The sequence below is a fragment of the Corynebacterium sp. genome (assembly GCF_030532325.1).
Lineage (GTDB): Bacteria > Actinomycetota > Actinomycetes > Mycobacteriales > Mycobacteriaceae > Corynebacterium.
Genome location: NZ_JAUNLS010000009.1, coordinates 1 through 55,277, shown reverse-complemented (window position 1 = coordinate 55,277; position 55,277 = coordinate 1). Strand labels below are relative to the sequence as shown.

Here is a 55,277-nt window from a genome sequence, read left to right as displayed (position 1 = left end):
CCATCGCTCGCGAGATCGAGCTCGAGGATCCCTACGAGAAGATCGGCGCCGAGCTGGTCAAGGAAGTAGCCAAGAAGACTGACGACGTCGCCGGTGACGGCACCACCACCGCAACCGTCCTGGCCCAGGCGCTCGTGCGCGAGGGCCTGCGCAACGTTGCCGCCGGCTCCAACCCGATGGGCATCAAGCGCGGCATCGAGTCCGCCACCAAGGCCGTCGTGGACTCCCTGCTCTCCTCCGCCAAGGAAATCGAGACCCAGGAAGAGATCGCCACCACCGCCGGCATCTCCGCCGCTGACCCGGCCATCGGCGCCAAGATCGCTGAGGCCATGTACGCCGTGGGCAACGGCGCCGTGAACAAGGACTCCGTCATCACCGTTGAAGAGTCCAACACCTTCGGCGTGGACCTCGAGGTCACTGAGGGCATGCGCTTTGACAAGGGCTACATCTCCGGCTATTTCGCCACCGACATGGAGCGCCAGGAGGCCGTCCTGGAGGATCCGTATATCCTGCTGGTCTCCTCCAAGATCTCCAACATCAAGGAGCTCGTGCCGCTGCTGGAGAAGGTCATGCAGACCGGCAAGCCGCTGCTCATCGTCGCCGAGGATGTCGAAGGCGAGGCCCTGTCCACCCTCGTGGTCAACAAGATTCGCGGCACCTTCAAGTCCGTGGCCGTCAAGGCTCCGGGCTTCGGCGACCGCCGCAAGGCCACCCTGCAGGACATGGCCATCCTTACCGGCGGCCAGGTCATCTCCGAGGAGGTCGGCCTCTCCCTGGAGACCGCCGAGCTCGAGTACCTGGGCCAGGCCCGCAAGGTCGTGGTGACCAAGGATGACACCACCATCGTCCAGGGCGCCGGCAACCAGGAGCAGATCGACGGCCGCATCAAGCAGATCCGCGCCGAGATTGAGAACTCCGACTCCGACTACGACCGTGAGAAGCTGCAGGAGCGCCTGGCCAAGCTGGCCGGCGGCGTGGCCGTTCTCAAGGTCGGTGCTGCCACCGAGGTTGAGCTCAAGGAGCGCAAGCACCGCATCGAGGATGCCGTGCGCAATGCCAAGGCTGCTGTGGGGGAGGGCATCGTCGCCGGCGGTGGCGTGGCCCTGCTGCAGGCCGCTTCCGCCCTGGACTCCCTGTCCGAGCTCACCGGCGATGAGGCCACCGGCGTCAAGATCGTCCGCGAGGCCCTTTCCGCTCCGCTGAAGCAGATTGCTCAGAACGCCGGCCTGGAGCCGGGCGTGGTTGCTGACAAGGTTGGCTCCCTGCCGGCCGGCCAGGGCCTCAACGCCGCTACCGGCGAGTACGTTGACCTCATGGCCGCAGGCATCAACGACCCGGTTAAGGTCACCCGCTCCGCACTGCAGAACGCTGCCTCCATCGCGGCCCTCTTCCTCACCACCGAGGCTGTTGTGGCTGACAAGCCGGAGCCGGCTGGCGCTAACGCTGGCATGCCGGATGCCGACGCCATGGGTGGCATGGGCTTCTAAGTCCACTTCATCGCTGGCCCTGGCTGCCGCGTGGCCCTCGTTGTCACGGGTGGCCCGTGGCTAGCCGCAGCCCGCCCCACGCCCCGCTGCGTGCGGGTAGGCTGTTACTTTGGTGCACAGGCGCCTTCCTTGCGCAGTCATACGCTGACTGTCAGGGGAGGCGCCTTGTGCGTGCCTGGGGGCGCCTCCGCCTTCTAAACACCCCGACTGCGGGCACACATCGCGCCCCACTCGTGCTCTCGGCGAGTGTCTTTCTTTTAACTCGTCCCTACATGGTCTTAAGCGCCCGCTGGACTAAACCTGCACGCCAGCGCGCTACTGGCGCTTCTCGTCGAGGTTCGTGTACAGACTCGTCACGCGCATTCGCAAGGCGTTCAGGAGGGGGCGCGTGGCGGCCGTCATGCCCTGTGTCGCAGGCCTGCCGGTTTCTGAAAATATGCGTGTTGAGGGCGCCACGCTTGCTATCCGGCCTCTGGCCGAGGTCTGTCTTTCATCTGACCGGGTGCTGGACGTCAAGGCGTCAGAAGGCCTCATTTCACCCTCCGATGGGGGCAAAAATCAGCCTGGATTCGAAAAACTTTCGGTTCCATTTCCTCGCATCGAGGCCGTGAAAATCGCTAAGTGCCATGTGCTCGTTACGTAGTTCATTTAGTCTTAACCTCTTGGCTGCAGCCACACATTTTATTTTTGCAGGTAAACGGCATAGCGCAGCCGTCAAACATGTTCTGAATCACATCACCACGCGGTTTCAATCGGGTCACGGTTCGGTGACGAGCCTTGAAAAATTCATGACAAATACCGTTTGAAACTCTCCGTGGGTGTGCCACAATGTTCCGTGTGACGCCCGCTGAGGGTGTCTGCAAAATCGCAAACCTTCTGGGCAAGAAATTTCCCGGACTTCACAAGTAGGAGATCACCATGGATCTGTCTTTCATCGGCGACCAGCTCGACAACTTCTCCACCTTCGTCGGTGGCCTCAAGGACATCTTCAAGGGCTTCGCTAGCCTCTTTGACACCATCGACGGTGCCGTTCAGGCCGGCGAGTCTGGTGTCAAGCCGAACGTTTCCGGCTTCGCTCACCTGTCCTCCAACAACTAATTACGCGTTCTGCGTAGCTAATAAGACCACCATCCTTTAAGGAGAAAATATAATGGCAACCCTGTCTTCCTCCGGCATCATCGGCACTCTGCTCAACATCTTCTACGCTCTCGGCGATATGGCCGGCGGCGCTGCTGACCTGATCGGCCTGCTCTAAGAAGCACGCTGCACTAAGCAGAACTGCTTGACCCCGCTCCACGTGGAGCGGGGTTCTTTCGTTTTAGTGCAGTCGGCGACTTCTTGGTGGTTAGTCCTCCTTCTCTTCGAGAGCTGAGCCGCCTGAATCTCAGTGTGGGGCTCCCAGCTGCAAAATGATGGCTCCCGGAGGGCGTTTTCGAGGGGGATTTTGCAGCTGGGAGCCCACACAGCAGGGAGGGAAGCCTGCGCCGCCGCGTAGTGGGAGGGCTGGCGGTACGTTTTTGCATATAAGCCCTCAAAAAGCGTGACTTTTGGAGGCTTAGCCGTCAAAACGTACCGTGAGTGTGGGCGGTCGCCGCGTGCAGCTGTGCTGAGGTGCGTCGTGCGGTGGGCGAGGAGTCTTGCGGCAGCCGGAAAACTCGGGGAGCGTCTCCCAGCTCCACAATCCCCGCCGTAATTGCGGAGATCCGGAGTGGATTCTGAAGCTGGGAGACTCACCCGGAGTTGTGATGATGAACTAGCCGTGCGGGCGCAGCGGGTGTGCGATGGGGTGGGAAAAACCGGGGGTAATTGCGTGCAAGCGGGCGCTATTGCCCCGCCAGAGTGAGTGTTCACAAGTAAACTTATCCCCATGGCTAACATCAAAGACGACGAACTTCCTGAGATCGACCTTGCTAAGACCGACGGCTACGTCGTCGACGATTCCGACGAGGACGACCCCGCGCTCATCATGCCGGATGGTTCTCCCATCGAGACCTGGCGTGAGAACTACCCTTATGAGGAGCGCATGACGCGCGACGAGTACGAGTCCACCAAGCGCGCCCTGCAGATCGAGCTCCTGAAGTGGCAGAACTGGACCAAGGAGACTGGCCAGCGCCACATTATTCTCTTCGAGGGCCGTGACGCCGCAGGCAAGGGCGGCACCATCAAGCGCTTCAACGAGCACCTTAACCCGCGCGGTGCACGCACCGTGGCGTTGGAGAAGCCCTCCCCGCGCGAGTCCACGTCGTGGTACTTCCAGCGCTACATTCAGCACTTCCCGGCCGGCGGTGAGATCGTCTTCTTCGACCGCTCCTGGTACAACCGCTCCGGTGTTGAGCGCGTTATGGGTTTTTGCACCGAGTCCCAGCACGCGGAGTTCCTGCGTGAGGTTCCAATGCTGGAGAACATGATTCTGGGCTCCGGAATCTCGCTGACCAAGCTGTGGTTCTCCGTGACCCGCAAGGAGCAGCGCACCCGCTTCGCCATCCGCCAGATCGACCCGGTACGCCAGTGGAAGCTTTCCCCGATGGACCTGGCCTCCCTGGACAAGTGGGATGACTACACTCGTGCCAAGGAGGAGCAGTTCCGCTACACGGACACCGAGGAATCCCCCTGGATCACCATTAAGTCGAATGACAAGAAGCGCGCCCGCATTAACGCGATGCGCTACGTGCTCTCCAAGTTTGAGTACACCAACAAGGATCATGAGGTCGTCGGCGTGCCGGATGAGAACATCGTCAAGCGCGGCCGTGACCAGATTGGGGACTAGTTCCCTTAAGCTCAGATTGTTCAACGAGAATTAATATCAGCGTCACTGGCGTGACCAGTGGATCCTCTGCAATGTCTGTATGGCAAAAAATTCTCGTATGTGTGCGCTGGTGCTCGGCGCGGTCCTTGCTACCCAGGTAGCGGGCGTGGCCGGCGCTAGCGCACAGTCGTCTTTAACCTTTGGTTCCTCTTTCTCTTCCTCGCTCCCGGCGCTCTCCTCGCACGGCAGCTCCCAGAACAGTTCGCAGGGCAGCACGCACGGCAGCTCCGATGACGCCTCCTCCCGGCCGGGCCCGGGCGAGGAGCAGCCGGAGTCCCCGCACAGCCATGTCCTGTTTGCGGAGGACTTTGACGGCGTGGAGAACCCCACCGGTTTCACCCACGCGCTGCCCCAGGGCTGGGATTCCACCACCGAGGGCGTGACCTCCGGCGAGGCCCGCTGGAAGGGCTGGACTCTGTCCACCATCCGCGAGTGGACGTGGGCGGTGGGCACCGACATGCGCCACTGGTTCACCCAGGCCCACGATAACGTCGCCATCATCGAGAGCAATCACCAGCGGCTTAACGGCACCGACTCCATGGATGCCCGCATGAGCACTCCGCTTATCGACGTCTCCTCGCGCACCACCGACACCCTCACCGTCGAGTTCGATCACCACTACCGGCAGGGCAAGCCCGGCCAGCGCGCGGAGGTCGTCGCGGAGTTCGACACCGGCGAGCGCCGCCCCCTGCTCGAGCTTTCCCAGGACGTCTTCAGCAAGCACGAGGCCCTCGAGGTGGAGGTTCCTGCCGGTGCGCGGGAGATGAAGGTGAGCTTCGAGTACCTCGATTCCAACAAGGACTGGTGGTGGGCCGTCGATAACGTCGAGGTTACCGAGCCGCTGCCGGAGCTGAGCGGCAAACCTAGCGCCATCGTCGATGTGCTCTCCGATATCCAGGGGGATCCGGAGGACTACACGCTGGCCCTGCGCCAGCTCAACGCCATGGAGGAGCCCGCAGGCGCGTTGGTGCTCAACGGTGACTTGGTGGATAACGGCAGCCAACAGCAGTGGGATGACTTCCTGGCGGCCCACGCTGAGGTCCCGCATGTCTCCGGCACGGAGCTGTGGACCATCGGCAACCACGAGATGTACGGGCCCGAGGGCTCCGAGACCTATCTCAAGCGCTTCCTTGAGAATGCCGGCCAGGATGGCCCGCAGGACAAGCCGTGGAAGGAGGTAATCGTTGATGGCGTGCCGCTCATTTCGGTGAATACCGAGTACTACTCGGATGTGGACCGCGAAGGCAAAGAGCCCTTCCAGCGCCTGTCCGAAGAGCAGCTGAGCTGGCTCGATGCGCGCCTGGCCTACTGGGAAAGCAAGGGCGTGACCGCGCTGGTCTTTACCCACCCGCTGCTGCCGCAGACGGTGTCGATGTCCCACTCCGCCTGGTACCAGAACGACTTCGAGGATCTGGAGGCGCTTTCCCGCGTGGTGAGCAAGTACACCAACCTCATCATGTTCACCAGCCACAGCCACTCCTCGCTGGAGCAGAACAACTGGTGGGGCCGCTACCGCTTCGACGGCACCGGTGCCGCGGGCAAGGCCGGGTTCCCGGTGGTGAACACGGGCGCCATCCTTAACGCCTACCTGCCGGATGGCGACCACGACGAGGAGACGCTGCCTGACGACGCCGCCACCGGCCTGCGCGTCAAAGTCTTTGCCGACCGCATCCGCGTCGAGGCCTGGGACTTCAAGGCACACTCCATGCTGAAATACCAGGACTTCCGCCGCTAGAAATTGTCCCGGCCCGCCCCAAACTCAAGAACATAAAGAGAGCGCCCCGCATAACGCGGAGCGCTCTTCGACGATTTTTTAGGCCAATTAGAACAGGCCCTCGATGGAGGCAATCGGGGCCATGTGGCCGGTCTCCAAGAGGAAGGAGTAGACGCCGAAGGAAGAAAGTCCCAGGCTTACCAGGCTGGAGATGGTGGCGGTGATGTAGCCGATGATGGCTCCTGCGGAAGCTGCCATGTTAATGCTCCTTGAGTGCTGTTGTGAGAGAGTGTGCGGGGTTTAGAAGTGGATGGAGTGGATGAAGTCGTCGATCTGAGCAATCGGCGCAATCTGGCCCAGGCGCAGCAGGACGTTGTAGAGGCCGTAGGAGGAGAATGCCAAGCTGATCATGTGAATCGGCTCCTTAGTGGGACGTGAATACAAGAGAAACGGTTCAAAGTTTCCCGGCCAAGCTAACACGGCTGAAAACGGTTTTCGCGGCAAGTTATCCAGCTACCAAAATTCGGGGGTAGGACTGGAAAACGGGTAAACCCCCGTGATGCATGTGCGTAATCTGACATGCATAACAGGGGTGCTGGCGACTGTGCCGCGGTAGGCCGGGACGCGGGGGCCTAAGGCAGTGTCCACGGCTCAATCGGGTTGCCCTGCCACAGCGAGTCGTGCGGCACGCGGTCACCGCGCATGACCAGCGAGCCCGGGCCCACCGTGGCGGTGGAGCCGATGAGCGAGGCCGGCAGCGCCACCGAGTGCGCGGCCAGCGTGGCGCCGTCGCTGATGGTGACCGTGTCCAGGCTCATCACGCGGTCCTGGAAGAGGTGCGTTTGCACCACCGTGCCCGGGCCCACCGTGGCGCCGGTGCCCACCGCGCAGAGGTCGGTCTCCGGGAACCAGTAGGAATCAATCCACGCGCCGCCGCCAATACGCACGCCCAGCGCGCGCAGGCCCAGGTTGATCTCACCCGTGCCCAGCTTGTGGGTGAAGAACCACGGCGCGGCCACGGCCTCCACAAAGGTGTCCTGCAGCTCGTTGAGCCACACGAAGGAAGACCACAGCGGGTGATCCCCCGGCACGTGCTTGCCCACGCAGATCCACTTCACCAGCACCGTGATGCCCATCGCCACCGCGCCGGTGGCCATGAGGACCAGGCCGGAAAGCAGCCAGGCGAGGCCGAGCCCGAGGGCGTCGACAAGCAGGAAGAGCACCCCAAGGGTCCCGGCCAGCAGCATGGCGGAGGTCATGGGCGCCAGCAGGCGCATGGTCTCCACCACGCCGCGGGCGGCCTTGACTTTGAAGCCCGGGTTGTAGGTCAGGGACTCGCCCTCCACGCCGTCAACGTGCGCCTCCACGCGGCGCATGCGCTCCGGCGGGGAACCCCACCAGTTCGCGCCGGACTTGGTCTTCTTCGGGGTGGAGGAGAGCACCGCCACCAGCGAGTTCTTGGAAAGCTTGCGCCCGGGGCCGGTAATGCCGGAGTTGCCCACGAAGGAGCGCTTGCCCACCTTGGTCTCCCCGGTGAGCATCCAGCCGCCGCCGAGCTCGTAGCCGCCGATGAGGGTGTCATCGGCCAGGAACGCGCCCTCCTTGACCTCCGCCAGCTTGGGCACCATGACCGCGGTGGAAATCTCCGCGTTCTTGCCAATCTTCGCGCCCAGCGAGCGGAACCACGCCGGGGTGAGCTGGGAGGCGTAGAGCGGGAAGAGCTGGGTGCGGGCCTCGTCCATGAGGCGCTCGATGGCCCACAGGCGCCAGCCCGCCGCCGAGCGCACCGGGAACACGCCCGGCTTCACGCCCAGGGAGAGGATCCGCACGCCCAGCCAGGTCTGCAGCATGTAGAAGGCAAAGGCCACGAGCGCGCCCAGCGGGGCGAAGAAGATGGCGCCCACCAGCGGGTTGCCGCCGGTGGCCTGGATGAGCGCAATGACCACCAGGGCAGCCAGGCCCAGCGCCACGATGGGCTGGATGGCTAGGAGCACGGAGGTCGCGCCATAAATGGCCACCCACCACGGGCGGCGCTTCGGCGGGGTGTCCGGGAAGCGGTGCTTGGAGCGGCCAATCTTCTTGGCCGGGGAGCCAGACCAGCGAGCGCGGTCCTTGGTCTTCTTGGTGCCGGTCACCGTGGAGCCGGCCTCGACGTGCGCGTCCTTGCCCACATGGGTGCCCGGCAGCAGCGTGGAGCGCGCACCGATGCGCGCGCCCTCGTCGATCTTGATCTGGCCCACGCGCAGGATGTCGCCGTCGAGCCAGTAGCCGCTGAGATCTACCTCGGGCTCGATGGCCACATGATCACCCAGCTTGAGCAAGCCGGTCACCGGCGGCAGGGAGTGCAGATCCACGCCGCGGCCGATCTTCACGCCGAGCGCACGCGCGTAGTTGTTCACCCATGTTGCCCCGGCGATGGAGCGCGAGCCGGAGGCATCCGCCCAGCGCTCGGCGGCCCAGATGCGTAGGTGCACCGCGCCGCCGCGCGGGTACTCGCCGGGTGTGATGCCGGCGGTGATAAGCCGCGCGCCGAAGCCGCCGATGGGGATGCGGCCAATCGGGGTGGCAAAGATGAGGAGCATGACAATGACCACCCACCACGGCGTGTGCAGGGCCCAGTCGATGCCCGCCAGTGCGGCCAGGTTGGAGCCCAGCAGCAGCCAGGCCAGCCAGGAGGTGGCGGCCAGCGTCATCGTCGGGATCTGGATGAGCGTCTGCGCCAGGCGGGTGCCGCCGGAGACCTTGCGGACCTCACGGGCGGGGGCCTCGTTGGTGGCCGGGCGCTCCTCCGCACCGCCGATGAGCTCCGCAAAGGAGCCCAGGCGCGGGTGATCGTAGAGATCGCGCACGGCCACGGTGGGGTAGCGCTCGCGGATGCGGCCCACCAGGGTCGCGGCGGCCAGGGAGGTGCCGCCCAGGGAGAAGAAGTCCGCGTTTTCGTCGCTCACGGAGACACCGAGGGTTTCCACCCACAGCTCCGCCAGCCACTGCTCAGTGGGGCTCAGGCCAGCGGCGTCCACGCCCACGCCCGGCAGCGGCCAGGGCAGCGCCTTCTTATCCACCTTGCCGGAGGTGCGCACGGGCAGCTCCTCCATGACGCAGATGCGCGGCACGAGGGCGGCCGGCATGGTATCGGCCAGGCGGGCGTGGGCGGCCTCGTGGTCGAAGCCGGCCTCGGGGTCATCGAGGGAGACGTAGCCCACCAGTACGGACTCGCCGCCGGGGGTCTTCTGCACGGCCACGGCGGAGTTGTACACGTTGGGCAGCGCGGCGACGTTGGCTTCCACCTCGCCGAGCTCGATGCGGCGGCCGCCGATCTTTACCTGATCGTCCACGCGCCCCACGAAGTAGAGGCCGTCCTCTTCCAGGCGCACGTGGTCGCCGGTGCGGTAGGCGCGCTGCCAGCCCATCGACTCCAGCGGCGCGTACTTCTCGGCGTCCTTGGCCGGGTCGAGGTAGCGGGCCAGGCCCACGCCGCCGATCACCAGCTCGCCTACCTCGCCGGGGGCCACGGGGATACCCTGCTTGTCCACGACCACCAGGTCCCACCCATTGAGCGGCAGGCCGATGGAGACGGGGTGGCCGGGCTTGAGGTGCTGGGCGCAGGCCACCACGGTGGCCTCGGTGGGCCCGTACGTGTTCCACATTTCGCGCTCCTCGGTGGCGAGGCGGTCAACCAGCTCCTGCGAGCAGGCCTCGCCGCCGACGATGAGCAGGCGGATGTTGTCCAGGGCCTCGGCTGGCCACAGGCCGGCCAAGGTCGGCACGGTGGAGACCACCGTGATGTCGCGGCGGATGAGCCAGGGGCCCAAGTCCATGCCGGAGCGCACCAGCGAGCGCGGGGCGGGCACCAGGCAGGCGCCGTGGCCCCAGGCCAGCCACATTTCCTCGCAGGAGGCGTCGAAAGCCACGGAAAGCCCGGCCAGCACGCGGTCCTCGGGTCCCAGCGGGCCGTGCGGGTGATCCGCCAGGAAGAGGGCGGCCTCGGCGTCCACGAAGGCGGCCGCGGAGCGGTGGCTGACGGCCACGCCCTTGGGCTTGCCGGTGGAGCCGGAGGTGAAGATGATCCAGGCGGTGTCCTCGGGCAGTGGGCCCTCGATGTCGGCGTCCGCCGGGTTCTCAGCGCGCTCGGAGCTGCGCAGCATGCGGAAGCCCTCGTCGGTAAAGACGGCGTCGATCTCGGCCTCGCCGAAGACCATCTCGGCGCGCTCGTCGGGATCGTCGGCATCGACCGGCACGTAGGCCGCGCCGGCGGCGAGGGTGGCCAGAATGGCCAGGTAGAGCTCGCGCTTACCGGAGGTCATGCGCACACCGATCTTGTCGCCGCGGCGGATGCCGTTGTGGCGCAGCTCGGCGGCCAGGGCGCTGACCTCGGTGATCAGTTCTGAATAGGTGAGGATTTCGCCGTCGTCAAGCGCGGCGGCATCGGGGTAGGTCTGCGCCGTGGTGGTGATGATGTCCCACAGTGTGCGCGTGGGCGGGGCGGCGTGGCCGAGCAGGTACTGCGGCGGGACCGTAGTAAGTGCTTCTTCGTCGCTCATGACGCGTGGGCCTCCGAGCTCTCGCCGGGGTTGTCCGGGTCGGCGGGCGTATCGGCATCGATGATGGCGGTGGCCAGCTTGCGCAGGTGCTTGAGCTGCTTGGAGGTGGACTCATCCAGCGCGGCGTCCTCTGCCTGCGCGACGAGCCCGGCCAGTTCCTTGTGGGCCTTGACGCCCTTCTTGGTGGAGGCGACTATCTGGCGGCGGCGATCCTTGGGATCGCGCTCGCGCTTGACCCAGGAGCGGTTCTCCAGGGAGTCGATGAGCCGGACCATGTCGGAGGCGTCAATGGCCAGGGTGGAGGACAGTGCGGTCTGGGAGGCGGCTTGGTCAGCCACCAGGCAGGTGAGCACCCAGTACTCGCGGATGGTGGTCTGACGGGTGGCCAAGGCGGCCTCGACGCCGTCGCGGGTGCGGCGGCGGAGGCGCTCGAGTTGGAAGGACGGCGACTCGAGCAGCGCCGTCGGAATGATATGAGTGTGTGCAGAAGCCATGCGTAGTAGGTTACGCGCCCACAGTAAGAAAAGTAAATTATGGGTGGCTTCCCACTAATTGGCTACTGCTGCGGATAAACCATGGGAAGACCTTGGTCTTTCCACGCCTGCGTGCCGCCGGTGACGTTGTTGGTCTCCCAACCTTGGGTCAGCTCCAGGTATTCGCAGACCTTCGCGCTGCGCCCGCCGCCGAGGCAGATGACGTAGATGTCCTTGCTCGGATCGATCTCGTCGAGGCGGTCAGCGACCTGGTGCATGGGGATGTGGGTGGCGCCTTGGGCGTGCTCGGTGTTCCATTCGTGGTCTTCACGGACGTCGATGAGCTGGGCGCCCTCGGGGACGTGGGTGGGTTCTACGTTCTTCATGGGGTCAAGGGTACGCGGTGTGTGGTGCTGGCGTGTGCTGCCGCCAGCGGCCTCAAAGCCGCACAAGAGCTAGCGCCGGGCGGACAGATACTCCAAGATGGCCTTCACCCGCCGGTTGTCCTCGCTGGGATCCAGCCGCAGCTTGGCAAAGATGTTGGAGACGTGCTTGGCCACCGCCGCGGCGGAAAGGACCAGGTTGGCGGCGATCTCCTTGTTGGACTGCCCGCGCGACATGAGCTCGAGCACCTCTTTTTCCCGCGGGGTGAGCTCGCCCAGGCCGCTGCGCCCGGAGCGCATGAGCGCCTGGGCCACGCTGGGATCGATGACCGTGCCGCCCTGGGCCACCATGGCGAGGCTGCCCAGGAAGTCCACCACCTCGGAGACGCGGTCCTTGAGCAGGTAGCCGGTGCCGGCCTCGGCGGAATCGAAGAGCTCCACCGCGTAGGCCGGGGCGACGTACTGGGAGAGCACCATGATGGCCAGGTCCGGGTAGGCATCGCGCAGGGTCACGGCGGCCTTGAGGCCGTCGTCGCTCATGCCGGGCGGCATGCGCACGTCGGTGATGAGGACGTCGGGAAGCTGGCCGGCCTCACCTAGCGTGGAGACCAGCTCGATGAGCTCCGGGGCGGAGGCCGCATGCCCCACGATGTTGTGCCCGCGGCGCTCCAGCAGCCCGGCCACGCCCTCGCGCAGCAAGGCGGAGTCATCAGCGATAACGATGTCCAAGTTAGTCATGTGCTACTCCCGATTGGCCGCGCTCCAGTAGTAGGGGAATTGAACAGCTCACCCGCGTGGGCCCGCCCGGCGGCGAGGAGACCTCCACGCTACCGCCGAAGGCGTCGAGCCTCTCCACCATGCCGGCCAGTCCGTGGCCGGGCACGATGGTGGCGCCGCCGGGGCCCTCGTCCACCACCGAGATGTGCAGCGAGGCATCGGTGGAGAGCAGCACGCTCACCGGCGCGCCCGGCGCGTGCTTGAGCGCGTTGGTCATGGTCTCCACGCCAAAGAAGTACCCGGCGGCCAGCACGCTGGGGGAGAGCTCGGGCAGCGGGTGGGGCGCATGCACATTGATGAGGGGGCTGAGGGAGGAGGCGGTATCGGCCAGCGCGGCCACCAGGCCGTGATCCTGCAGCACCTGCGGGTGGATGCCGTGCACCGTGGCGCGCAGGGAGGCCAGGCCGGCGTCCAGATCCGCCTTGGCCGCGGCGATGAGCTCGGCGGTGGTGCCGGTGGCGTCGAGGGAGGCCTCGCCCAGCTTGATGCTGGCCGCTACCAGGTATTGCTGGCAGCCGTCGTGCAGGTCGCGTTCGATGCGGGCGCGCTCGACCTCGTAGGCATCTGCGATGGCGCGCCGGGAGGCGGTGAGCTGGGCGATGATCTGCGCCTGCTGCTCCTCGTGGTTGGTGGTGGGGCGCGACTTTTTAAAGAACACTCCTTCACCTTAACCGGCGAGCCCTTCCGCGAGGGTAGTGCCAGCACTACCTCAAAGAGCATCGCCAGCGCTGTGTTGCTGCGGGGCGCGGTAGCGTGAAATGAGAACCATGAACACGACACTCTCATTGCATGACATCACCAAAGACTTTGGCGCCGGGCCCGTCCTGGCGGGAATCTCGCTGGAGATCGCCCCCGGCGAGATGGTCGCGGTCATGGGGCCCTCCGGCTCCGGCAAGTCCACCCTGCTGCACTGCATGTCCGGGGTTCTCCAGCCCACCCACGGCCGCGTCTTCTTTGGGGATACCGAGCTTTCCGCGCTTGGCGACGCCGCCCGCTCCCGCACCCGCCTGCAGCACTTCGGTTTTGTCTTCCAGGACGGCCAGCTGCTGCCGGAGCTGAGCAACCTGGACAACGTGGCCCTGCCCGCGATGCTCACCGGCAGCGGCCGCAAGCAGGCCCGCCGCAAGGCCATGGAACTGCTGGATCAGCTGGGGCTGGGAGCCCTGGCGGATAGGCGCCCCGGCGAGGTCTCCGGCGGCCAGGCCCAGCGCGTGGCCATCGCCCGCGCCCTGGCGGCGGACCCGGCCGTGGTCTTCGCGGACGAGCCCACTGGCGCCCTCGACCAGACCACCGGCCACGAGGTGATGCAGATGCTCACCACCGTGGTGCGCCACAATGACGCCAGCCTGGTCATGGTCACCCACGATCCGAAGGTCGCGGACTGGATGCAGCGCCGGGTGGAGATCCGCGACGGCATCATTCACGACGACGTGCGCCTGCACGCGCAGGGCTAGGGGAGGAGTGAGAGTATGCGAACCTCCGTGTTGACCTTGGATCTGCACCGTGAGTCCATCCGCGCGCGCTCGGGCACCGGGCTGGTGAGCCTGCTGGCCATCGTGAGCCTGACGGTGGGCTCGACCATCGCCTTCCTCGTGGCCGGCGGCACGTGGATGTTCTTCAACCGCGCCCAGCACCCCGCGGACGCCGACCCCGGGCTGGCCGCGCTGTACAACGACATCGAGGGCTTCCTCTATATCTGGTTCTACCTGGCGCTGTTTGCCTGCGCCTTCCTGCTGCCAGCACTGTTTAGCCTCACCGCGCAGTCCGCGGTGCTGGGGGCCTCCGGCCGCGAGCGCCGCCTGGCCACGCTGCGCTTTTTGGGCCTGAGCTCGCGGGACGTGGTGCGCATGACGGTGTTGGAAACCGGCGTGCAAGCGCTCATGGGCATCGTGCTGGGCGGGCTGCTCAGCGTGCTCGTGGCCCCGGCGCTCACGCACCTGAGCTTCCAGGAGCGCCGGATCCAGCTACAGGAGATCCTCCTGCCCTGGTGGGGCTACCTGCTGGTGGCGGCGGTGCTCTTTGCTGTCGCGCTGCTCGCCGCCTTCGCGGGCATGCAGCGCGTGCGGGTCAGCCCCCTGGGCGTGGCGCGACGCGAGGTGCCTTCGGCGCTCAAGCGCTGGCGCCTGTGGCTCTTCCTCGGCGTGCTGGTGCTGGGCACCGCGGTGCTTACCACCTTCAGCTTCAGCGCCAGCATGGGCGTGATGATCGTCTTCGTGGGCATCATCTTTGTCATCGTGATGAGCATCAACCTGGTGGGGCCGTACGTCCTGCAGGCCGGCGCCCTGGTGGCCGCGAACTTCCCGGGCACTGCGCACCTGGTGGCCTGCCAGCGGGTGGCGGCGAACTCCAGGCGGGTGTGGCGCCGCGTGGCGGCCATCGCCTTCTTTGGCTTCCTGGCCGGCTACCTGGTGGGCGCGCCCCTGGGCAGTGACGGCCTGACCCGGGCGATGCGCGAGGAGGACTACGTGTTTACCCTCTTCCACGATCTCTCCGTGGGCGCGCTGCTCACGCTCGCCTTCGGGTTTATCGTGGTGGCGGTGTCCATCTTCCTGGGCCAGGTCAGCGGCGTCTTCGAGGACGGCGAGCTGCTGCGCTCCCTAGATCTCATGGGTATCTCCCGCCGCTTCATGCTCAAGGTGAACGTGCTGGAAATCCTGGGCCCGGCGGTGGCGCTGAGCCTCGTGGGCTTCATGGTGGGCGCGCTTCAGGGCATGGTCATGTTCGCCGGTGCCGAGGGCGCGGAGGTGGACGTCCTGGGCCGTATCCTCCTGGCCCTGGGGTTCCTGGCCGCCGGGTGGATCACCACGCTGCTGGCGCTGCTGGCCGTGGAGCCGCTGCGCGGGTATGTGCTGCGGGATGGAAGAAGAAAAGAATAGAGGAAGGATTAGAGAACCAATGAAACGCGTGCTGCAGGTCCTCGGCGTGCTGGTGGCCCATGGCCTGACCTCCCACCCACAGGCCTGCGCCGCGGTGGTGGATCTGCGCGGCAACGACGGCGGGGACATGGGCCCCATGGTGGCCGGGGTGAGCCCGCAGCTTCGGCGGGCCCACCGCGGGCTATGCCTCGGCGAACATGGTCATCGACTACCCCGACGGGCGCTCGCTCATGCTCACCACGGCAAAAGATAAGGCGCGTACCGGCGAGGAGTTCGCAGAGGACCCCATCGAACCGGACGCGCGCCTAGAAGAGCTGGAGGCCTGGCTGGGCCAGGCCTGCGCCAGCTAGCGCTGGCTTACTTGAAGCGAGCCTTGGCTTCCTCCAAGATCTTCTCGGCCTCGGCCTTGTCGCCCCAGCCGGAGCCGGTGACTTCCTTGTTCGGCTCCAGGTCCTTGTAGTGGACAAAGAAGTGCTCGATCTCGTCCTTGATGTGCTGCTCCACATCGTCGATGTCCTGGTAGCGCTCCCAGCGCGGGTCGTCGATGACGGCGAGCAGCTTGTCGTCGCCACCGGCCTCGTCGGTCATCTTGAACACGCCGAGGATGCGAGCCTCAACCACCACGCCCGGGAAGACCGGCTCCGGGAGAATGACGAGGGCGTCGAGCGGATCGCCGTCCTCACCCAGGGTGTGGTCGATGAAGCCGTAATCAGCCGGATAGGCCATCGGGGTGAACAGGTAGCGGTCCAGGTAGACCTTGCCGGTCTCGTGGTCCACCTCGTACTTGTTGCGGGAGCCCTTCGGGATCTCGATGGTTACTTCAACGCTCACAGCGATGTCCTCCAATGGGAAGTAAATGATCAATTGCCGCCCATAGTCTACAGCGCTTGCCGGCCGCGCTAGGGTGATAGGCGATGAAAGCAAAGCACGTGTGGTGGACCTCCGCAGCCGTGGTCACCGCCGCCGCGGTGGCGGCGGCCGCAGGCCTGGGCATTTCCGTTCAACGCGCCTACGAGGGCCTGGACCACGGCCAGCCTTATGCTGCGGCCCAGCCCGCCACCCCGGTGGTGCCGGTAACGGAGGAAGGCGAGCTGAACAAGCAGGCGCTGAAAGCACGCCTCGACGCAGTGGCCAAGGAGAAGTCCAAGGACTTGGCCACCCTCGGCGCGCAAGTGGCAGACACTAGCACCGGGGAGAGCCTGTGGGAGCGCCAGCCCACTAAGCCGCTGACCCCGGCATCCTCCACTAAGGTGCTTACCCTGGCCGCGGCCACCTACGCCCTGGACGAGGGCGAGCGCCTGCGCACCGAGGCCATGCGCGCCAGCGAGGACACCGTGGCCATCAAAGCCAGCGGGGACGTGTGGATGGATGAGAAGCGCCTCGACGCCTTCGCCGCGGACATCAAGCAGGCCATGCCCGGGGTGAAGAAGGTTCTGCTGGACACCAGCGCGTGGGCCGGGCCCGCCCAGGCCACGGGCTGGGAGCCGGATAACGTCGACGGCGGCTACGTGGCTCCCATGGAGCCGCTCATGCTCTACGGCGGGCGCATCGGGCAGACCACTGGTGACGTCCCTCGTTCCCACACCCCGGCCGTGGACGCGGCACAGTCCCTGGCCGCGCGCCTTGGTGCCCGGGCCGAGGCCGGCGCCGCGCCCAAGGGCGGGGAGGTCATCGCCAGCACGGAGTCCGAGCCGCTGGCCCTGCGCGCCCAGGAGGCGGCGAAGGATTCCGATAACGTCATGGCTGAGGCCATCGGCCGCGAGCTGGCCATCGCCCGCGGCAAGGAGGCCAGCTTCACCGGCGCCGCCCAGGCCACCCTGGAGGTTCTCACCGAGCACGGTCTCGACGTCAGTGGGGTAACCCTGCACGATAACTCCGGGCTCTCCGTGGACAACCGCATTCCCCCGGCGCTGCTGACCCAGATCATGGTCCAGGCCGCCGAGCAGGATGCGCTGCGCCCGCTGCTGGGCTACCTGCCGCTGGCCGGAGGCGAGGGCACCCTCTACACGCGCTACACCGGCTCGCCCGCCCGCGGCTTTGTCAAGGCCAAGACGGGCACGCTCACGGGGGTCTCGGCGCTGACCGGCACCGCGCAGGGCACCTCCGGGCGGGTCTACGCCTTTACCTTCCTGGTCAACGGCGGCGAGATCAACTCCGCGCGCGCGGCGCAGGACGCCCTGGCCGCCGCCCTCCACGAGTTCTAGGCAGGCGCAATGATGGTGAGACCCTTCTGGCCGCGGGTATCCCCCAACTTTCTGGCCTGCCGGGTGGCGGTGCGCGAGTTCTGTTCTGCCCGCGATCTCGGCTGTGTGGCCGTGGGGTTGTCCGGCGGGGCGGACTCCCTGGCGCTGACCGCGGCCCTGGTGGCAGAGGGCATCGAGGTGACCGCGCTGTGCGTGGATCACGGCCTGCAGGAGGGGTCCGCCGCCCAGGCGGAGCGCGCCGCCGAGCAGGCCCGCAGCCTGGGTGCTGGCGCGCGAGTGCTGAGAGTCGAGGTGGACGCCCGGGCGGGCGAGTCCCTGGAGGCCGCCGCCCGGCGGGCGCGCTACCGGGCCTTCGCGTGCTTTCTCAGTGGTGCTGATAGCGGCCCTGATAACGGCGTACTGAGGGAGGTTGCCGTGGCGCACACCGCCGAGGACCAGGCCGAGACCCTGCTGCTCTCCGCCCTGCGCGGGCAGGTGACCGGCATGCTGCCCGTCACCGAGGTGGAGGGCACGCGGGTGCTGCGGCCGCTGCTGGAGGTGCGCCGCGCCCAGACCCTCGGCGCCTGCGCTGAGCTTGGCCTTAAGCCCTGGCAGGATCCCCACAACGCCGATCCCGGCTTCCGGCGGGTGGCGCTGCGCCAGGAGATCCTGCCCCGGCTGGGGGAGATCCTCGGCGGCGATGCCGTCCCGGCGCTGGCGCAGGCGGCTGCCGATGCCGCCCAGGACAACGCCTTCCTCACCACCGCGGCCTGCGATGACTGCGCCGAGCTGGCGGCCATGCCGGAGCCGCGGCGTCGGCGAGCGCTGGCGGCCTGGCTGCGCGAGCACGGCGTGGAGGTCAGCCGGGAGAGCATCCGCGGGGTGGAAAAACTCTGCGTCGACTGGCACGGCCAGGGCCCAGTGGCGGTGGCGGGGCCGCGTGGCCTAGGTCAAAGGTTGGAAGTATGCAGGGTTGGTGGCAAACTGGCACTATTGCCCGGCCACTAAAGGAGCGCACTCGTGCACGATAAGAAAGATTTCACCGTCCCAACTAACCCCTACGGCGACGACCTCGAAGCCGTCCTTATCACTGAGGAGGAGCTGCAGGCCCGCATCCAGGAGATGGCGGACCGCGTCTCCGAGAAGTACAAGGACGCCGAGGACGAGCTGATCCTGGTCTGCGTCCTCAAGGGCGCCGTGTTCTTCCTGACGGACTTCGCCCGCAAGCTGTCCATCCCCTCCCAGCTGGAGTTCATGGCGGTCTCCTCCTACGGCAACGCCACCTCGTCTTCCGGCGTGGTGCGCATCCTGAAGGACTTGGACCGCGACATTGAGGGCCGCGACGTCCTCATCGTCGAGGACATCATTGACTCCGGCCTGACCCTGTCCTGGCTCATCCGCAACCTGCACGGCCGCCGCCCCCGCTCCCTGGAGGTGGTCACCCTTCTGCGCAAGCCGGAGGTCATCAAGGCTGAGATCGATCTCTTTGACGTCGGCTTTGACATCCCCAACGAGTTCGTCGTGGGCTACGGCCTGGATTACGCGGAGCACTACCGCGCCCTTCCGTACGTGGGAACGCTGCGCCCGGCTGTCTACAGCACCGATTAAGGTGTAATTGGCTTTCAAGGTGTTCCCACCTTCACGCACGTCCAGGTACAGGAATTCAGCCACCGGACTACAGCCATAGGACTACATAGGAATACCAACAGGGATCCCAACTAGGTAATTGATGAAAAACAAAAACCTCCTTCGTTACGGCTCGCTTGCAGCCCTGGTGCTCATCGGGCTTTATGCCTTCACGTTTTTTAGCAACGACGCCCGCAGCTTCAAGAACGTGGACACCTCCGTGGCGCTCGAGCAGCTGGCGGATAAGAACGTCGCCGAGGCGCAGATCGACGACCGCGAGCAGCAGCTGCGCCTGACTCTGAAGAAGCCCGTGACGGTGGAAAAGCAGGAGGGCGTTGAGGAAATCATCGCCAAGTATCCGGGGCGTGCCTCCGAGCAGATCTTCAACTCCGTCAAGGACTCCGGGGCGGAGAAGTTCCAGACTAAGGTCACCCAGGAATCCTTCCTGGGCTCCTTGATCAGCTTCCTGCTGCCGATGATCCTGCTCTTCGGCTTCCTCTTCTGGCTCATGACACGCATGCAGACCGGCGGCGGCATGTTCGGCATCGGCGGCTCCAAGGCCAAGGAGCTGACCAAGGATATGCCCACCAACACCTTTGCTGACGTCGCCGGCGCGGACGAGGCCGTGGACGAGCTGCAGGAGATCAAGGACTTCCTCGATGATCCGGAGCGCTACCACGCCCTCGGCGCGAAGATCCCGCGCGGCGTGCTGCTCTACGGCCCGCCTGGCACCGGTAAGACCCTGCTGGCGCGCGCCGTGGCCGGCGAGGCCGGCGTGCCCTTCTACTCCATCTCCGGCTCGGACTTCGTGGAGATGTTCGTCGGCGTGGGTGCCTCCCGCGTGCGTGATCTCTTCAAGCAGGCCAAAGAGAACAGCCCCTGCATCATCTTCATCGATGAGATCGATGCCGTCGGCCGCCAGCGCGGCTCCGGCACCGGCGGCGGGCACGACGAGCGCGAGCAAACGCTCAACCAGCTGCTCGTGGAGATGGATGGCTTTGGCGACCGCGAGGGCGTCATCCTCATCGCGGCGACCAACCGCCCCGACATCCTCGACCCGGCCCTGCTGCGCCCGGGCCGCTTCGACCGCCAGATCCCAGTGACCAACCCGGACCTGGCCGGCCGCGAGCAGATCCTGCGCGTGCACGCCAAGGACAAGCCGCTGGCCAAGGAAGTGGACGTGGCGCAACTGGCCAAGCGCACCGCCGGCATGTCCGGCGCGGACCTGGCCAACGTGCTCAACGAGGCCGCCCTGCTCACCGCCCGCATCGGCGGCAACGTCATTACCTACGACGCCCTCGAGGAGGCCACCGACCGCGTCGTGGGCGGCCCGCGCCGCCAGGGCAAGATCATCTCCGAGCACGAGAAGAAGGTCACCGCCTACCACGAGGGCGGCCACACCCTGGCCGCGTGGGCGCTCAAGGACATCGAGCGCGTGTACAAGGTCACCATCCTGGCTCGCGGGCGCACCGGCGGCCACGCCATGACCGCGCAGGAAGATGACAAGGGCATGTACACCCGCGACGAGCTCTTCTCCCGCCTCGTCTTTGCCATGGGCGGGCGTGCGGCGGAGGAGCTGGTCTTTGGCGCCCCCACTACCGGCGCATCCTCCGATATCGAAAACGCCACCAAGATCGCGCGCTCCATGCTCACCGAGTACGGCTTCAGCCCGCAGCTGGGCACCATCAAGTACGGCAAGGAGCAGGGCGATCCCTTCGGCTACGGCATGGGCGGCGGCAGCATCGAGTACTCCGACGCGGTGGCCGCGCGCATCGACGAGCAGATGCACTACCTGCTCGACCGCGCCCACCAGCAGGCCTACGACATCCTGGCGGATCACCGCGATTACCTGGACAAGCTGGCGGAGGCCCTGTTGGAGAAGGAGACCCTGCGCCGCCCGGACCTGGAGGCCATCTTCGACGGCATCACTCCGCGCGAGGCCTTTGAGGTCTTCCCGGGCGAGGATGATCGCTTCCCGCGCCAGGCCGGCCGCGAGCCGGTGAAGACCCCGGTGGAGCTGGCCAAGGAGCGCGGCGAGGAGCTACCGAAGCGCATGACGCTTCTCGACGCCTCCCGTGCCGCCCGCGAGCGCCGCCTGGCCGGCGAGGATAACAACGGCCGCGAGATTGGCTTCAACTTTGGCCAGCACGCCGGTGACATCGTGGACTCCGGCAAGGGCAACACCTTCTTCGGCGAGGGCTCGCAGGAGCAGCGCGCGCAGGATAAGGGCGCACAAGATAAGGGCTCCCAGGATAAAAACAACAGCCCGAGCACCGAGTCCACTCAGGAGATTCCCGTGGCCCGTGGCACTTCAGCACAGGATGCCGAGGCTGAGTCGGAGTCCACCTCCGCGCACCCGGGCGAGGCCGCCTACCCGGCCGATCCCACTCCGCAGGAGCGGCGTGGGCGCCACTCCAAGCCGGATGACTACCAGTGGGGAGCACCCGGCTGGGGCGAGCACGAGCACCAGAACAATCCGTACTCCGGAAGGGGCACCAATGAGCGATAAATTCCCTCTCAACCACGTCCCCGCCCAGCGCGAGTTCGACCAAGATCGCGCCGAGGCCGCCGTGCGTGAGCTGCTCATCGCGGTGGGGGAGGACCCTGACCGCGAAGGCCTGCGCGAAACACCTGCCCGCGTGGCGCGCGCCTACAAGGAGGTCTTCGCCGGCCTGCACTCCGATCCCACGGAGGTGCTGCACAAGACCTTCGCCGAGGAGCACCAGGAGCTGGTCTTGGTGCGTGATATTCCGATTTACTCCACCTGCGAGCACCACCTGGTGCCCTTCTACGGCGTCGCGCACATCGGCTACATTCCGGGCGCCGACGGGCACGTCACCGGGCTGTCCAAGCTGGCCCGCCTCGCGGACATGTACGCCAAGCGCCCGCAGGTGCAGGAGCGCCTGACCTCCCAGATCGCCGACGCCCTCGTGGAGGTGCTCCACGCGCAGTCGGTGATCGTGGTCATCGAGTGCGAGCACCTGTGCATGGCCATGCGCGGCATCCGCAAGCCGGGCGCAACCACCACCACCTCAGCCGTGCGCGGCGGCTTCAAGAAGAACGCCGCCTCCCGCGCCGAGGTCATGAGTCTGATTAGGAGCTAGTGATGCAAGCACGCACGCTCAGTGAACTGACCGTGCCGGGGCGCACGCTGGTGATGGGAATCGTCAACGTCACCGAGGATTCCTTCTCCGACGGCGGGCGCTGGATCAACGTCGACGATGCCCTCGCCCACGCCCGCGAGCTGGTGGCCGCCGGCGCGGACATGATCGACGTCGGCGGCGAGTCCACCCGCCCGGGTGCGGTGCGCGTCGCAGCCGAGCTCGAGGCCCAGCGCGTGGTGCCGGTGATCAAGGCGCTGAAAGAGGAAGGCATCCGCACCTCCGTGGACACCATGCGCGCCTCCGTGGCCGCCGCCGCGGCCGAGGCCGGCGTGGACATGATCAACGACGTCTCCGGCGGCCTGGCGGATCCCCAGATGTATTCCACGATGGCCCAAGCAGGCGTACCCGTGTGCCTCATGCACTGGCGCACCGTGCAGTTTGGCAGTGCGGCCGGCGCCGCCGACCACGGCGGCGACGTGGTGCGCGACGTCCACGAGGCCCTGGCTCGCCTGGCCGATTCCGCCCTGCAGGCGGGCGTGCGCCACGAGAACATCGTGGTGGACCCGGGCCTGGGCTTTGCCAAGACCCCGCAGGATAACTGGGCGCTGCTCAAGGCGCTGCCGGAGTTCCTGGCAGGCGAATTCCCGCTGCTGGTAGGTGCCTCCCGCAAACGCTTCTTGGCCGCCATCCGCTCCGACCGCGGGGCGGAGTCCAGCCCGTTGCTGGCGGATCCCGCCACCGCGGCCGTGACCGCCATTTCCGCCCAGATGGGCGCGTGGGGCGTGCGCGTGCACGAGGTGGGGGTCTCCCGCGACGCCGTCGACGTGGCCGCGGCCTGGAACGCCGGGGCTAACTACCGCGGCGGGGAGAAGGCCTCCGGCAGCTACGCCAACGGCGCCGACGGCGGCACGGTGGCCTCCACGGCGCTGGGCCGCGCACACGCAGCAGCCCCTCACGCAACGCCCTCCCACGCAACACCCGCTCAGGCAACACCCGCTGCAGAAGGAGAAGACCATGGCTGATCGCATCGAACTGACCGGGCTGGAGTGCTTTGGCTACCACGGCGTCTTTGCCGAGGAAAAGCGCGAGGGCCAGCCTTTCATCGTCGACGTGACCTGCTGGCTGGACTTTCAGGACTCCGGCGATGACCTGAACAAGACGGTCAACTACGCCGAGCTGGCGGAGCTGGCCGCGGGCATCGTCGAGGGCCCCGGCCGCGACCTCATCGAGACGGTGGCCAACGAGGTGGCGGAGGCCGCCATGCAGCGCTTTGACCTCCTACATGCCGTCGAGGTGCGCATCCACAAACCGCAGGCGCCCATCCCGCGCACCTTCCACGACGTGGCCGTTGTGGCCCGCCGCTCCCGAAAGCGCATGGGCTAGGCATGCGCGCGGTACTTTCCATCGGATCCAACATGGAGGATCGCCGAGCGCTGCTGCAGACCGTCTTTGACGAGTTCGCCGCCGAGACCGTCGCGGCCTCGCCCATCTACGCCACCGAGCCCTGGGGTGTGGAGGACCAAGAGGAGTTCCTCAACGCCGTGCTCATCGTGGACGTGGAGTGCACCCCGCTGGAGCTGCTCAAGCGGGGCCAGGCCCTGGAGAACGCCGCGGAGCGCGTGCGCGCCCGGCACTGGGGTCCGCGCACTCTGGACGTCGACATCGTGGACATCGAGGGCTACACCTCCGCCGACCCGCAGCTGACCGTGCCGCACCCCTACGCCGCCGAACGCGCCTTTGTGCTGGTGCCCTGGCTGGCCGCGGATCCGCAGGCGGAGCTGGCTGGAACCCCGGTTGCCACGCTGGTGGCCGCCCTTGCTCCGGAGGACGTCGAAGGGGTGCGGCAGCTATGACTCGGACCTCGATTGGCTGGCTGGTGTCCACCGGGCTCTTCGTGGCGGCGGCCGCGGCCATCCTCACCACGCGCTTTTATGGCTCCATGATCGCCATCCCGGCCACCGTGTCGGTCTCCCTGTGGGCGGTGACCGTGGTGTGCGTCTTCCTCACCATCAAGGTGCGCTCCGCCAAGGAGGACGGGCACGGCATCGGCCTGGATTCCTCGCAGCTGAACCCCATGACCATTGCGCAGTTCATGCTGGTGGGCAAGGCCTCGGCGTGGACGGGCACCATCGTGGGCGGCGCCTACGCGGGCATGGCCGTCTACGTGGTGCCCAAGGCCAGCGAGCTGGTGGCCGCGGCCAGTGACCTCACCGGCGTGGTGACCTCCGCGCTGGGCGGGCTGGCCATGGCCATTGCGGGCGTGGTGCTCGAGCGACACTGCGAGGTCCCACCTCCATCTGACGGCTCCCAGGCGGTAAGTTAGGGAACATGACCAGCTCCGAGAACAAGACCGACGCCGGATCCATTGGGCTTATCGTCCTTGTCATCCTGGCGGTGATCGCCAGCATCGTGATGCTTATTTCGGGCTCCGCCAGCGCGCTGAAGCTGGCGCTTATCGCTGCGCTGTGGGCGGCGGTGCTCGGTTTCTTCCTCGTGGTGCGCTACCGCCGTCAGGCGCAGTCGGCGCAGGAGATGCTCGAGGTGGAGCGCGCGCACTGGGAGGAAACGGCTTCCGCCAACGCCAGCGCTGCTGCCGCCACCGCCGCGGCCTCCGGTTCTGTGGCTGACGCCGAAGTGCTGGCGCAGATCCGCACCGAGCTGGCCTCCATTCGCTCCCAGCTGGAGGAGCTCTCCGGGCGCGAGTGGGTGTACGAGCCCGCCGCCCTGCGCGCTGAGGCCCGCCGCATCCAGGAACTGGAGCGCGCCACCCACGCCACCGCCGCCGAGGAGCCGGATGTCAACTTCACCCAGCAGTCCAGCGGCGCGCCGAGCGCGGACGCGATTGCCGGGCGCCTGGGCAGCCAGCCCACCAACCAGCACAACCCGCTGGATAGCATCATCAGTGAGAAGATGCGCCAGCAGGAGCAGCAACAGCAACAGAAGCAGCAGTACAAGCAGCGGCCGCCACAACCGCAGCAATCTCAGCAGCCGCGGCCGCCGCAACAACAGAGCCCTGCCTCCCCGTTCGGCCGGCCCGAGCCCACACCGCAGCCCACACCGCAGCCTGCGCCACAGCCCGCCCAGTCTGCCCAACCTGCAGCGCAACCGACACCGCGTCAGGAGCCAGCACCCCAGCCGGCAGCTAAGCCAGCGCCCCAGCCGGCACCGCAACCGGCAGAGGCCCCGAGCTTCAGCACCGATTCCTTCCAGACGGTCAAGTGGGACCAGGGCGGCATCGATACCCCCATCAAGCACCACCGCCACCGCGCGCCGGAGGAGGAGCCCCGCCAGCCGCAGGCCCGGGGACGCCGCCGCAGCGACGAGAAGCGCGAGGGCGCTGTTTCCGTCGCGGAGCTTCTGGCGCAGGCGAAGAAGCGGAAGGACAACAAGTAAGTGCCAGCGCCTCGCATGCGCGTTGCCCTGCTGGGCCTTACCCCGGGAGGCATGGGGCTCGCCCAGCTCATGGAGTGTGCTGGCCACACCGTGGAGGAGCTGGAGGATCCGCAGCAGCTTGACGGATACCAGGCCCTGATTTTGGGCGTCGGCGAGCAGCAGCTCGAGCGCAGCATCTCCGCGGTGGAGCCACACGTTCACGACAGGCTCATCGTTATTCACACCTGCCTTTCCCGCGGGGTGCAGGTACTCGACCCGCTGGAGACCCGCGGCTGCGTGGTCATTGCCGCCGCCCCGACGGGCTTTGCTCCCAATGGGGCGGAGACCTGGCTGGTGAGCACGCTCGACGAGCTGGGGGAGACCATCGCCGAGCTTATCCTGGGGGAGAACCAGGCCACCGCCGTCATGCTTGCCGACGCCGCCCGTCCCGCCCACGCCGCGCGCATCTACTACGCAGCGATGCTGCTGCGGCTTAGCGTCATCGCGGTGCGCGAAACCGGTCTCGATGAGGATCCGGCGGTGCCCTTCCCGCATCTGTGGGGAGACAGCGCCGATATCATCGCCGCCTTCCGCGGCATCGAGGAGCCAGGCTTGCGGCGCGCCTACCGCGACGTGGCACGCCGGGTGGGCGAAGTTTTTCAGATGCACGATCTTGAGCTGTGGGCACTGCAGGAGGAGAACCGATGAATGTAGTTGATGACCTCGAGCGCATCCGCATGGTGGGCAGCGCCTACCGCAAGACAGGCAGGCGCGTGGTCCTGGTGCCGCTCGGCCGCGCCATCCACGCAGGGCACCTGGCCCTGCTGCAGGCAGCGCGCCGCATCCGCGGGGCGGTCGTGGTGGCCGCCGTGCCCACGGAAAAGACCCCAGAGAAACTCGCTGAAACCGCAGCAGCGAACATGGCAGAAGAGGACACCGCCGCACTGGAGAAGGCCGGGGTGGACGTTGTCTGGCGCTATACGCCCGCTGCTGCGCGCACGAAGGTTGTGGCTCCCGATCACGGCATGGAGGACGTCACCGAGGACCTCACCCGGATCATTTCCCTAGTCTGCGCGCTGGGGCCTAGTGATCTCATCATGGGGGAGAAGGACTACGAACTGCTTGTTGCCGTGCAGCAGGCCTGCACCGATTTGCACATTGGAACCCGCGTGCAGGGGGTTCCGCCTGTGCGCATGCCCGATGGGTTGGTGATGAGCCTGCGCAACGCTGAAGTTGCCCCGGAGGCTCGCGAGCAGGCCAGCGCTTTGTCCGCCGCGCTGACCGCGGGCGCCTACGCTGCTGAGGCCGGCGCGGAGCAGGTCATCAGCGTTGCCACCGAGGTGCTTCGCGCCGCCGGCGTGGAAGCAGAGTACGTGGAGCTGCGCGGGCGCGACTTGGGCGAACCTCCGGCCGAGGGAGAGGCGCGCCTTTTCGTGGCCGCCACCCTGGGCGGCGTGCGCCTGACCGATAACGTGGGCGTGCCGCTGGGGATTGGCTTCCGCAACTTGGAGGGCTACGGAGAAGAGCACGGCGAGCAGGAGTAGTACCTGCGGAGTATCAGCGAGGATCGCGTGGGTAGATAGCTAGCGGGATTACATAGGGATGGGCAGAGGAGGCTGAATTCCCCAGCAAGGAGCTCATCGAGCCAAGCCTCTCTCCCTTTTCTTTCAAGGTTGGAGATTCGAGCGAATAGGCGCGCACCTCGAGTTCAGGTCCTCCGTCCTGCGATTGAGACACAACATAAAATTCATCGTTATCAAAAGTCAGGTTGACTGTCCGCTGGTGGGGAGGGAGCAGTGCGTCGCTGTACGTCACCGAGGAATTCTTGAAATCGATTGTCGCAAGCTGTGCTTTGTCAGTGAACTGAAAAAGTTCTTCATCGCGTACGAAGCTGCTACGGGCAAGCCAGTTGAGGGGAACCGAGTCAAGGATTCTCCTATCTCCTGAGAGCAGTGCGCTTTCTTTGTCTAATGTGGCTACGGTAGTCTCATCGGAGGTGTCTTGCAGGACAAGGAAGGAATCCTCTTGTTCGCAACCGAGATAGCTCGACACAGTCACCACATCGTGATGCGGCGGAATGCGGAATTCTTTTTCCACCACGTCACCATGGGGCGACATCGTTACCAGGGTATATGACGAAGAGTCGCGAGCAGATTCCTCGATCCACTGAGACGTACCGTCATTGCACATGCAGCCTAGAATCAATAGGCCGCTTTCTTACTAGCGGACTGCTTAGCTCAACCCGCGAAGCGTGGCTCCCTTGACTAAGCTTCACCACCGGGCTGCACGGCTTCCGGTCCGTTACTGCGGCCGTGACATAAACGACGAAAATTCAACAGAGCTGATAAAAGACCGAGGCCACTCCTCGTCGTCGGTCAAAAGCATGTCCTCCCATAAACGAGACACAGCCGCCCCAGGTTCAATAGGCTCATCGATCGTCCCTAACGCGGTGGAATAGCTATACATATTCCATTCATCCTCGTTAACCGGTTCATCACTCTGAGCCTGGAGATCATGGAGCAAGTTCTCTTTTACAACGGAATTCGACTCATCAATCTCCACATCAGCAACCAGGTAGACGGTCGTGAACTGTTTCACGCGCTCCACTCGTTCAAGATAGCGCTGATAACACCGAGGCAAATCCTCTTCTCTCGCAAGGAAATAGGTCTTGGTCAGGGTGACTTCTCCGGACATCACTTAGGGTTCCAACTCGTGTCATAGGCGCCCGACGGGCGGTACTTCTGCTGAGGATAACAATGCCTCTTATGGGCATTGTTAAACTTGCTTTCGTACAAATTTGCATCGGATTTGGCAGCATGAGGGTCTGTTGGATGGTTACCTATGCCAAAGCCCACAATAGGATTGCCGGGGACATTCTCCACTACCTGGCATTTCATAGTGACCATGCCTAGTTCATTTTTAACAACACCCGCTGCCTGCGCGACTTGCGTCTGGGCCAACACTACAGAAGGAAAAGCGAGTGTAAGCGCCAAAGCACGTAATTTCTTCATTAGCAATTCTCCAGCCGATCGATGCGAGTAATGCCTGGAACCTTCAGCTGGGAAACGGTTACTTCAGCACCCGGGGCAATCCCTGTGGTTTCTTAGCGGTGACAATGGCTTGAGTGAGCGCTGGCTTGAGTGAGCGCTTGGACCCCCTCATTCCTGTTAGGTTGGCTGTATGAAGATTGGCATTTTGGGTGCCGGCGCAATCGGTGCTTCTTTTGGCGGAAGGCTTCAGGCAGCGGGCCACGAGGTGGCCTTCTTAGCGCGCGGGGCAACGCTTGAGGCGTTGAATAGTACTGGAGTGACCATCATAGATGCCACGGGTGAGGCGGAGAAGACCGAGACCGTCGCGGTCCCCGGGGTGCAGGGATTCGCGGAGGCCGCGGAGCTTCTCGGTGGGCTGGACGTGGCCATTATTGCCTCCAAGGCCTTGCCCGGTAACGAGACCTTCGGCAGTGCCGCAGACCGTGCGGCGCTGGCGGGAATCCCCGTGGTCACCACGCACAACTCGGTGGAGATCCCCTACCTGGCCGCCGAGGAGTTTGGGGAGGATCACGTGCTGGCCGGCGTGGCCAGGGTCTACGCCACCCGCGAGGCCCCGGCCACGGTGCGGCTTAACCCCGGGCCCTTCTCCCTGAGCTTTGGCCCTCTTTCTGAAAACGCCCCGCAGTCCCTGCATAAGGTGGGCGAGGAACTCGCCGCGTCGCTCACGCAGGCAGGGGCCACGAGCACATGCCACGATGCCGCACTCGCCGATGTGTGGGCTAAAGCCATGTTCGTCACCACCACGGGTGCCCTGGGCGCGGTGGTGGATAAGCCCTTGGGCTACCTGCTGGAGGAAGTCCCCGCCCAGCTGGAGGCCTTCATGCGCGAGGTTGACGTCGCCGCGCGCAGCCTGGGCGTGGGCCTGCGCGAGGATGAAGTCGAGCGCACGCTGGGCTTTGCCCGCAAGCAGTACCCGGGCGCGACGACCTCCATGCAGCGCGACATCAAGGCCGGACTGCCCAACGAGCTGGACGCGCAGGTCGGTGCGATCCGCCGCATGGGTGCGCGTGGTGGGGTGGACACGCCGCTCTTCAACTTCGCGCAGGATGTCCTCGAGGCCCAGCTGCGCACCCGCGGGGACTAGCCCGCGCAGACCCGTGCGCTGAGCTCTCGCAAGGCCTCGAGGCTGCTGGCCTCATAGGGCAGCCAGGGGATTTCCACCACGGAGGTGGGTGGCAGCTCTTCTAGGCGCGAGCGCAGCAGTTCTAGGGCGGAGTCCTCGGCGGCGCGGCGGGCGGCGAGGAACTCGCCGGCCTCGGCAGGAGTGCGCCTATTGATGAGCAGCGAGCCCACCCGGATGCCGTGGGAGGTGAGCTCCTGGTAGAACTCCGTGGACTCCAGCACCGGCAGGCGCTCGGCGGTGAGAACAATATGGAAGGTGGTCTGCGCGGAGGACAGAACAGCGCGCAGGCGCTCAAAACGGGTGCGCCGAGCGTAGAGGGTGGAGCGAATCTCCTGGTTGCGTCGCTCCACCGGGCCGGCGGCTGTGGCCGCACCGGAGGAACGCCCGGACGTGGACATGCCCTGGACAAGGTCGGCGAACTTATCGGCCTTATCGCGCCGGGCCAGCAGGCCGTCGGTGTAGGCGGCCATGATCTCCGGCAACGCCATGAGCCGGGCGGTGTGCCCCGAGGGAGCGGTGTCGAAGATGAGGTAGGAGCCGCCTGCTGCGGATTGGCCAGCGTCATGCTCACTGACCAAGGTGGCGATGCGCTCCACAAGCGCGGCCTCCGCGGTGCCGGGGGACTGGCGGGCCAGGTCCAGGTGCTTGCGGGCCTGGCCGTGCAGGCGCTCGGGAAGGAAGCGGCGCAGCGAGTCACCCACCTGCGCCAGGTGCGCCTCGGTGGCGGCCTGCGGATCGATCTCGATGGCGCGCAGGTGCGGGGTGAGGGGCGTGGGATCGTCGCCAAGCGTGGTGCCAAATAGGTGGCCCAGGTTGTGGGCCGGATCGGTGGAGACCAGCGTGACCTCGTGGCCTTGCTCGGCCAGCGCGAGGGCAGTGGCGGTGGCTAGGGTGGTCTTGCCCACCCCGCCCTTGCCGCCGAAGAACATTACGGGGCTGGGCGCTAGCAGCATGAGATTCCTTCCAAGGGGGATTTCTCCATGCCCATGCGGGTGTGCCAGGCGTGGAAATCCTCGTAGATGAAGGGCAGAAGCTCCATGGTGTAGAAGCTGGCCGGGTTGGGGATGCCGAGGGATTCGGAGAGGACCAGGAGGAAGAAGAGATCCTCCTCCTCGCGCTGGGCGCGGGCGAAGGTGGCGCGGTAGGGCGCCTTGTAGAACTCCTCCAGGCCGTTGCCGAGGGCGCGCAGCCTATCCCACATGGGCGGGCAGGGGAGCGTCGGTATCGCTATCGGACCACACCACCGGCTCCTCGCGGCGCGCACGGCTCATGGCGCCGATGGCTTCGACGATGACCCAGATGGCGGCGATGAGGATGATGATGTCCATGCCCAACAGCAGCCAGTTCTGGGAGGCGTAGAAGGTCTTGAGCTGGAGCACAGCGCCCCACAGGGACATGGCGGTGACAAAGACCAGCGGGATCACCACCGGCCAGGTGGGGCGGCGCAGGTGGGTGAGGATGATGGCGACGATGACCAGGCTCAGCCCAGCCATGAGCTGGTTGGTGGTGCCAAACAGCGGCCAGATGGTCATGCCGCCGGAGCCGTCGCTGCCCGCGGAGAAGGTAAGAGCGAAGGCCACGCCCACCGCGATGAAGGTGGCCAGCAGCGCGCCGATGCGCACGCCCATGATCTCGCCGATCTCCTGGACCACGAGGCGCTGCAGACGCACGCCGGAGTCCATGGTGGTGGCCGCAAAGAGCACCGCCATGGTGGCCAGGATGGTCGCGGACAGGGAGGTGGGGATGCCCAGGCCCTCGTTGATGAGGCGGCCGCCGCCCTCCACGAAGGCGTTGACGCCGCCAGCATTCCACTCGGAGTAGACCTGCTCCCACTCGGCGATGGTCTTGTAACCGGAGGTGGTGGCCACGATGGTGCCCAAGGCCAAAAGACCCTCACCCACGGCGCCGAAGTAGCCCACGAAGCGGGCGTCGCTTTCCATGTCCAGCTGCTTGGAGGAGGTACCGGAGGCCACCACACCGTGGAAACCGGAGATGGCGCCGCAGGCGATGGTGACAAAGAGCAGCGGGAAGATGGACGGGGTGCCGTCCGGGACGTCCTCGCGCAGCGCCGGGGCGGTGATCTCCGGGCGGGTGATGAGGAAGGAGCCATAAAGGATGGCCAGGCCGATGAAGAGCTGCAGGCCGTTGATGTAATCGCGCGGCTGCAGCAGCATCCACACCGGCAGCAGAGAGGCGGCGAAGGCGTAGATGAACAGCAGGATGATCCATACGCCGTTGTCCGGAATACCCAAGACGGTCTCCGGGAGGACCACCGGGAAGCGGTCACCGATGACGACGAGCGCGTAGAGCGCCACCACGCCCACCACGGATACCAGAGGCAGGTTCCAGTTGAAGCGATAGATGGCCTGGCCCACGCACAGCGCCACGGCGATGGCGCCCCAGGTGGGGATCACGGCCGAGGGTGTGGCGATGAGCAGGTTGGAAATCACCACGGCGAAGGCCGTGTTGACCATGAGCAGCAGCAGGAAGATGACCACCAGGAAGAGGTTGCGCCCGCGCTTGCCGATGTAGCGCCCGGACAGCGAGCCAATGGACTGGCCGCGGTGGCGCTGGGAGGCCCACAGCGCACCCAGGTCGTGCATGCCGGCCATGAAGACGGTGCCGAGGGTGACCCAGAGGAAGGCGGGCAGCCAGCCCCAGATCACCGCGACGGCCGGGCCGATGATGGGGGCCGCGCCCGCCACGGAGGTGAAGTGGTGCCCGCACAGCACGTACTTGTTGGTGGGGACGTAATCCACGCCGTCTTCCATGGTGTGCGCCGGGGTGGAGTAGCCCTCGGAGAGCTGGAAGACCTTGCTGGCAAGGAAGCGGGAATACAAGAGATAGCCGGCGGCCATCATGGCCACGCCGATGAAAACGAGGATAAGAGAGTTCATGGCACGCTCCGTGTGGTGGTTTAAATCACAATCACACAGAGCATGCCATAGCTCACAGTAGATTTCTCAGAAAAGCGAGAAATTACATGCCAATCTGGCCGTTCTTGTTCCACACCACGACCACGGCCGGGCGCGGGGTGGTGTCGTCGCCGTCGGGCCAGTGGGAGGTGGGCTTGTCAAAGACGGCGTCGTCAGCCTCGCCCGGGTGCTGGACGTTGACCATGACGCGGTCGTTGTCCACGATCGGGCCACAGGTCTCGGCACCGGCCGGGACGGTGAGGAAGCACTTGAGCTCGCCGCGGGTGGGGCCCTCGGTGGTCACGGCGTAGAGGCCGTCGTTGGAGTCCAGCGCGTTGCCGTCGGTGGAGATCCACATGTTGCGGTGCTGATCAAAGGCCAGGTTATCCGGGCAGGAAATCGGGGAGACCTTGGACTTGTCAAAGCCGCCGAAGTAGGTGTTGGCCTCCTCCGGATCGCCGCAGACCAGGAAGAGATTCCAGGTGAACTTCTCACCGGCGTGGTCATCCTCGATCTCCATGACCATGCCGTTCTTGTTCTCCTTGATGGGTGCCCACTCCTTCGGCCCCTCCTTGCTCTTCTCGGCGTTCTCGCCGGTAGCACCGCGGTAGGAGTTGTTGGTGAGGGCAACGTAGACCTTGTGGGTGTCCGGGTGGACCTCCATGTCCTCCGGGCGGTCCATCTTGGTGGCACCCACCTTGTCGGCGGCCTCGCGGGTGAACACAGCGACCTCCTCGGCGCTCATGCCGTCCACGTGGGACTCGAACCTGTTGTTCTCCGTATCGGAGGTCAGCAGCTTGACCCACTTACCGGAGCCGTCGAAGGCGCCGTCCTCGGGCAGCACGCCGGAGCCATCGATCTCCTTCTCCGGGGAGTTGCCCTCCATGACCGCGACGTAGAGGGTGCCGTGATCCAGGATGGTGAGGTTGTGCTCGAGGTTGCCTTCCTCGTACTTCTTGGTGGAGATGAACTTGTAGATGTACTCGAAGCGGGAGTCATCGCCGGAGTAGCAGACCACGGTGCCGTCCTCGGCGATGTGGATGTTGCCGGCCTCGTGCTTGAAGCGGCCCAGCGCGGTGTGCTTGATCGGCGTGGAGTTCGGATCCAGCGGGTTGATCTCCACGATCCAGCCAAAGCGGTTGGGCTCGTTGGGCTCCTTGGCCACGTCGAAGCGCTCGTCAAAGCGCTCCCACTTGCGCTGGGACTCCTCGTCCTTGATGCCGAAGCGCTTGAGGGACTTCTTAGCCAGCTCATCCTTGACGTCGCCAGCAGCGAAGTACTGGTCAAAGTTCTCCTCGCCGGAGAGCATGGTGTTCCACGGGGTGATGCCGCCGGAGCAGTTGTTCAGGGTGCCCTTGACGGTCTCTCCCTTGGGGTCCTCCTTGGTCTTGACCAGGTCGGAGCCCTTAGCCGGGCCCGTGAGCTTGAATGGGGTGGTGGCGGTGATGCGGCGGTTGAGCGGGCCGAACTCGCGCTTGAGCTCGCCGGTGCCCTCCACTTTGGAGACCTCCAGGATGGTGTGGCCGTGGCCCGCCCAGCCGATCTTCACCTGCTCCTCGGTGGGGTTATCGGGGTCGTAGTCCGGGAACATCATCGGCTCGGTGGTGTACTCGTGGGAGCACACGTACACCAGGCGGTCCTTATCCTCCGGGTGCTCGATGAGGCCGGCGAAGTCATTGTTGAAGCCGAACTGGCGCTCGGCGTCGGCGGCCTTCTGGTTGTTGACGTCGAACTCCGGCGCGCCCTCGATCACCGGGTCGCCCCAGGCGATGAGCACGGACTGCTCGTAGCCTGCGGGGATGACCACCTTGTCCTCGGTGTTGGCCTTGACCGGCTCGAAGTTCATACCCTCGGCGGACTTCGCATCGCTTGCCGCGGCCCCCTCGGAGCCCGCTGCTGCCGACGTCGCGGCACCCGGGGTGGTCTCCTCCGCGGAGGAGCAGGCGGCCAGGGCGTAGGAACCGCCCACGGCGACCACGCTCAGGCCGCCGGCGCGCAGGGCGCTGCGGCGGGAGAACTGGTCACCGAAGTAGGCGTTATCGGAGGTGTTGTCACACTCGCCGAAGCAGGCGTTGCCGCACTTGTAGGTGCAGGTCAGGCTGGAACGGGAGGAAGAGAACATGGTGGACAGGAGATTGCGGCCTTTAAGCGCCATAACGATGTGCTCCAGAATCTATTGTTAACCTAGCGCCCCCACAAGGACGCGGCCGGAGGAAGAATCCGGCCGCGGGGAGGCATGCCTAACGGAGTCCGAAAGGGACCTTCCTAGGCAACCCCATCGATGTTGCGCATTCGTGGCCTAGGGGTGGCGCGCAAGTAAACAGATCGTGAAACTCAGCGTCGGTGTTGGTGTCACTCAGCGGAGGGGCGTGGAAGCCCACGCGGGCGCAACGCTCACGCTGAATACCGCGGTGAGCGCGGCATACGTTATCCTTGTCTGCGTGAGCGAGCAGAAGAATACTGAAGTAAACGACGTCCCTGAGCAGCTGCGCATCCGCCGCGAGAAGCGCGACCGCATGCTGGCCTCCGGCGTCGAGGCCTACCCGGTGACCATCGACCGCACTATTGGACTCAAGGATCTGCGTGCGCAGTTCCAGGTGGTACCCGAGGGCGAGGAGCCGGCAGGCGAGGAAGGCGTGACCTACCTGCGCGCCGGGGAAGAAACTGACGTTGAGGTGGCCATCGCCGGGCGCCTGATCTTCATGCGCAACACCGGCAAGCTGTGCTTTGCCACCCTGCAGGACGGCGACGGCACCCAGGTCCAGGCCATGCTCTCCCTGGCAGAAATTGGCGAGGAGCGCCTCGCCGCCTGGAAGTCGGACGTTGACCTCGGTGACTTCATCTCCGTGCGCGGCCGCGTCATCGCCTCCCGCCGCGGTGAGCTCTCCGTCATGGCCTCCGCGTGGACCATGGCCTCCAAGGCGCTGCGCCCGCTGCCGGTCTCCTTTGCCGAGATGAACGAGGAGACCCGCGTGCGCCAGCGCTACAACGATCTCATCGTGCGCGAGGATGCCCGCAAGAACGCCCTGACCCGCATCAAGGTGATGCGCGCGCTGCGCCACCACTTGGAGGATAAGGACTTCATGGAGATCGAGACCCCGATGCTCCAGACCCTGCACGGCGGCGCGGCGGCGCGTCCGTTCGTGACCCACTCCAACGCGCTTGATATTGACCTCTACCTGCGCATCGCGCCCGAGCTCTACCTCAAGAGGGCAGTGGTGGGCGGCCTGGACCGCGTCTTTGAGATCAACCGCAACTTCCGCAACGAGGGCGTGGATCGCTCGCACTCCCCGGAGTTTGCCATGCTGGAGATCTACGAGGCCTGGGGTGATTACAACGACATCGCTCGCACCATCCGTGAGGCCATCCAGGCCGTGGCCCTCAACGTCTTTGGCTCCCACACCGTGACGCTGGCTGATGGCACCGAGTATGACTTTGGCGGCGAGGAGTGGCCGGAGATTGAGATGTACCCCTCCCTCAACGAGGCCCTGGCCCGCAAGTTCCCCGGCCAGCCGGAGGTCACCGTCGATACCGATGTGGAGACCCTCAAGGGCATTGCCAAGGTCATCGGCCTGGACGTGCCGAAGGACGGCGGCTGGGGCCACGGCAAGCTGGTGGAGGAGATCTGGGAGCTGCTCTGTGAGGATCAGCTGGAAGGGCCGATCTTTGTCAAGAACTTCCCGGTGGAGACCTCCCCGCTGACCCGCCAGCACCGCTCCCAGCCCGGTGTCACCGAAAAGTGGGATCTGTACGTGCGTGGCTTCGAGCTGGCCACCGGCTACTCCGAGCTCATCGATCCCGTCATCCAGCGCGAGCGCTTCGAGGATCAGGCCCGCCTGGCCGCCGGCGGTGACGAGGAAGCCATGGTCCTGGATGAGGACTTCCTGGCCGCCATGGAGCAGGGCATGCCGCCGACAGGTGGCGCCGGCATGGGCATGGACCGCCTGCTCATGGCCCTGACCGGCCTGGGCATCCGTGAGACCGTGCTCTTCCCGTTGGTCAAGCCGGAGGCCAAGTAAGCGCTAGGCGCTCTACCATTGAGGGTATGACACACCGCCCTCTTTTCCTCTCCCTTCTCACCTCGGCAGCACTGCTGGCGGGGTGTTCCCCTTCTCCTACGGCTGAGACGGGCAAAGGAACCCTCCTTCGCGGCAGGGAGCAGCGGGCACGGCGGTGGGGCCTCGGAGAGCACGGCGCCGAGCAACAGCAAGTCTCCTCGGCCCACGGAGGGAGACTCGGGGATCCGTGAGCGCGATAAGGATGGCTTTAAGGTCGCGCCGAAGGCCCACTCCACCATCATCACCTATGGAGTTCAAAGCCCCGACGGGCGCGTGCGCTGCTTCGTGCAGGCCAATGAGAAAGCCCCGATCTGCGACGTCGACTACGCCGATCCGCCCTACGTGCCCCAGGTGGGCCTGCCGGAGTGGCGCGCCAACTCCGTGGGCTTTAGTGAATCCCGCGGCTTCTACCCTTCGGTGAAGATGGGCGGCGAGCCCGTCGACTACATCACGCTCAACGCCGGTGAGGCCGTGCGCATCGGGGACAAGGACTTCCTGGCGGATAAAGACGGCACCTTCTCTGTGAATTACGAAGGCCACCACTTCAAGGTCGCTGGCGGCGAGTACTACTCGGATACCTTCCCTCAAAAGCCCGACTCCACCGGCAAGGCCAGCCCCGGCACCATGTGCGGCGAAGTCACCCCGAGCGGCAACGAGCACGGCTGGGTCTACGCGGCGGCGGAGGGCACCAACTGCCCGGCCGGCCTCGAGGCGGCCAGCCAGTACGCCGCGGGTGGTTCGCGCCTGCAGGGCTCCTGGCAGTGCCGCACCGGGGTGCTGGAGGGCTGGCCCAAGGATTCCGAGCGCCGCCGGATGTGCACCAACGGCGAGCAGGCCGTGGTGATCTTCTAGGCGAGTGATTTTCTAGGTGCGGATACGCGTCTAGCCCCCGCACACCGGCAGGTTCAGCCGGGCGTTCTCCGCATCGGGGCCCCACACCAGGAAGGCCTCGGATTCGCCGTCCACGGCCATGAAGTAGGTGGGCTCATCCCCCTCGATTTCGTAGCTGTCCAGCTCGCAGGTGTCGTTGCCCAGGGTGACCGGGTCGAAGGAGGGCACGGCGGCGTCGCGGTCATCCACGCTGGCAAAGCCGGCGATGGCGTAGCTGAAGTCCTCACCCGTGCAGGAAATCTTGGCCACCTGGCCAGCTTCCGGCTCGCGGGAAGAGCACGTGGTGTCCCCAAAGCCGCTGTCGCCGCTGCGGTTGCCCACCAGCTGCGGGTAGGCATCCGCCAGCGCTTGCTCTTCGTCGCTCCAGGCCGGGCGGGACTTGAGGAACCACGCCGTGCCGCCGCCGGCGATGAGGATGACAGCTAGCAGCGCGCACAGCGCGATGATAGTGGCCTTGTTGGACTTCTTCTGCGGACCGCCCTCAGCGCCGTTGTTCGGGAACTGTTGCGGCTGTTGCTGCGGTTGCTGTTGCTGCTGCGGCGGCATGCCGTAGCCGAAGCCCTGGTTGGGGCCATACTGCTGGGGCTGTTGTTGCGGCGGCTGCTGCGGGCCCTGCTGGGGCGCGGGCTGCGGGCCTTGCTGCGGGGGCTGTTGTGGGCCCTGCTGCGGCGCGCCGAATTGCTGCGGCTGCTGGTTCTGCTGGTTGTGCTGGAACTGGTTGTTTTGCTGCGGGTTGGGGGAGCCGAAGTGGTGCTGGGCGTGCGGCTGCGGGGCCGGGGCGTTGACGCGCGGGATCTGCTGGGTGGTGTAGTCCTGCTGGCTGGGCCGGTGGGAGCCGCGCAGGGCGTCGAGCACCGCGCCGGCGGAGGAGTACTCCTGCTGCGCCAGCTGCGGGTGGGCGCGGCGCACGATCTGCGCAAACTGGCCCAGCACCTGGGACTTTTCCGCGCGCTGCGGCTGCGCACCGGCCGGGCCCGCGCTGGCCAGGTAGGCGCCCGTGCGATGGTTGGTTACGATGATGCGGTTGGGGTTGAGCGCATGTGCGGCAAACCCTGCCTGGTTCTGCCCCAGCAGGTAGTCCACCGCCTGGGCCAGCGGCCCGAAGACCGCCGTGGCCGCCTCCTGGTTGAGCCCACCGAGCACCGTGCCTAGCTGCTCACCCGGCAGCGCGCGGCGCACCAAGAACTCCTGGCCCTGGGCGGTGGTGCCGGTGCCCACCAGGGGAGCAATGTAGCGGTGGTGCAGCTGGCCGGCGGCCTGCGCCTGCTGCAGTGCGCCGCGGGTCTGCGGGGAGAACAGCTCCACGAGGAACTGCTCGCCGGCGGGGTTTTCCGTGAGGAAGAGTGTGGACTCGTTGGACTCATCGAGCACCGCACGCTGGTTCAGGTTGTGCTGGGTGCGGAAAAACTCGGGCAGGGAAGTCACGGGCTACATCCTTCATGCGATAGAGATGAGTGCTTGTCAATGCACCTATCTTAAAGGTCACAGTGGTCTAGGCAACTTTATTGCGGGGCTATTGCCTGCTTTTATCCGAATAATTAACCTATGGGGCATGTATCTCGCAGAAGCATTGGCGGAGCGCGCCGAGGCGCAGGCCCGCATCCACGAGCTCAAGGAGCGCCTGCGCCAGACCGCCCGCATCCAGGAAGGCGACGAGCCCGCGGAGGATCCGCAGGCCCTCCTCAAGGAGATTGAGGCCATCTATCAGCGGCACCGCCAGCTGGTGCGCGCCATCAACGCCACCAACGCGGCCACGGAGTTCGACGGTGCCACGCTTGCCGACGCCCTCATTGAGCGCGACAACCTCCTCCAGCGCCGCCGCTTCTACACCGAGCTTGCCGCCGCCTCTTCCACCCGGCAGGACCGCTACTCCCGCAACGAGCTGCGCTACATCTCGGTGCTCGACGTCAAGGAGCTGCACGCGAAGGCCGACCAGCTCTCCCGGGATTTCCGCAAGCTTGACACCCGCATTCAGCAGAAGAACTGGTTGACGGAAGTCCAGGGGCTCTAACAGAGCCGAGCAACAAAGCTAGAGAGAAACTAGCGGGAAAGCTAGAGGGAAAAGAAAACTGAAGAAAAGTCGGTACCTCGCGGAAGACGCGTTTCGGCCGAGCGTGAAAGGCACCCTTGGGCCTAGACACAAGGACCATGTAAGGCGCCCCCGCTTCAACGGGAGGGGCTGGCAGTTCGACTCTTGCCACATCATATAATCCCGTTTGTACGGATTACGCGATTATCAGGCGAAGAGCCGTGACGGAATATGGATTACTACCGTCACGCTGGGAAATGCCCGGAAGCGGGGGAGGGTTGGGTACGGGGACTTTAAATCGTCACACGGTGGCTGGGCGCCGCGGGTTTAGTACTCCGCAAAGTTCTGCACAGCCCACACCTTGCCCTGGGAATCGTAGGCAATGCCCACGCCCACGTGCGTGCTGTTGGGGTTCTGCATGTTCCTGCGGTGGCCGGGGGAGTTGTGCCACTGCTGGATGAGAGCATTGGCATCAGCGTCCTGGTAGTTCTGCAGCGCGTTCTCGGCGGCGCTCCTCCAGCCGCTGGGGTAGTAGTTAGCAAAGGCCGGGCGGTGGGAAAGCCGTTGGGTATCGCGCATCTGGTTGGCCCAGTCCTGCGCCAGATTGTTCAGAGCTGGCAGAGTCTTGAGCTGGCTCAGACCGTGCTGGGAGCGGTAGCGATTGAGGGCGTCGATCAGCTCGGCCTGGGTGACCCGGTGGGTGGTCGTGGAATTATTGGACTCTGGGGCGGAGTTGTTGGAGTCCGGGGTGAACGAGGAGTCGCTGTTGATGCCGTTGGTGCCGGTGATGATGCCGACGATGAGCATGATGAGAGTCAGCAGGGCGCCGAGAATCTGGGGGAGATCGCGGAAATTGAAGTTGATAGAGGGCATGGGTTTCCTGTTTTGTTCTCACCCTGTCCAGGGGCATAAACCACGCGGAGGGGGAGCCGGGGAGGTAGCCGCGGTACAGGGTGTGGGGGAGAGTAAAGAGCACATCCATTGTAAAGCATGGGGGTATCGGGGCTGTTCGCTACCGGCGTACAGTGCCCTGAGCTGGGTAAACGGGGTATTTGCCGGGAATGGGCGCAAAACCTGGGATGGCATGTCCGCGCTGCGCGTTAGAGTGGGTGACACATTAGTAGCGAAAGAGGTAAAGGCATTGTTCGAGAGGTTCACTGACCGTGCCCGCCGCGTCATTGTTCTGGCGCAGGAAGAGGCACGCATGCTTAACCACAACTACATTGGCACCGAGCACATCCTCCTGGGCCTGATCCACGAGGGCGAAGGTGTCGCAGCCAAGGCGCTGGAGTCGATGGGTATCTCGTTGGAGGATGTCCGCCGTGAGGTCGAGGAGATCATCGGCCAGGGATCCCAGCCGCACACCGGCCACATCCCGTTTACCCCGCGCGCCAAGAAGGTCCTGGAGCTCTCCCTGCGTGAGGGTCTGCAGATGGGCCACAAGTACATCGGCACCGAGTTCCTGCTGCTCGGCCTCATCCGTGAGGGTGAGGGCGTTGCTGCCCAGGTGCTGACCAAGCTCGGCGCGGACCTGCCGCGCGTGCGCCAGCAGGTTATCCAGCTGCTCTCTGGTTACGAGGGCGGTGGTGACGGCGATGGCGGAAACCAGAAGCAGGGTGGCGGCCCGGTGGGCGCTGGCGCCGCTTCCGGTCGCGGCGGCGCCGGCGGTGGCAGCGGCGAGCGCTCCAACTCGCTGGTGCTGGATCAGTTTGGCCGCAACCTCACCCAGGCTGCCCGTGACGGCAAGCTGGACCCGGTCGTGGGCCGCGAATCAGAAATCGAGCGCATCATGCAGGTGCTCTCCCGCCGCACCAAGAACAACCCCGTGCTCATCGGTGAGCCGGGCGTGGGTAAGACCGCCGTCGTTGAGGGCCTGGCCCTGGACATTGTCAACGGCAAGGTCCCGGAGACCCTCAAGGACAAGCAGGTGTACTCGCTTGACCTGGGATCCTTGGTGGCTGGCTCCCGCTACCGTGGTGACTTCGAGGAGCGCCTGAAGAAGGTGCTCAAGGAGATTAACCAGCGCGGTGACATCATCCTCTTCATCGATGAGATCCACACCCTGGTGGGTGCGGGTGCTGCCGAGGGCGCTATCGATGCCGCCTCGCTGCTCAAGCCCAAGCTGGCCCGCGGCGAGCTGCAGACCATCGGTGCCACCACCCTGGATGAGTACCGCAAGCACATTGAGAAGGACGCCGCGCTGGAGCGCCGCTTCCAGCCGGTCAAGGTGGAGGAGCCCTCCTTGGAGGACACCATCCTCATCCTCAAGGGCCTGCGCGATAAGTACGAGGCACACCACCGCGTCTCCTACACCGATGAGGCACTCAAGGCCGCGGCATCCCTGTCTGATCGCTACATCAATGATCGCTTCCTGCCGGATAAGGCCGTGGACCTGCTCGATGAGGCCGGTGCCCGCATGCGCATCAAGCGCATGACCGCCCCAGAGGGCCTGCGTGAGGTCGATGACCGCATCGCGGAAGTCCGTAAGGAAAAGGAAGCAGCCATTGACGCCCAGGACTTCGAGAAGGCCGCCGGCCTGCGCGATAAGGAGCGCAAGTTGGGTGAGGAGCGCGCTGAGAAGGAAAAGCATTGGCGCTCCGGTGACCTCGAGGAGATCGCTGAGGTTGGCGAGGATCAGATTGCTGAGGTCCTCGCGCACTGGACCGGCATCCCGGTTCTCAAGCTCACGGAGAAGGAATCCTCCCGCCTGCTCAACATGGAGGAGGAGCTGCACAAGCGCATCATTGGCCAGGACGAGGCCGTGCGCGCCGTCTCCCGCGCTATCCGCCGCACCCGCGCTGGCCTGAAGGATCCGCGCCGTCCTTCCGGTTCCTTCATCTTCGCTGGCCCCTCCGGTGTGGGTAAGACGGAGCTGTCCAAGGCCCTGGCTAACTTCCTCTTCGGCTCGGATGATGACCTCATCCAGATCGATATGGGCGAGTTCCACGATCGCTTCACTGCCTCCCGTCTCTTCGGTGCCCCTCCGGGATACGTGGGCTACGAGGAGGGCGGCCAGCTCACCGAGAAGGTTCGCCGCAAGCCCTTCTCCGTGGTGCTCTTTGATGAGATCGAGAAGGCCCACAAGGAGATCTACAACACCCTCCTGCAGGTGCTGGAAGACGGCCGCCTGACCGACGGCCAAGGCCGCATCGTGGACTTCAAGAACACCGTGCTCATCTTCACCTCCAACCTGGGTACCCAGGACATCTCCAAGGCCGTGGGCCTGGGCTTCAGCGGCTCCGCGGAGACTGACTCCGACGCCCAGTACGAGCGCATGAAGAACAAAGTGCACGACGAGCTCAAGAAGCACTTCCGCCCTGAGTTCCTCAACCGTATCGATGAGATTGTGGTCTTCCACCAGCTCACCCAGGAGCAGATCGTGCAGATGGTCGAGCTGCTCACCGGCCGCGTGGCCAAGCAGCTGGCGGAGCGCGACATGGGCATCGAGCTCACCCAGAAGGCCAAGGACCTGCTGGCCAAGCGCGGTTTCGACCCCGTGCTGGGTGCCCGCCCGCTGCGCCGCACCATCCAGCGCGAGATCGAGGACGCCTTGTCGGAGAAGATCCTCTTCGGCGAGATCGGTGCCGGCGAGATCATCACCGTGGACGTGGAGAACTGGGACGGCGAGTCCAAGGACAACTCCAAGGCCACCTTCACCTTCAGTCCGCGTCCGCGCCCGCTGCCGGAGGGAACCTTCGATGAGGCCACCGAGCTGGAGGACACCGAGGTGCGCGAGACCGAGGACACCCCGGCCGTCACCGACGGCTCCGAGGGGCCCGAAGGCACCGACGGCAACGGCCCCGAAACCGTAAGCCCTGACGTTCCCGAGAAGGGCGAGTCTGGAGAGGAGGACGGCGGCACCCCGCCGGCCGGCGCAGGCCAGCCGCTCTAAGCAGCCCGCCTGCCGTCGAGGCCCACGGCTAAGACACACGCCAGCACCCGAAAGGGGAGCTGGCGTTTCGTCGTTTCTGCGTTGCCTGCGCTGATTACATGCAGTTGCTGGGCGCGGGGACGTCGTGGAAGCGCTCGATGAGGTAGTCCAGGCCGCGCGGCATGGAGGAGAACATCGGCACGGCGTGGTTGGTGCCGGTCTTGGGCAGGATGTCCACGGGGTTGGTCGCCTCAAAGAGCACGGTGCCGCCCTGCGCGCAGTAGGCGCCGGCCATCATGCGGGCCTGCTCGTAGGGGATGAGATCATCGTGCGGGGAGTTGGCCACCATCATCGGGGCGTTGAGCGGATGCTGCCCCAGCTTTTGCTCGGCGAGCATGCGGGAGGCCGTCGGCTTGCGGCTGAGAAGCGCAGAGAAGGACTCGCCGCTCTTGGTCAGCTGCTCGGTGCGGGTAAAACCCCACGTGGCGGCGGAGTCGCTGACACAGGCGTGCGCGGCGCTGTTGAGGAACTGCCGCCCGCGGGCGTTCATCTCCGGGACGATCTCGTTGTAGAACTCCGCGCTGCGCGCCGAGTAGCCGTTGACGGCGTAGCCCAGCACGTGCGCAATCGCGGAGCCGTCCACCGCCTTCATGACCTGGTGGAGATCCGCCGGCGGGGCGCCAGCGTAGGTGCCCTTGACGTTGAGATCCGGCGCATAGCTGGCCGCGAACTCCGCGGCCGCGGCGGCAGCGCCGCCACCCTGCGAGTAGCCGGCAAAGCCCACCGGGGCATCCGGGCTGGCACCGGCGAAGCGGAGGCCGGCGCGGGCGGCGTCGAGAGTCGCATGTGCTTCCTCGATGTGGTTGACGTAGGTGTGGTAGCCGGGCGTGCCCAGACCGATGTAGTCCGTGACCACCACGCGGATGCCGCGCTCCGCGGCGGTCTGGAAGAAGGGGTACTCGTAGTTGGCGTTATAGGTCAGCTGCTTAGCCGGGCCCAGGGCGAAGCCGCTGGTCTGCCCGCCGGCGTTGGAGGGCGCGCACTGGTCACCAGCGCCGCGGGTGCCGGGCGCGAAGACGACGGTGGGGCGCTCACCGGGGCCGGACCACGGGGCGGAGGGCTCAAAGACCACCCCGCTGACGGTGGTGGGGCGCCCGTCCATGAGGGTGGAGGCGTAGTGGATCTTGGTGGCCGTGACCCCGCGGCTGGACCCGGGGTGGCTGGTGGGCCAGGAGCCCACCACGCTGCCCGGCTGCGCAGCGGGCGCGGGCTCGGCGGCTGGTGCTTGGGCGCTGGCCAGCGCGGGTGAGCACACCACAGCGGCGCTGAGACAGGCGCCGGCAAGGAGAGAATGAAGGCGTGAGAGAACTTTCATGAATCGATAGAGTAGCCCACCGCGTGCCGCTGCACGCTGGAATGCGGAGTGGGCAGGCCCTCCTGCGCTATGCTGGCCTGCATGGGTTTGCAATTTCGGAAACGCAAGAAGATCGGCAAAGACAGCTGGGTCAACGTCTCCGGCTCCGGCGCCTCGATGTCTAAGAAGATCGGCCCGGTGACCTTCAACTCCCGCGGCGGCGTGTGGGTCAACCTCCCCGGTGGCCTGACCTTTCGGGGTCGTTGGCGCAAATGAGCCCCCGCCCCAGCACCGACTATGTTCGTATGGGGTACGAAGCGGACGTCGTCCTGCGCCTGGGCATGATGCTCATGGGGGCAGGCACGTCCGGCTACCGGGTGCTGCGCGGCATGAAACGCGCCGCGCGCGCCTTGGGCTTTGACCGCCTCGACGCCAACGTGGGCGTCACCCAAATCACCTGCACCTTCCATCGCGGGCGCGACTTCCGCACGGTCGTCTCCCAGCAGCATTCGCCGGCTGTCGATGCCTCCCGCATCGAAGCCCTCGAGGATCTCACCCACCGTCACCTCTACTACGGCATGAGCGCCGAGGAGATCGACGGTATGCTCGACGAGATCGAGTCCCACGTGCGCAAGCGCTGGAGCGGCTGGGTGCTCGCGTTGGCCGCCGCCGTGGCCTGCGCGGCCTTTGCCGTGCTCAACTTCTTTCCGGCCTACGCCGTGGCACTGGTGGCGCTGGCCGCGGCCGGCGGGCAGGCCACCCGCTGGTGGCTGCAGCGCCGCCACGTGCACCAACTGGGCTGCATCGTGGCCGCCGGGACGGTGGCCAGCCTGCTGTATTTCTTCACCACGGAGCTCCTCGCCGCCCTCGAGTTGGCGGACCCAGCGGAGTTTTCCTCCGGCTACGTCGCCGCGGTGCTCTTCCTCGTGCCGGGCTTCCCGCTGTTTTCTGCGATCATCGACCTCGCGCGCTTCGACTTCGATTCCGGCCTCTCGCGCCTGACCTACGCGCTGACCGTCATCGTGGCCGCCACCTTCTCCGTGGCGGTGGTCAGCTGGTTCACGGATCTTGAGCCCACCCCGGCCGCAGCCCACCCGCGCCCCGAGTGGTTCGCCGCCGCCGCGGTGGCCAGCTTCGTGGGCATCGCCGGATTTGCCTTCCTCTTTAACTCCTCGCGGCGCATGGTGCTGGTGGCCGCGGCGGTAGGCACCGTGGCCAACATGGTGCGCCTGGGGCTTATCGAGGCCGGCTTTACCCACTACATCGCGGCCTTCATCGGTGGCCTGGTGGTGGGCCTGCTCGGCGCGGTGGCCGCGCGCAGCGCGCACCTGCCGCGCATCACCACCACGGTGCCGGCCTCAGTCATCATGATCCCGGGCACCTCGATGTTCCGCACGGTCTATCACCTCAACGTCGGGGACATGGACCAGGCGGTCAGCGATCTCGCCACCGCCAGCATGGCGGTGCTGGCCATCGGCTGCGGGCTCATCCTCGCCCGGCTGCTCACCGATAAAGACTGGGCGCTGGGCCACCTCATCGATTTCTCCCACCGCCAGACCACCAGCTAGTGGGGAAGGTGGAACAGGCCGGCGGAGTTTTGTTCCACGAGGCCGTCCTCAAGCAGCGAGGCCAGCGCCCGGGAGCGCTGCGCGGCGTCCTCTCACACCGCGTCGAGGGCGGACTGCGGCACGGGGTGCTCGGTGCCGCGGAGGACGTCGAGAAGCAAGCCACGCACCTGCCGGTCAGTGCCCACGAACTTCTGCACTCGCTTGCGCGCGCGGGTAGCTTCCTCCTCGCTGGGCTCCGGGCAGCCGGCCAGCTGCCACGCGCAGGATTCCTTGATGGGGCAGGCCGCACAGTCCGGATTCTTCGCGGTGCACACCAGCGCCCCGAGCTCCATGAGGGCGGCGGAAAAACGCGGCCCATTCTCCGCGGGCAGCAGGGCTTCGACCTCGGCGAGCTCCCGCTTGGAGGGCTGGGGCGCAAGAAAGTTGCCGTGCTCGGCGCGGGCCACCACTCGGCGCACGTTGGTATCGACCACCGGCACGTTGTGCCCGTAGTGGAAACACGCCACCGCGCGGGCGGTGTACTCCCCAACGCCGGGCAGGGCCAGCAGCTTGTCGACGTCCTCCGGCACCGGCCCCTCACCAATGACCCGCGCGCACTCCCACAGGCGCAGCGCGCGGCGCGGGTAGCCCAGCTTGCCCCAGGCGCGCAGCACCTCGGCGCGGGAGGCGGCCGCAAACTCCGCGGGCGTGGGCCAGCGGTGCATCCATTCCTCCCATACCGGGGCCACGCGCGCGACCGGGGTCTGCTGGCTCATCACCTCGCTGAGCAGCACGCCCCACGCGCTTGTGCCGGGGCGCCGCCAGGGCAGGGGGCGCTCGGCGCCATCGAACCAATCAAGTATTGCGCGGGTATCCATCGGTGTAAAGAGTCTACGGGTACGGGGACTATGCTGGGCATTATGCCTCTTAGTGATGTACCTCAAAATCCGCAGAAGGTGTGGGAGGCCCTCCAGGAGGGCAACCAGCGCCTGGTCAGCGGCAATCCTCTCTCTATCAACCAGGACGCGCGCCAGCGCGCCGCACTGACCAAGGGCCAGAACCCGCGCGTGATCGTGCTGGCCTGCTCCGATTCCCGTGCGCCCATCGAGCACGTCTTTAACATCGGCTTTGGTGATGCCTTTGTCATCCGCACCGCCGGCCATATCCTGGACCAGGCGGTCATGGCCTCCCTGGACTACGCCCTGGAAAACCTCAGCGCCAACCTCCTGGTGGTCATGGGTCACCAGAGCTGCGGCGCGGTGGGCGCGGCGGCGGACTTCCTGGATGAGAAGATGGGCCTGCCCACGGGCCTGCAGCGCCCGATCATCGAGCAGGTCGCGGTGTCTGCGCTGGCCGCCCGCCGCGACGGGCGTGATTCCCGCGAGGAGTTCGAGCGCGAGAACACCAAGCAGACGGTCTCCCAGATCATCGACGGTGTCCCGGCCGCGCGCAGGCTTCTCGACGCCGGCACGCTCGGCGTCGTGGGCCTGCGCTACCGCCTGGAGGATTCCGCGGTGGAGACCGTGGTGCTGCACGGCGTGAGCTAGTTTTGACACGCGGGCGCGGTGTGTGCGGGCCATGCACTGCGCCACCCGTAAACTAAAGGGCGTGACTGAACCGCAACGACACCCCAAAAAGCTGCCGCAGGAAATCTACGTGCGCCGCCGCGTGGCGGCGCTGGCGGCCCTGCTGGTGCTCGTTGTAGTGCTCATCGTGGCGGCCGTGGCGCTTTTCGGTGGCAAGGAGGAAAAGGCCGCGCCGACCGCCGCGGAGACCTCCACCCAGGCCGCCGCGCCGACCAGCTCCTCCGCGCAGCCCACGACGTCTACGGCTGCCGAGTCCTCCACCACGCAGGCGGCGGAGTCGTCTTCTGAGGCCGCCGCCTCCGAATCGGAGAGCACGCCCGCTGAGCCCTCCAAGGCTATCGATCCGGCGCGTACCACCTGTGACGTCAACGATCTAGAGATCGTCGCCAGCACCAGCCAGGACGGCTTCCAGCCCGGGGACCTCCCCTCCTTCTACATGGAGGCCTTCAACCCCACCGCGGCGGATTGCCAGATCAACCTCGATGAGCAGAAGCTGCGCTTTGAGGTCTACAAGATGGGCTCCAACGAGCGCATCTGGGCCGATACCGATTGCTACCCCTCGGTGCAGACCGGGGAGCTGACCTTCAAGTCCGGTGAGACCCGCCGCTTCCAAGCCGATTGGTCCCGCCTGCGCTCCGCGGAGGGCCAGTGCACCGACCGCGCCCCGGCCGAGCCCGGCCATTACTTCCTGCACACGGTGATCGGGGAGAACTACTCCGATGCCACCCCCTTCAACCTTTACTAGCGCCTAGCTCTCTAGCGCCGCAATGGCCTCTGCCAGCGTGGAGACCTGCTGCACGCGGATGCCGGGTGCCTCGACTTCGCCGCGGGGGACGATGGCGTGGCGATACCCCAGGCGGGCGGCCTCCGCCAGCCGACGGTCCAGGTTGGGCACCCGGCGCAGCTCGCCTGCCAGGCCCACCTCCCCGATGACCACCGTCTTGGGCGGCAGCGGTTTCTCGTGCAGCGAGGACCACGTGGCCAGCGCCACGGCGAGATCGGTGGCGGTTTCCACGATGCGCATGCCGCCGACGGTGGCCACGTAGGCGTCTTTATCGTTGGTGCGCTGGCCCGCGCGGGCCTGCAACACGGCCAGCACCATGGGCACACGGTTGGCATCCAGCCCCGTGACCACGCGGCGCGGGTTCTTGGCCACCGGATCCACCGTGAGGGCTTGAACCTCCGCCAGGATGGGGCGCACGCCGTCCATCGCCACGGTCACCGCGGAGCCATCCGGGGTGCTGCCGCGGTGCGAGAGGAAGAGGCCGGAGGGATCCGCCACCTCACGGATACCGGCAGAGGTCTGCTCAAAGCAGCCCACCTCATCGGTGGCGCCGAAGCGATTCTTCATGCCGCGCAGCATGCGCAGGGAGGATTGGCGGTCGCCCTCGAAGTTGAGCACCACGTCCACCAGGTGCTCCAGTACACGGGGGCCTGCCACGTTGCCGTCCTTGGTCACGTGCCCCACCAGCAGCACCGGGATGCCCGTGGTCTTGGCCAGGGTGGTCAGCGCGGCGGTCACCGCCCGGGACTGGGCCACGCCGCCGGCCACGCCCTCCACGCCCGCGGCGTGCATGGTCTGCACAGAGTCCACGATGATGAGGCTGGGCTTGAGCTGCTCGACGTGCCCGAAGACCACGTCCAGGTTGGACTCCGCGGCTAGGTAGAGGGTCTCGTGCAGCGCGCCGGTGCGCTCCGCGCGGGCGCGGACCTGGCCAGCGGACTCCTCCGCGGTCACATAAAGCGCGGTGCGCCCCAGCTGCGCCCAGCGGGAGGCCACCTCCAGCAGCAGGGTGGACTTGCCCACGCCCGGCTCCCCGGCCATGAGCACCACGGAGCCGGGCACGATGCCGCGGCCCAGCACTCGGTCAAGCTCCCCGATGCCCGTGGTGAGGCTGCTGGTGGCGCTGGCCGCCACGGCGGTGATGGGCTGCGCCGGGCTGGTGGGGGTCAGCCCCTTGCTCAGTTGCCCGCTCACCGCGGCCTGGGCGGCGGAGCCGGTGGGCGCGGGCGCGGATTCCTGCAGCGTGCCCCACGAGCCGCACTCGGGGCAGCGGCCGAGCCACTTGGGGGAGACAAAACCGCACTCGGAGCAGGTGTGGACGGGACGGGACTTTTTAGCCATGGCTCTAAGACTAAGACACCGCCAGGACATCGACAGTAAAAGAGCCCCCGAACAGCGCCGATGCTGGCTGCTGCGGGGGCATAAAAGCGTGCGGGTGCGCGGGGCTTAGTGGGACTGAGCGCTTTCAGTGGTGTAGCCCTCGGTGGAGGTGGCGTCACGGTTGAACTGGCCGGACTTCAGCGGGGTGGCGGAGACCGGGGCGTTGAACTCGATGGTGCCGTTGGAGAACTCGAACTTCACCGGGCGGGCGCCGGAGTAGCCAAAGTCCTGGTTCTCCAGGGAGGTGGTCACGTAGGTGACGTTCTTGTTCTTCTTGTCCATCGGCATGGCCTCGAGGTTCTCGGCGGAGTCAGCCACCAGGGACTGATCACGAGCAATCGGGGTAGCGCCGGTGAGGACGACCTCCTGGCCATCAACAGTGACGGAATCCAGGGTGACAGCGCTGGTCTCGTAACCGGAGTTAACTGCGGCGAACTTCAGGGAGGTCTTGCCGGAGTCCGGCTCGACCTGAATGGTGACGTCGCGGACGGCCACCTTGCCGTCTTCGGTGCTGGCAAAAGAGCCGTCAACCGCAGCAACCTTGTCCGAGGTCTGGGTTACATGACCTGCCGAGCAGGAAGCCAGCGCCAGCGCGGAGAGGGCGGTAACGGACATAATGGCACCGCGACGGGCGGCGGACTTCAGGGACTGCACTTTGAGTGTCCTCCATCAGATTGCGATCACAAAGCTTATCAACGCTTTAGCCTAGTCCCTTTGGGGCGCAAGTACACAGTTTCCAGATAACCCCTGGGACAGCAGGCGGGGTAGTACGGGGGTAGTCTTTCCCGGCCAGGCTGAGGCTCTGCTTTGCGCGGATCGCGCCATGCTAGAATCGATCCCCTGTATATACGCCCACCAGTGGATCCACAAAGGAGTGGCAATGGAATTTAAGGTCGGAGAGGTCGTCGTCTACCCGCACCACGGTGCAGCCAAGATTACGGCAATCGAAAACCGTGAGATGGGTGGCGAGACCCTGGAGTACTTGGTGCTTCAGATTAACCAGTCTGACCTCGTCGTCCGCGTGCCCTCCAAGAACGTCGAGATGGTTGGCGTGCGCGACGTCGTGGGCAAGGAGGGCCTGGAAAAGGTCTTCTCCGTGCTGCGTGAGGTTGACGTTGAAGAGGCCGGCAACTGGTCCCGCCGCTACAAGGCCAACCAGGAGCGCCTGGCCTCCGGCGACATCAACAAGGTGGCCGAGGTCGTGCGCGATCTCTGGCGCCGCGATCAGGACCGCGGGCTCTCCGCCGGCGAGAAGCGCATGCTGGCCAAGGCCCGCCAGATCCTCGTCGGCGAGCTGGCGCTGGCCAAGCCGGTCGATGAGAAGAAGGCCGACACCATGATGGAAGAAATCGACGCCACCATTGAGCGCCACCGCGCCGCCGGCCTGGTGGATGACAAGTCCGTGACCACCGACGTGGACAACGACATCGATCTCGATGACCTCTCCTTCGACGACGAAGACTAGAAAGCACGTCGTCGCGCTCATCGCGGCCGCGGGGATGGGCACGCGCCTAGGCGCGCAGGTGCCCAAGGCCTACGTGGGCCTGCACGGGCGCACCCTGCTGGAGCGCTCCGCGCGCGCGATGGAAGAGTCCGGGATTGTCGATAGCCTCGTGGTCACCGTCAGCCCCGAGATGGAGGCCCTGGCCCGCGACATCCTCGACGAGCTCCGCCTGCCCATCACCTTCGTGCACGGTGGCGGCGAGCGCGCGGATTCTGTGTGGGCGGGGCTGCAGGTCGCTGCCACACAGGGCGTGGACGATGCCGTGGTGCTCATTCACGACGCCGCCCGCGCGCTAACCCCGCCTGCGATGATTCGGCGGGTGGCCGAGGCCGTGCTGGCGGGCGCGCCCGCCGTCATCCCGGTGCTGCCGGTGGCGGACACCATCAAGGTGGTTCGCCCTGCCGCAAAATCTCCCAGCCAGGGCGGCGTGGTGGTCTCCACCCCGGACCGCTCCCAGCTGCGCGCGGTGCAAACCCCGCAGGCCTTCGACCTGGCCACCCTCACCCGTGCCAACCAGGCCTACTTCTCTGGCCAGCAGGACTTCACCGCCACCGACGACGCCAGCCTCATGGAATGGTTCGGCGTGCCCGTGCGCACCGTGGAGGGGGATCCCCTCGCCTTCAAGATCACCACGCCCATCGACCTCACGCTGGCTAGCGCGATCCTCGATAACAACGCACTTGACCTCTAAGTTCGACCCTAAGGAACCCGCCATGATCATCCCGCGCGTAGGCATTGCCACCGACGCCCACCAGATCGAGCCCGGCAAGCCCTGCTGGATCGCTGGCTTGCTCTTCGAGGACGTCGACGGCTGCGAGGGCCACTCCGACGGGGACGTGGTCAGCCACGCTCTTGTCGACGCCCTCCTCTCCGCCTCCAACCTCGGCGACCTCGGCTCCTTCGTCGGCGTGGGCCGCAAGGAATACGACAACGTCTCCGGCGAGCGCCTGCTGCGCGAGTGCCGCGAGCTACTGGAATCCCACGGCTTTGTCATCGGCAACGCCGCCGCCCAGCTGGTGGGGCAGAGCCCCAAGATGGGCCCGCGCCGCGAGGAGGCAGAGAAGGTGCTCAGCGAAATCCTCGGTGCGCCGGTCTCCGTCTCCGCCACCACCACCGATCACCTGGGCTTTACCGGGCGCAAGGAAGGCCGCGCGGCGGTGGCCACGGCGGTGGTGTGGCGTCCTTTAGAATGAGACGGGTGAGTAGCTTACGCATTTTTGACACCGCCACCCGTACCCAGCGCGAGTTCGTGCCCGTCCGGGAAGGACACGCGTCCATCTACCTGTGTGGTGCCACCCCGCAGGCCCAGCCCCACATCGGACACCTGCGCTCCGGCGTAGCCTTCGACATCCTGCGCCGCTGGCTCCTGGCCCAGGGCCTGGACGTGGCCTTCGTGCGCAACGTCACCGACATCGACGATAAAATCCTCACCAAGGCCGCCGAGAACGGCCGCCCCTGGTGGGAATGGGTCTCCACCTACGAGCGCGAGTTCACCAAGGCCTACAACACCCTCGGCGTGCTGCCGCCCTCGGTGGAGCCGCGCGCGACGGGCTTTGTCACCCAGATGGTCGAGTACATGCAGCGGCTTATCGACGCCAACTTTGCCTACGCCGCCGAAGGCTCCGTCTACTTCGACGTGGCCGCCTGGAACGCCGCCGAGGGCTCCGACTACGGCTCGCTCTCCGGCAACCGCATCGAGGAGATGGAGCAGGGCGAGGACCCCGAGGACCTCAAGCGCGGCAAGCGCAGCCCCCAGGACTTCGCCCTGTGGAAGGCCGCCAAGCCTGGCGAGCCCTCCTGGCCCACCCCTTGGGGCCGGGGGCGCCCCGGCTGGCATCTCGAGTGCTCGGCCATGTCCACCTACTACCTCGGCGCCAACTTCGACATCCACTGCGGCGGGCTGGACCTGCAGTTCCCGCACCACGAGAACGAGATGGCGCAGTCCCACGCTGCGGGCGACAAGTTTGCCAACTACTGGATGCACAACCACTGGGTCACCATGGCCGGGGAGAAGATGTCGAAGTCCCTGGGCAACGTGCTCTCCATTAACAACATGCTGGAGCTCGTGCGCCCGGTGGAGCTGCGCTACTACTTGGGCTCCGCGCACTACCGCTCGGTGCTGGAGTACTCCGAGGCCGCACTCACCGAGGCCGCCGCGGGCTACCGCCGCATCGAGGACTTCCTCACCAAGTTCGAGGACGTCGAAATCGGCGAGTGGACGTCCGCCTTCGAAGAGGCCATGAACGACGACATCGCCGTGCCCAAGGCGCTGGCGGAGATTCACAACACCGTCCGCGCGGGCAACAAAGCACTTTCGCTTGGCGACGCCCCCACCGCCCTCCAGCTCGCCTCCTCCGTGCGCGCCATGGCCGCGGTGCTGGGCTTTGATCCCTTGGATGAGGGGTGGAAAGATGGGGCGTCGGAAAGCATGGCGGACGCAGCCCTGGACGCACTGGTCCAGGCGGAGCTGGAACGCCGCACCCACGCCCGCGCGGAGAAGGACTGGGCCACCGCGGACGCCGTCCGTGACCGTCTCGCCGCCGCAGGCATCACGATCACCGACACCGCCGACGGGCCTACCTGGTCCTTAGCGGACAAGCACTAAGGAAGAGTTTCATGGCACGTACTCACGGGCGCGGCGGCGCAGGGCCGCGCAAGAGCAACAAGAAGGGCGCCACCAAGGGCTCCGGCGGGCAGATCCGCAAGGGCCTGCAGGGCAAGGGGCCCACGCCTAAGGCGGAGGACCGCATCTACCACGCCAAGCACAAGGCGAAGAAGCTGCGCGAGCGCCGCGATTCCGGGCGCCACGTCAAGGAGACCGCGGAGATGGTCGTGGGCCGCAACCCCGTGGTGGAGTGCCTGCACGCCAAGGTGCCGGCCACCTCGCTCTACATTGTGCAGGGCACCCGCAACGATAACCGCCTCTCGGAGGCCGTGGCGATTGCCAACTCCCGCAACATCCCCATCCTCGAGGTCCCGCGCCACGAGATGGACCTCATGACCGGCAACGGCATGCACCAGGGCATCGGGCTGCAGATTCCGCCCTACAAGTACGCGGAGGTCCACGAGCTGATGGACCGCGTGCGCGAGTCGGAGGAGCCCGGCATGTTCGTGGTGCTGGATAACATCACCGACCCGCGCAACCTCGGCGCGGTGATCCGCTCGGTGGCGGCCTTTGGCGGCCACGGCGTGATCATTCCGGAGCGCCGTTCGGCCTCGGTGACGGCGGTGGCCTGGCGTACCTCGGCGGGCACGGCCGCGCGCCTGCCGGTGGCCCGGGTGACCAACGTGACGCGCACCGTGCAGGAGTTTCAGAAGGCGGGCTACCAGGTGGTGGGCCTGGACGCCGGTGGGGAGCACACCCTGGATTCCTACCAGGGCGGTACGGACCCGGTGGTCATCGTCATCGGTTCCGAGGGCAAGGGGATTTCCCGCCTGGTGCGGGAGAACTGCGATGTCATCATGTCGATCCCGATGACCCCGTGGGTGGAGTCCCTCAACGCCTCCGTCGCGGCGGGCGCGGTGCTCTCGGAGTTCGCGCGGCAGCGGCGCGCGGCCGCCGACTAGCCCCTGTGGATAACTCCGCACATCGCGTGAGTTATCCACAGTTTTGCCTCTCGCGCAGATTTTTCTCTGGTGCGTGCTTGACGGCTGTCTTTAGCCTCGGGGTCATGAACGAACAGTTAGAGGCGTATCTCGCCGCGCAGGCCGCGGGCATGGCCATCATCCAGGGCGCAGCCGGGCTATCGGCCGCCCAGTTGGAGGAGGCCGGCTGCAGTAAGCGCGAAGCCGAAGAGTTGGTGCATTTAGCTCAGGTCTACTTCGGGCCGACCAGATACACGA

Annotated in this window: 54 protein-coding genes and 1 pseudogene (1 of these 55 running past the window's edge); 35 read left to right on the top strand and 20 right to left on the bottom strand. The window is 66.0% G+C overall.

Going from position 1 to position 55,277, the window contains the following annotated elements; genetic code table 11:
- The 6 genes from groL to Q4E25_RS06520 form a co-directional block, all read left to right on the top strand.
- Window positions 1–1,487, top strand: the 3' portion of a protein-coding gene (groL, locus tag Q4E25_RS06545; protein ID WP_303155375.1) for a chaperonin GroEL. Its footprint begins 160 nt before the window's first position; 1,487 of the gene's 1,647 nt are visible here — the last part of the coding sequence; its start codon lies off the left edge, out of view; it ends in the stop codon at window positions 1,485–1,487.
- Window positions 1,488–1,875: 388 nt separating this feature from the next.
- Window positions 1,876–2,130: a hypothetical protein gene (locus Q4E25_RS06540; protein ID WP_303155373.1), complete on the top strand. Its 255-nt coding sequence runs from the start codon at window positions 1,876–1,878 to the stop codon at window positions 2,128–2,130.
- 275 nt (window positions 2,131–2,405) lie between these two features.
- Window positions 2,406–2,585 (top strand): PorH family porin, encoded by a 180-nt coding sequence (locus tag Q4E25_RS06535; RefSeq protein WP_303155372.1) that lies wholly within the window; start codon window positions 2,406–2,408, stop codon window positions 2,583–2,585.
- Between the two features lie 52 nt (window positions 2,586–2,637).
- Window positions 2,638–2,742, top strand: a complete 105-nt coding sequence (locus tag Q4E25_RS06530; protein ID WP_303155369.1) for a porin — start codon at window positions 2,638–2,640, stop codon at window positions 2,740–2,742.
- A 612-nt stretch (window positions 2,743–3,354) separates the two neighbouring features.
- Window positions 3,355–4,254, top strand: a complete 900-nt coding sequence (gene ppk2, locus Q4E25_RS06525) for a polyphosphate kinase 2 (protein ID WP_303155366.1) — start codon at window positions 3,355–3,357, stop codon at window positions 4,252–4,254.
- A 79-nt stretch (window positions 4,255–4,333) separates the two neighbouring features.
- On the top strand, window positions 4,334–6,028 hold the full coding sequence (locus tag Q4E25_RS06520; RefSeq protein WP_303155363.1) for a metallophosphoesterase: 1,695 nt from the start codon (window positions 4,334–4,336) through the stop codon (window positions 6,026–6,028).
- Between the two features lie 87 nt (window positions 6,029–6,115).
- Here Q4E25_RS06520 and Q4E25_RS06515 read toward each other — a convergent pair whose 3' ends face one another.
- The 6 genes from Q4E25_RS06515 to Q4E25_RS06490 all read right to left on the bottom strand — a co-directional run bounded on the left by Q4E25_RS06515 (window position 6,116) and on the right by Q4E25_RS06490 (window position 12,839).
- The gene (locus Q4E25_RS06515; protein ID WP_303155360.1) at window positions 6,116–6,265 is read right to left on the bottom strand and encodes a hypothetical protein; all 150 of its coding nucleotides are present in this window, start codon (window positions 6,263–6,265) and stop codon (window positions 6,116–6,118) included.
- 374 nt (window positions 6,266–6,639) lie between these two features.
- A complete protein-coding gene (locus Q4E25_RS06510) occupies window positions 6,640–10,548 on the bottom strand; it encodes a Pls/PosA family non-ribosomal peptide synthetase (protein WP_303155358.1) in 3,909 nt (1,302 codons plus the stop codon).
- Window positions 10,545–11,042 (bottom strand): MarR family winged helix-turn-helix transcriptional regulator, encoded by a 498-nt coding sequence (locus Q4E25_RS06505; RefSeq protein WP_303155355.1) that lies wholly within the window; start codon window positions 11,040–11,042, stop codon window positions 10,545–10,547. Before Q4E25_RS06505 ends, Q4E25_RS06510 begins: the two co-directional genes overlap by 4 nt.
- Before the next feature lie 62 nt (window positions 11,043–11,104).
- Entirely contained in the window at window positions 11,105–11,407 is a 303-nt protein-coding gene (locus tag Q4E25_RS06500; RefSeq protein WP_303155352.1) for a rhodanese-like domain-containing protein, read from the bottom strand.
- Window positions 11,408–11,476: 69 nt separating this feature from the next.
- Window positions 11,477–12,142, bottom strand: a complete 666-nt coding sequence (locus tag Q4E25_RS06495) for a response regulator transcription factor (RefSeq protein WP_303155349.1) — start codon at window positions 12,140–12,142, stop codon at window positions 11,477–11,479.
- Complete coding sequence (locus tag Q4E25_RS06490; RefSeq protein ID WP_303155346.1) at window positions 12,135–12,839, bottom strand: sensor histidine kinase; 705 nt, start codon at window positions 12,837–12,839, stop codon at window positions 12,135–12,137. Before Q4E25_RS06490 ends, Q4E25_RS06495 begins: the two co-directional genes overlap by 8 nt.
- 109 nt (window positions 12,840–12,948) lie before the next feature.
- On the opposite strand from Q4E25_RS06490, the gene Q4E25_RS06485 reads away from it, so the two are divergent.
- The 3 genes from Q4E25_RS06485 (at window position 12,949) to Q4E25_RS06475 (ending at window position 15,407) form a co-directional block, all read left to right on the top strand.
- Window positions 12,949–13,635 (top strand): ABC transporter ATP-binding protein, encoded by a 687-nt coding sequence (locus tag Q4E25_RS06485; protein ID WP_303155344.1) that lies wholly within the window; start codon window positions 12,949–12,951, stop codon window positions 13,633–13,635.
- 15 nt (window positions 13,636–13,650) lie between these two features.
- The gene (locus Q4E25_RS06480; protein WP_303155341.1) at window positions 13,651–15,057 is read left to right on the top strand and encodes an FtsX-like permease family protein; all 1,407 of its coding nucleotides are present in this window, start codon (window positions 13,651–13,653) and stop codon (window positions 15,055–15,057) included.
- Between the two features lie 197 nt (window positions 15,058–15,254).
- The gene (locus tag Q4E25_RS06475) at window positions 15,255–15,407 is read left to right on the top strand and encodes a hypothetical protein (protein ID WP_303155338.1); all 153 of its coding nucleotides are present in this window, start codon (window positions 15,255–15,257) and stop codon (window positions 15,405–15,407) included.
- A gap of 7 nt (window positions 15,408–15,414) precedes the next feature.
- Here the strand turns inward: Q4E25_RS06475 and Q4E25_RS06470 are convergent, their stop codons facing one another.
- Window positions 15,415–15,888: an inorganic diphosphatase gene (locus tag Q4E25_RS06470; RefSeq protein ID WP_303155336.1), complete on the bottom strand. Its 474-nt coding sequence runs from the start codon at window positions 15,886–15,888 to the stop codon at window positions 15,415–15,417.
- Between the two features lie 83 nt (window positions 15,889–15,971).
- Between Q4E25_RS06470 and dacB the strand changes: the two genes are divergently transcribed.
- From dacB to Q4E25_RS06410, 12 genes are all read left to right on the top strand, one after another.
- Complete coding sequence (gene dacB, locus Q4E25_RS06465; protein ID WP_303155333.1) at window positions 15,972–17,261, top strand: D-alanyl-D-alanine carboxypeptidase/D-alanyl-D-alanine-endopeptidase; 1,290 nt, start codon at window positions 15,972–15,974, stop codon at window positions 17,259–17,261.
- 9 nt (window positions 17,262–17,270) lie between these two features.
- On the top strand, window positions 17,271–18,248 hold the full coding sequence (gene tilS / locus Q4E25_RS06460) for a tRNA lysidine(34) synthetase TilS (RefSeq protein WP_303155331.1): 978 nt from the start codon (window positions 17,271–17,273) through the stop codon (window positions 18,246–18,248).
- A gap of 12 nt (window positions 18,249–18,260) precedes the next feature.
- Complete coding sequence (gene hpt / locus Q4E25_RS06455) at window positions 18,261–18,848, top strand: hypoxanthine phosphoribosyltransferase (protein ID WP_303155328.1); 588 nt, start codon at window positions 18,261–18,263, stop codon at window positions 18,846–18,848.
- Between the two features lie 121 nt (window positions 18,849–18,969).
- Window positions 18,970–21,375, top strand: coding sequence for an ATP-dependent zinc metalloprotease FtsH (gene ftsH, locus Q4E25_RS06450; protein WP_303155326.1), 2,406 nt, complete (start codon window positions 18,970–18,972; stop codon window positions 21,373–21,375).
- On the top strand, window positions 21,365–21,970 hold the full coding sequence (folE, locus tag Q4E25_RS06445) for a GTP cyclohydrolase I FolE (protein ID WP_303155325.1): 606 nt from the start codon (window positions 21,365–21,367) through the stop codon (window positions 21,968–21,970). The genes ftsH and folE overlap by 11 nt, the downstream gene beginning before the upstream one ends.
- Window positions 21,971–21,972: 2 nt before the next feature.
- Entirely contained in the window at window positions 21,973–22,992 is a 1,020-nt protein-coding gene (gene folP / locus Q4E25_RS06440; protein ID WP_303155449.1) for a dihydropteroate synthase, read from the top strand.
- A complete protein-coding gene (gene folB / locus Q4E25_RS06435; protein ID WP_303155322.1) occupies window positions 22,985–23,353 on the top strand; it encodes a dihydroneopterin aldolase in 369 nt (122 codons plus the stop codon). Before folP ends, folB begins: the two co-directional genes overlap by 8 nt.
- Before the next feature lie 2 nt (window positions 23,354–23,355).
- Window positions 23,356–23,823, top strand: a complete 468-nt coding sequence (gene folK, locus Q4E25_RS06430; RefSeq protein WP_303155319.1) for a 2-amino-4-hydroxy-6-hydroxymethyldihydropteridine diphosphokinase — start codon at window positions 23,356–23,358, stop codon at window positions 23,821–23,823.
- Window positions 23,820–24,293, top strand: a complete 474-nt coding sequence (locus tag Q4E25_RS06425) for a DUF3180 domain-containing protein (protein WP_303155317.1) — start codon at window positions 23,820–23,822, stop codon at window positions 24,291–24,293. Before folK ends, Q4E25_RS06425 begins: the two co-directional genes overlap by 4 nt.
- A 5-nt stretch (window positions 24,294–24,298) precedes the next feature.
- Window positions 24,299–25,363, top strand: a complete 1,065-nt coding sequence (locus tag Q4E25_RS06420) for a DUF6779 domain-containing protein (protein ID WP_303155315.1) — start codon at window positions 24,299–24,301, stop codon at window positions 25,361–25,363.
- A complete protein-coding gene (locus Q4E25_RS06415; protein ID WP_303155313.1) occupies window positions 25,364–26,050 on the top strand; it encodes a hypothetical protein in 687 nt (228 codons plus the stop codon).
- Window positions 26,047–26,886 (top strand): pantoate--beta-alanine ligase, encoded by an 840-nt coding sequence (locus Q4E25_RS06410; protein WP_303155310.1) that lies wholly within the window; start codon window positions 26,047–26,049, stop codon window positions 26,884–26,886. The genes Q4E25_RS06415 and Q4E25_RS06410 overlap by 4 nt, the downstream gene beginning before the upstream one ends.
- 13 nt (window positions 26,887–26,899) lie before the next feature.
- Here Q4E25_RS06410 and Q4E25_RS06405 read toward each other — a convergent pair whose 3' ends face one another.
- The 3 genes from Q4E25_RS06405 to Q4E25_RS06395 form a co-directional block, all read right to left on the bottom strand.
- Window positions 26,900–27,460, bottom strand: coding sequence for a hypothetical protein (locus tag Q4E25_RS06405; protein WP_303155308.1), 561 nt, complete (start codon window positions 27,458–27,460; stop codon window positions 26,900–26,902).
- Window positions 27,461–27,643: 183 nt separating this feature from the next.
- Complete coding sequence (locus Q4E25_RS06400) at window positions 27,644–28,039, bottom strand: hypothetical protein (protein WP_303155305.1); 396 nt, start codon at window positions 28,037–28,039, stop codon at window positions 27,644–27,646.
- Complete coding sequence (locus Q4E25_RS06395; protein ID WP_303155302.1) at window positions 28,036–28,353, bottom strand: hypothetical protein; 318 nt, start codon at window positions 28,351–28,353, stop codon at window positions 28,036–28,038. The genes Q4E25_RS06400 and Q4E25_RS06395 overlap by 4 nt, the downstream gene beginning before the upstream one ends.
- 169 nt (window positions 28,354–28,522) lie before the next feature.
- Between Q4E25_RS06395 and Q4E25_RS06390 the strand changes: the two genes are divergently transcribed.
- On the top strand, window positions 28,523–29,476 hold the full coding sequence (locus tag Q4E25_RS06390) for a 2-dehydropantoate 2-reductase (RefSeq protein WP_303155299.1): 954 nt from the start codon (window positions 28,523–28,525) through the stop codon (window positions 29,474–29,476).
- Here Q4E25_RS06390 and Q4E25_RS06385 read toward each other — a convergent pair.
- From Q4E25_RS06385 to Q4E25_RS06370, 4 genes are all read right to left on the bottom strand, one after another.
- A complete protein-coding gene (locus Q4E25_RS06385; protein ID WP_303155296.1) occupies window positions 29,473–30,468 on the bottom strand; it encodes an ArsA family ATPase in 996 nt (331 codons plus the stop codon). The two genes, Q4E25_RS06390 and Q4E25_RS06385, sit on opposite strands and share 4 nt — an antisense overlap.
- Window positions 30,459–30,716 (bottom strand): cory-CC-star protein, encoded by a 258-nt coding sequence (locus Q4E25_RS06380; RefSeq protein ID WP_303155295.1) that lies wholly within the window; start codon window positions 30,714–30,716, stop codon window positions 30,459–30,461. The genes Q4E25_RS06385 and Q4E25_RS06380 overlap by 10 nt, the downstream gene beginning before the upstream one ends.
- Window positions 30,706–32,412: a carbon starvation protein A gene (locus Q4E25_RS06375; RefSeq protein ID WP_303155294.1), complete on the bottom strand. Its 1,707-nt coding sequence runs from the start codon at window positions 32,410–32,412 to the stop codon at window positions 30,706–30,708. Before Q4E25_RS06375 ends, Q4E25_RS06380 begins: the two co-directional genes overlap by 11 nt.
- 82 nt (window positions 32,413–32,494) lie before the next feature.
- Window positions 32,495–34,585, bottom strand: coding sequence for a PhoX family phosphatase (locus Q4E25_RS06370; RefSeq protein ID WP_303155292.1), 2,091 nt, complete (start codon window positions 34,583–34,585; stop codon window positions 32,495–32,497).
- A gap of 286 nt (window positions 34,586–34,871) precedes the next feature.
- On the opposite strand from Q4E25_RS06370, the gene lysS reads away from it, so the two are divergent.
- Window positions 34,872–36,449, top strand: coding sequence for a lysine--tRNA ligase (lysS, locus tag Q4E25_RS06365; protein WP_303155290.1), 1,578 nt, complete (start codon window positions 34,872–34,874; stop codon window positions 36,447–36,449).
- 312 nt (window positions 36,450–36,761) lie between these two features.
- Window positions 36,762–37,340: a hypothetical protein gene (locus Q4E25_RS06360; RefSeq protein ID WP_303155289.1), complete on the top strand. Its 579-nt coding sequence runs from the start codon at window positions 36,762–36,764 to the stop codon at window positions 37,338–37,340.
- A gap of 30 nt (window positions 37,341–37,370) precedes the next feature.
- Here the strand turns inward: Q4E25_RS06360 and Q4E25_RS06355 are convergent, their stop codons facing one another.
- Window positions 37,371–38,804, bottom strand: coding sequence for a serine/threonine protein kinase (locus tag Q4E25_RS06355; protein ID WP_303155287.1), 1,434 nt, complete (start codon window positions 38,802–38,804; stop codon window positions 37,371–37,373).
- Between the two features lie 127 nt (window positions 38,805–38,931).
- On the opposite strand from Q4E25_RS06355, the gene Q4E25_RS06350 reads away from it, so the two are divergent.
- Window positions 38,932–39,390 carry a DIP1984 family protein gene (locus Q4E25_RS06350; RefSeq protein WP_303155284.1) on the top strand — a complete coding sequence of 153 codons (459 nt, stop codon included), beginning with the start codon at window positions 38,932–38,934 and terminating at the stop codon, window positions 39,388–39,390.
- Window positions 39,391–39,735: 345 nt separating this feature from the next.
- Here Q4E25_RS06350 and Q4E25_RS06345 read toward each other — a convergent pair whose 3' ends face one another.
- A complete protein-coding gene (locus tag Q4E25_RS06345; RefSeq protein ID WP_303155282.1) occupies window positions 39,736–40,281 on the bottom strand; it encodes a CAP domain-containing protein in 546 nt (181 codons plus the stop codon).
- Between the two features lie 268 nt (window positions 40,282–40,549).
- On the opposite strand from Q4E25_RS06345, the gene Q4E25_RS06340 reads away from it, so the two are divergent.
- The gene (locus tag Q4E25_RS06340) at window positions 40,550–43,300 is read left to right on the top strand and encodes an ATP-dependent Clp protease ATP-binding subunit (protein ID WP_303155280.1); all 2,751 of its coding nucleotides are present in this window, start codon (window positions 40,550–40,552) and stop codon (window positions 43,298–43,300) included.
- 94 nt (window positions 43,301–43,394) lie between these two features.
- Here the strand turns inward: Q4E25_RS06340 and Q4E25_RS06335 are convergent, their stop codons facing one another.
- Entirely contained in the window at window positions 43,395–44,654 is a 1,260-nt protein-coding gene (locus Q4E25_RS06335; protein WP_303155278.1) for a lipase family protein, read from the bottom strand.
- Window positions 44,655–44,735: 81 nt separating this feature from the next.
- Here Q4E25_RS06335 and Q4E25_RS06330 point away from each other — a divergent pair, with 81 nt between their 5' ends.
- Both Q4E25_RS06330 and Q4E25_RS06325 read left to right on the top strand, forming a co-directional pair.
- Window positions 44,736–44,909 (top strand): DUF4236 domain-containing protein, encoded by a 174-nt coding sequence (locus Q4E25_RS06330; RefSeq protein ID WP_303155276.1) that lies wholly within the window; start codon window positions 44,736–44,738, stop codon window positions 44,907–44,909.
- Window positions 44,910–44,938: 29 nt separating this feature from the next.
- Window positions 44,939–46,201, top strand: a complete 1,263-nt coding sequence (locus Q4E25_RS06325) for a threonine/serine exporter ThrE family protein (RefSeq protein ID WP_303155273.1) — start codon at window positions 44,939–44,941, stop codon at window positions 46,199–46,201.
- Here the strand turns inward: Q4E25_RS06325 and Q4E25_RS06320 are convergent.
- A pseudogene (locus Q4E25_RS06320) lies at window positions 46,198–47,058 on the bottom strand (A/G-specific adenine glycosylase). The gene Q4E25_RS06325 and the pseudogene Q4E25_RS06320 sit on opposite strands and share 4 nt — an antisense overlap.
- Before the next feature lie 42 nt (window positions 47,059–47,100).
- On the opposite strand from Q4E25_RS06320, the gene Q4E25_RS06315 reads away from it, so the two are divergent.
- Together Q4E25_RS06315 and Q4E25_RS06310 are read left to right on the top strand one after the other, a co-directional pair.
- Window positions 47,101–47,727: a carbonic anhydrase gene (locus tag Q4E25_RS06315; RefSeq protein ID WP_303155271.1), complete on the top strand. Its 627-nt coding sequence runs from the start codon at window positions 47,101–47,103 to the stop codon at window positions 47,725–47,727.
- A gap of 61 nt (window positions 47,728–47,788) precedes the next feature.
- The gene (locus tag Q4E25_RS06310) at window positions 47,789–48,511 is read left to right on the top strand and encodes a hypothetical protein (RefSeq protein WP_303155269.1); all 723 of its coding nucleotides are present in this window, start codon (window positions 47,789–47,791) and stop codon (window positions 48,509–48,511) included.
- Between the two features lie 3 nt (window positions 48,512–48,514).
- Here Q4E25_RS06310 and radA read toward each other — a convergent pair whose 3' ends face one another.
- Together radA and Q4E25_RS06300 are read right to left on the bottom strand one after the other, a co-directional pair.
- Entirely contained in the window at window positions 48,515–49,891 is a 1,377-nt protein-coding gene (gene radA / locus Q4E25_RS06305; protein ID WP_303155268.1) for a DNA repair protein RadA, read from the bottom strand.
- A 105-nt stretch (window positions 49,892–49,996) separates the two neighbouring features.
- Entirely contained in the window at window positions 49,997–50,584 is a 588-nt protein-coding gene (locus tag Q4E25_RS06300; protein ID WP_303155267.1) for a hypothetical protein, read from the bottom strand.
- Window positions 50,585–50,810: 226 nt separating this feature from the next.
- Here Q4E25_RS06300 and Q4E25_RS06295 point away from each other — a divergent pair, with 226 nt between their 5' ends.
- Genes Q4E25_RS06295 through rlmB form a run of 5 tightly spaced genes read left to right on the top strand, consistent with a single transcriptional unit; the run spans window position 50,811 to window position 55,001 of the window.
- On the top strand, window positions 50,811–51,395 hold the full coding sequence (locus Q4E25_RS06295) for a CarD family transcriptional regulator (protein ID WP_303155265.1): 585 nt from the start codon (window positions 50,811–50,813) through the stop codon (window positions 51,393–51,395).
- On the top strand, window positions 51,367–52,125 hold the full coding sequence (ispD, locus tag Q4E25_RS06290; RefSeq protein ID WP_303155263.1) for a 2-C-methyl-D-erythritol 4-phosphate cytidylyltransferase: 759 nt from the start codon (window positions 51,367–51,369) through the stop codon (window positions 52,123–52,125). The genes Q4E25_RS06295 and ispD overlap by 29 nt, the downstream gene beginning before the upstream one ends.
- Before the next feature lie 22 nt (window positions 52,126–52,147).
- Window positions 52,148–52,627 carry a 2-C-methyl-D-erythritol 2,4-cyclodiphosphate synthase gene (ispF, locus tag Q4E25_RS06285; protein WP_303155260.1) on the top strand — a complete coding sequence of 160 codons (480 nt, stop codon included), beginning with the start codon at window positions 52,148–52,150 and terminating at the stop codon, window positions 52,625–52,627.
- Window positions 52,624–54,039, top strand: coding sequence for a cysteine--tRNA ligase (gene cysS, locus Q4E25_RS06280; protein ID WP_303155258.1), 1,416 nt, complete (start codon window positions 52,624–52,626; stop codon window positions 54,037–54,039). The genes ispF and cysS overlap by 4 nt, the downstream gene beginning before the upstream one ends.
- A gap of 11 nt (window positions 54,040–54,050) precedes the next feature.
- Complete coding sequence (gene rlmB, locus Q4E25_RS06275) at window positions 54,051–55,001, top strand: 23S rRNA (guanosine(2251)-2'-O)-methyltransferase RlmB (RefSeq protein WP_303155256.1); 951 nt, start codon at window positions 54,051–54,053, stop codon at window positions 54,999–55,001.
- Window positions 55,002–55,277: the final 276 nt, after the last annotated feature.

What these genes read in the sequence shown, in the direction of transcription:
- Q4E25_RS06390 (WP_303155299.1), top strand. Translation starts at nt 28,523, where the DNA reads ATGAAGATTGGCATTTTGGGTGCCGGCGCAATCGGTGCTTCTTTTGGC.
- Q4E25_RS06500 (WP_303155352.1), bottom strand. Translation starts at nt 11,407, where the DNA reads ATGAAGAACGTAGAACCCACCCACGTCCCCGAGGGCGCCCAGCTCATC.
- Q4E25_RS06395 (WP_303155302.1), bottom strand. Translation starts at nt 28,353, where the DNA reads ATGAAGAAATTACGTGCTTTGGCGCTTACACTCGCTTTTCCTTCTGTA.
- folE (WP_303155325.1), top strand. Translation starts at nt 21,365, where the DNA reads ATGAGCGATAAATTCCCTCTCAACCACGTCCCCGCCCAGCGCGAGTTC.
- Q4E25_RS06405 (WP_303155308.1), bottom strand. Translation starts at nt 27,460, where the DNA reads ATGTCGCCCCATGGTGACGTGGTGGAAAAAGAATTCCGCATTCCGCCG.
- Q4E25_RS06495 (WP_303155349.1), bottom strand. Translation starts at nt 12,142, where the DNA reads ATGACTAACTTGGACATCGTTATCGCTGATGACTCCGCCTTGCTGCGC.
- Q4E25_RS06330 (WP_303155276.1), top strand. Translation starts at nt 44,736, where the DNA reads ATGGGTTTGCAATTTCGGAAACGCAAGAAGATCGGCAAAGACAGCTGG.
- radA (WP_303155268.1), bottom strand. Translation starts at nt 49,891, where the DNA reads ATGGCTAAAAAGTCCCGTCCCGTCCACACCTGCTCCGAGTGCGGTTTT.
- Q4E25_RS06515 (WP_303155360.1), bottom strand. Translation starts at nt 6,265, where the DNA reads ATGGCAGCTTCCGCAGGAGCCATCATCGGCTACATCACCGCCACCATC.
- Q4E25_RS06345 (WP_303155282.1), bottom strand. Translation starts at nt 40,281, where the DNA reads ATGCCCTCTATCAACTTCAATTTCCGCGATCTCCCCCAGATTCTCGGC.
- dacB (WP_303155333.1), top strand. Translation starts at nt 15,972, where the DNA reads ATGAAAGCAAAGCACGTGTGGTGGACCTCCGCAGCCGTGGTCACCGCC.
- Q4E25_RS06480 (WP_303155341.1), top strand. Translation starts at nt 13,651, where the DNA reads ATGCGAACCTCCGTGTTGACCTTGGATCTGCACCGTGAGTCCATCCGC.
- Q4E25_RS06380 (WP_303155295.1), bottom strand. Translation starts at nt 30,716, where the DNA reads ATGTGGGATAGGCTGCGCGCCCTCGGCAACGGCCTGGAGGAGTTCTAC.
- Q4E25_RS06325 (WP_303155273.1), top strand. Translation starts at nt 44,939, where the DNA reads ATGGGGTACGAAGCGGACGTCGTCCTGCGCCTGGGCATGATGCTCATG.
- ispD (WP_303155263.1), top strand. Translation starts at nt 51,367, where the DNA reads ATGACCTCTCCTTCGACGACGAAGACTAGAAAGCACGTCGTCGCGCTC.
- cysS (WP_303155258.1), top strand. Translation starts at nt 52,624, where the DNA reads ATGAGACGGGTGAGTAGCTTACGCATTTTTGACACCGCCACCCGTACC.
- Q4E25_RS06535 (WP_303155372.1), top strand. Translation starts at nt 2,406, where the DNA reads ATGGATCTGTCTTTCATCGGCGACCAGCTCGACAACTTCTCCACCTTC.
- Q4E25_RS06295 (WP_303155265.1), top strand. Translation starts at nt 50,811, where the DNA reads ATGGAATTTAAGGTCGGAGAGGTCGTCGTCTACCCGCACCACGGTGCA.
- Q4E25_RS06335 (WP_303155278.1), bottom strand. Translation starts at nt 44,654, where the DNA reads ATGAAAGTTCTCTCACGCCTTCATTCTCTCCTTGCCGGCGCCTGTCTC.
- Q4E25_RS06475 (WP_303155338.1), top strand. Translation starts at nt 15,255, where the DNA reads ATGGTCATCGACTACCCCGACGGGCGCTCGCTCATGCTCACCACGGCA.
- folK (WP_303155319.1), top strand. Translation starts at nt 23,356, where the DNA reads ATGCGCGCGGTACTTTCCATCGGATCCAACATGGAGGATCGCCGAGCG.
- Q4E25_RS06410 (WP_303155310.1), top strand. Translation starts at nt 26,047, where the DNA reads ATGAATGTAGTTGATGACCTCGAGCGCATCCGCATGGTGGGCAGCGCC.
- Q4E25_RS06520 (WP_303155363.1), top strand. Translation starts at nt 4,334, where the DNA reads ATGGCAAAAAATTCTCGTATGTGTGCGCTGGTGCTCGGCGCGGTCCTT.
- Q4E25_RS06370 (WP_303155292.1), bottom strand. Translation starts at nt 34,585, where the DNA reads ATGGCGCTTAAAGGCCGCAATCTCCTGTCCACCATGTTCTCTTCCTCC.
- Q4E25_RS06420 (WP_303155315.1), top strand. Translation starts at nt 24,299, where the DNA reads ATGACCAGCTCCGAGAACAAGACCGACGCCGGATCCATTGGGCTTATC.
- Q4E25_RS06505 (WP_303155355.1), bottom strand. Translation starts at nt 11,042, where the DNA reads ATGGCTTCTGCACACACTCATATCATTCCGACGGCGCTGCTCGAGTCG.
- tilS (WP_303155331.1), top strand. Translation starts at nt 17,271, where the DNA reads ATGATGGTGAGACCCTTCTGGCCGCGGGTATCCCCCAACTTTCTGGCC.
- ftsH (WP_303155326.1), top strand. Translation starts at nt 18,970, where the DNA reads ATGAAAAACAAAAACCTCCTTCGTTACGGCTCGCTTGCAGCCCTGGTG.
- ppk2 (WP_303155366.1), top strand. Translation starts at nt 3,355, where the DNA reads ATGGCTAACATCAAAGACGACGAACTTCCTGAGATCGACCTTGCTAAG.
- rlmB (WP_303155256.1), top strand. Translation starts at nt 54,051, where the DNA reads ATGGCACGTACTCACGGGCGCGGCGGCGCAGGGCCGCGCAAGAGCAAC.
- Q4E25_RS06485 (WP_303155344.1), top strand. Translation starts at nt 12,949, where the DNA reads ATGAACACGACACTCTCATTGCATGACATCACCAAAGACTTTGGCGCC.
- Q4E25_RS06350 (WP_303155284.1), top strand. Translation starts at nt 38,932, where the DNA reads ATGTATCTCGCAGAAGCATTGGCGGAGCGCGCCGAGGCGCAGGCCCGC.
- Q4E25_RS06510 (WP_303155358.1), bottom strand. Translation starts at nt 10,548, where the DNA reads ATGAGCGACGAAGAAGCACTTACTACGGTCCCGCCGCAGTACCTGCTC.
- Q4E25_RS06315 (WP_303155271.1), top strand. Translation starts at nt 47,101, where the DNA reads ATGCCTCTTAGTGATGTACCTCAAAATCCGCAGAAGGTGTGGGAGGCC.
- folP (WP_303155449.1), top strand. Translation starts at nt 21,973, where the DNA reads ATGCAAGCACGCACGCTCAGTGAACTGACCGTGCCGGGGCGCACGCTG.
- Q4E25_RS06530 (WP_303155369.1), top strand. Translation starts at nt 2,638, where the DNA reads ATGGCAACCCTGTCTTCCTCCGGCATCATCGGCACTCTGCTCAACATC.
- ispF (WP_303155260.1), top strand. Translation starts at nt 52,148, where the DNA reads ATGATCATCCCGCGCGTAGGCATTGCCACCGACGCCCACCAGATCGAG.
- folB (WP_303155322.1), top strand. Translation starts at nt 22,985, where the DNA reads ATGGCTGATCGCATCGAACTGACCGGGCTGGAGTGCTTTGGCTACCAC.
- Q4E25_RS06425 (WP_303155317.1), top strand. Translation starts at nt 23,820, where the DNA reads ATGACTCGGACCTCGATTGGCTGGCTGGTGTCCACCGGGCTCTTCGTG.
- Q4E25_RS06385 (WP_303155296.1), bottom strand. Translation starts at nt 30,468, where the DNA reads ATGCTGCTAGCGCCCAGCCCCGTAATGTTCTTCGGCGGCAAGGGCGGG.
- Q4E25_RS06375 (WP_303155294.1), bottom strand. Translation starts at nt 32,412, where the DNA reads ATGAACTCTCTTATCCTCGTTTTCATCGGCGTGGCCATGATGGCCGCC.